The following is a 57,671-nucleotide window of genomic DNA, read 5'->3' on the forward strand; positions in this document are numbered from 1 at the left end:
ACAGTGGAATACCCGATGTTATTACCGGTGTGCATCTTGATGACCACCAGTTCTTTTTTGACCCGATCTCGCAGATGCAGTTCATCAATAATCAGGTCCAGTTTTGCCGGTAACGTTTCACGGGCTTCCAGTTTTGCCTGGCGGGGTGAACCCCAGAATACTTTGCTTGCCATCTTTCACTCCTTTTAAGCAGAGTAGGATGTAGGGAAAAATATTGAAGAAATACTGTTACCGATAACAGGGAATGGTTTTATTATACAGGACTTCTCAAAAAATGAAAGCGTTTTCGGCAGGTAAAATTTAACGCACGGGGTCACCTTTGAACTGAATGGAATTCAATGTCGCTTCGGTAATTGCCAGCACGGCTTGTCCAAATCGTGCCACACCATCTGCAATGGTCTCTCCCATCAGGCTGGTTGTATCGATGATGCGCTTCTGGAAGTCCTGAAATAGAACAAACAGGCTCTGGCGGGTATTTTCAGGAAGAATGGGTGTTGCCAGGAGCAGGAAGAAGATAAATAACACCACGAGAAAGCCTGACAGGATCCACAGAATAGTTCGGTCTTTCATGTTTGCCTCTTAAAAAAATCAGGTGGAGTTTCCTCCACCTGATTGTACATCCAATCAGCACTCACTGTATCCGCAGGAATAACACTTCCGGCATCCTTCTTCATTCACAACGCTTGCCTGCCCGCACTCCGGGCATAAATCGCCGATTTTGAACAGAGGCAGAGGTGCACTTGCCGGGGATTCCATGTGCATCCCGTTGCCGTTTTGCGGGATCTCTTCCCGACCGCCTGGAGAGGCATGGCGTTCCTGCCACATCTCATAATAGTGTTCCAGCGCCTGAGCAATACCATCGGGCAAAGAGCGCACCCGGTTTGGTCCAAACCCCAGCGAACGTCCGCCGCCAATTCCACTCAACTGGTGAATGACCTCGCGCAAGCGGTCAATGGGAGGAATGGGGGATGCCATACGCAGGATGTAACTGATCAGTCTGCCAATGGCTTCGGAGACAGCAGCGGTATCGGATCCGGCTTTGGCAGAGTTCAGGAAGACCTCGAAGGGTTGTCCGCCGCCGTTTTCGTTGACGGTCACAAACGTCTTGCCCAGCGGGGTGTCAATGTTCAGGGTATATCCCGGTAGAATCTGCGGGCGCGGCTTTTTCGTTTCCTGCCAGAGCATTGCCGGTTGAGGTTCGGGGGATTTCTCTGTATCTTCTTTGCTTTCAGCAGTCCCCTGTTTCTTTTCTGCTGTCTTCAGCGTTTCCAGCACGACTTTCTCGCGGGAGCCGGTGACGTAAACGGTAATGCCTTTGCATCCCAGTTCCCATGCCAGCATGTACGCCGTCGCCACATCTTCTTCGGTAGCGCCTTCGGGGAAGTTAATCGTCTTGCTCAGGGAGTTGTCCACAAAGGCTTGCAGGGCTGCCTGCATGCGTACGTGCTCCTCAGCAGTGATATCTGCCGAAACGACAAACACATTGCGGATGGATTCGGGCAAATCGGTAATATGCTGGCAGGTGCCTTCGCGCATGATTTGCTCCAGGATTTCCTGGCGTTTTTCGGCTTCAATGCCCGCTTTGGCAATGGCTTTTTCGAAGGCAGGCGAGGCATAAATCAACCGCAGGTCTTTGCCGTTGTCGTTCACGTGGCGAATGTATGCCAGAGCAAATACCGGTTCGCACCCATAGCCTTCGCATCCTGCTACTGTGGCAATGGTTCCGGTCGGAGCAATGGTGGTCTGCGCAGCGTTGCGAATACCATGCTTGCGAATGCCTTCGGTGATGGCGTTCCAGTCGAGGGGCGGACGTCCATAATCGTGGACGTACGGCACAATGGACTGTGGCGGCGTCCATTTCAAATTTTCCGGGTCGTAGATACTGCCGTGGATTGCCGGGAATGCCCCGCGCTGTTGTGCCAGTTCGATAGAGGTCTGCATGGCATGGTAGCGGATGAATTCCATCACCTGGGCGGCAAATTCCTGCCCTTCCGGCGAGCCGTAGCGGATGCCGCAGTGGTACATTAAATCGGCAAGCCCCATGATGCCTAACCCAATCCGGCGGGCGCGGATGGCGGCTTCACGGAGTTGCGGCACTGCCGGTACATAAGCGTTGGCTTCCACTACATCGTCCAGGAAAATGGTGGAAAGCACCACACTGTGGCGCAGGCCTTCCCAGTCCACGCTTCCGTTGGGACTCAGATGCTGTGCCAGGTTGATTGAACCCAGACAGCAGTTTTCATACGGTCCCAGGAATTGTTCTCCGCAGGGGTTGGTGGCTTCCAGTTGATAAAGGTGAGGCACGGGATTGGAACGATTGGCGGCATCCAGGAAGAGCACGCCCGGCTCGCCGTTGTGATGGGCTTGTTTGACGATTTTCTGGAACAGATCCCGGGCACGCACTTTTCGGTAGGTGCAAATGGGGATACCTTCTTTTTCTGCTTCTTCTATTGTGCCGCGGAAGGTGCGATAGCGCGGATCGGTGACGTCAGGAAAGCGCAGTTCCCATTCCGCATCTTCTTTTACTGCGCGCATGAAGGCATCGGTTATCCCTACCGAGATGTTGAAGTTGGTGATGGCGTTTTCATCCGTCTTGCAGGTGATGAATTCTTCAATGTCTGGATGGTCAACCCTTAAAACACCCATGTTGGCGCCGCGGCGGGTGCCGCCCTGTGCAATCTCACCAAAGGCGTGATCATACACCCGCAGGAAACCCACCGGGCCGGTTGCCTGTCCTGAGGAGGACTTCACCACCGTACCTTTGGGTCGCAGGCGAGAGAACGAGAATCCATTGCCGCCGCCGGTTTGCTGAATCAGCGCCGCATCCCGCAGAGTTTGGAAAATCCCCATCGGATCGCGTCCCATGTCATCCACAATGGGCAGGACGAAGCAGGCGGCTAACTGCCCCAGGGGAGTGCCGGCGCCGGTGAAGGTTGGGGAGTTGGGAAAGAATTTTTTAGAGGTTAAAAGGATATAGAATTCCCGCGCGCGAGACATGACATCAGGGTTGCCAAAGGCTACTTCAACTCTGGCAATGTTATAAGCCACCCGCCAGAACATTTCATCCACGCTTTCAGCAGGGGAGCCGTCGTCATTGCGGCGGACATAACGGCGAATCAGCACCTGGCGGGCGTTTTCCGTCAGGTCAATTCCTGGCAGGTCTTCCGGTAATGGGGGGATTGGAAACAATCCCGAACGGGTTTGGGTGGAATTACTGGGGTTTGACATTGTTACTCTCCTCATTCAATAAACGGTCTATTTCATTCCGAATGGCATGTAAATCGCCTAATTGAAGATACACAATGGCATAGCGAATGTAGGCAATGTGATCCAATCCACGCAGTCCTTCGATGACCATATCGCCAATGACGCGGGAATTGACTTCGGCTTTACCCATCCGCTGCAGGGTGGTCTCAATCTCCCCCACCAGGCGCTCAATTGCCGAAGCCGGCACAGGGCGCTTTGCGCAGGCAATGCGGATGCCGCGCAGAAGTTTCTCACGGTCAAATTCTTCCCGGGTGCCGTCTTTTTTGATGATCAGAGGCGTTGCCAGCAGGGGTCTCTCCAGCGTGGTAAAACGCTGATGACAGCCCAGACATTCCCGCCTCCGTCGGACAATTCCCCGGTTATCATGAGTGGTGTCCAAAACCTTTGTGTCCTCATTCTGGCAGTATGGACATCGCATAAGTGCTAGCCTCCCTCTTTGAATCAGTTGCGCATCGCCATATATGGTGGTTTTGAAAAATAAATCCCTGTATATACGGGCAAGTAGATTGTAGCATGAGCGAATTTCTGGTACAAGTGTTCCAGTCTTAAAATTACTTCCTAGAAAAAATGTAATGTTTGTGCAATGTACTGCCTGCATACCGATTTCAAAGCCGCCTTCGGGAGATGGGCGAAAAACATGTATGGAAAAGGGATGCAGAAACGCCCTTTTCATCCAGATGTAGGGGAAAGAATTCATGGGAAATACTTCACAATCATTGTTAACAAAACCTTAAGAAATCCTGTCTCTTTGAAAACCTTTTCATCCAGATCAGCGGTTGTTTCTTAAAAAAAGAGGGGCTGTCTGGCTTTCTAAAGCAGACAGCCCCTGCGATTTTTGGGAACAGCATGCCGTTAAATGGGAAAAGTGGGCACGGCACAATGCCCATTCTTCCCGACCACTCTCGCGAGGAAGATGTGGTGGATCAAGACCAACCTGTGCTTAATCCTTTGCCTGAGATCAGGAAAGGATTACCGCTTGCGGTTTCTCAGGAACGCCGGGATGTCAAAATCATCGGTGTTGACAACACGGCTAAAGTCATGTTCCATAGATGCAGGCGTTTGCGTTGCGGTTGGTCTTTCAGATGTGGATGGCGCTGGCGCCGGAGTGCTGGCAGGGCGGGGACGCGGCGCCTGGCTGTTTTCCACCCGCATCGGTCGTTCTGCCGCCGGGCGAACCCCGCTGCGATCAAAACCCGTGGCGATGACCGTAATGCGGATTTCATCGCCAATCTTGGGATCAATCACAGCACCAAAGATGAGGTTGACATCCGGATGCGCGGTTTCTTTGATGATCGCCGCCGCCTGATTGACCTCGAACAGCGTCAGGTCTGGACCGCCGGTGACGTTGAAGAGGATGCCGCGAGCGCCATCAATGGTAATGTCGAGCAACTGGCTGGAGATTGCCATCTCAGCCGCGATGCGGGCGCGATCTTCTCCGCTGGCGTGGCCGACTGCCATCAATGCAGCTCCGCCTTCGGACATGATGGCGCGCACATCGGCAAAGTCGAGGTTGATCAGGCCGGGTACGGTGATCAGTTCGGAAATGCCCTGAATACCCTGCCGCAGGACGTCATCAGCAAGGCGGAAGGCATCCTGCAAACTGGCGCGTTTATCCACCATCTGGAGCAGGCGATCGTTGGGGATGACGATCAGGGTGTCGGCGTGTTCTTTCAGGTTGCCAATGCCTTCCTCGGCAGATTTGGCGCGCCGGGCTCCTTCAAAAGTGAAGGGGCGGGTGACGACGCCAATGGTGAGAGCTCCCACTTCTTTGGCGATCTGCGCGATGATGGGGGCTGCACCCGTGCCGGTGCCGCCGCCCATGCCCGCCGTGACAAAGACCATATCTGCGCCTTTCAAGGCGGAATACAGTTCCTCGGCGGATTCTTCAGCGGCTTTGCGTCCCATCTCCGGGTTGCCGCCCGCGCCCAATCCGCGGGTGACCTTATCGCCAATGCGGATGCGGATGTCGGCTTTGGAGAGCATCAGTGCCTGACCGTCTGTGTTGACGGCGACAAACTCGATACCCTGCAAGCCTTCTTCGATCATGCGGTTGACGGCATTACATCCACCGCCACCGACGCCCACCACTTTGATGCGGGCAAAGGATTCAGACAAAGGTTGGTTCATGTCCATCGTGTGCCTCCTCATTATTGGACTCGAATCTTGATAAGTGTCTCGATCCCCCATTGGGGTAATCTGCTACGGTAACAAACGCTTAAGGAAGGATTTAAGCCAGTCTCCAAATTCGGATGATCCTCCTTTCCTTCGGGAGCGTTTCCCGGTTGCCGCCGGGGTTTCGCTCATCATCATTGCCCAGTTGAGCAGTCCTACACTGGTTGAGTAAGCGGGCGAATTGAGTTGATCGGTCAACCCCAGCAGATTTTCGGGTTTGGCAATCCGCACAGGCAGTCCCATCACCTGGCTTGCCAGGGTGCGAATGCCAGGCAGAAGACTGCTTCCGCCGGTCAAAACCACTCCGGCGGGTAAAAGCCCATCGTATCCGGAGCGTTTGATCTCTTGCAAAATCAGATCGAAAATTTCCTCCACGCGGGCTTCGATGATCATTGCCAGATCGCGGCGGCTGATTTCCACCGGACGCTCTTCCCCGAAGATGCGTGTTGAGAACGTCTCATTTTCAGGGATTTCACTCTGCACGGCATGTCCGTACAGTTTCTTGATCTCCTCGGCTTGTGAGAGCGGCAGGCGCAGACCGTGGGCAATATCGGAGGTGATATGGTTGCCACCAATCCCCAGCACCATGGTGTGCCAGATATCTCCGTCAATGTAAATTGCCATGTCGGTGGTTCCCCCGCCGATATCGCAGACCACCACGCCCATCTGGCGTTCGGTATCCGAGAGCACCACCTCTGCCGACGCCAGCGGGTTTAAGACGAATTGGACCACTTCCACGCCCGAAGCCTGCACACACTGCCGCAGGTTTTCTACGGTTGACGCCGCCGCGGTGATGATGTGGGCTTCCACTTCCAGGCGGTAACCGTGCATTCCGATCGGCATGCGGATACCATCCTGCCCATCCACCACAAATCCGCGCTGGATGACGTGAATAATTTCACGGTTATGCGGTATGGCGACTGCCTGCGCTGCATCCAGTGCCCGGAAGACATCGTCCTGATCGATCACCCGTCCGGCAATTCCGACCACACCACGGCTGTTGACAGATGAGACATGAGATCCTGCCAGACTTACCAGTGCAGAGGTAATCTCCATGCCCGAGGTGCGCTCGGCTTTCTCAATGGACCGGGCGATTGCCTGCGAAGCGGCTTGCAGATCTACGATGGTGCCTTTGCGAATCCCCTGAGAAGGTTCGATGCCAACTCCCAGAATTCGCAAACTGTTTCCACCCTCTACGCGGGCAACCAGGGTACAGACTTTCGTCGTCCCAATATCAATTCCCACCACAATCGGTTCATCCGCCATTTTATTGCTCCATGCGGTAGAAAGGTGCATCTGGATCAGCCACATTTAGCAGAGCGGGGTAAATCCCTTTCTCATACAACTGCTGTGCGATTTGCTCTGCCATGGCATATTTCAGTTCAAAATTGCTCAAATCTTTCCCAATGTAAACCTGTAATCCATCGGGGGCTTTCCAGCCGATCCCGTTCTGGTCATCGTAAGCAATCACAGAGTTTTCGGGCAACAGAGTTGCCAGTCTCTGAATGGTCTGGAGAATCTGTGGATCAATTTGTTCCGGTGTGGTTTTGAGCGCAGGTTTGCTATTACCCGCAGATGCCTTTTCCGGCGTTTCCTCCGCAGATTCCTTTGAGCGGGATTCTTCCGGAGGCACTGCAACGGGCGGTTTGTCATTGGAAAACACAGTTAATAATCCCTCCACGCTCCCCCGCGCCGGGAAGATGAACCCCTTTGCGTCAATCCACATCACCTGATCTTCTTTCTGCCATGCCAGGATGGGACGGCGCTCTGTCACCACGACTTTGACGGTGTTCGGCAGCCCAACCTGTACCTGAACATTTTCCAGATCAGGGAAGAAGCGCAGCAGTTCTTCTTTCACAGCAGTGGCATCCACCTCAACAATTGCGAGGTTGTGCAGATTGACCACAGGCTCAAGGTCGCCGACCGTTAACCGTTCCATGCCTTCGAAGGCGACAGTATCCACCTGGAAGAACGGAGATGCCCACAGGCTGAAGATGCCAATCAGGGCTGCCAGAACCAGCATTGCCGAAAGCGTGCGCCACCCGGGACGTACCACCGGAATAGAGGGCAGGCGCATTTCCACTCCAGGCATTCCCGTCGCAACATAGTAGGTGCGCCGCGGTCGGTGGGTGGCTACCTGCCTATGGATGGGAGTCCCAAAGGTTGCGTTCCGAATGATGACCGGGCGTGCCGGGGTGGCTGTGGTTGCCCGGCGGGAAGCGGTTTCGGTGCGCTGGGCGGTGCGTTGGGCTCTCCGCTGACGCACTTCCTCAATGCGAGAGCGGTTAGGCGATTTGGATTGATTCATTCTCCCCTCCGGTAATGGCGTTGAGTGCGGTCTCGCTCGGCTTTGCGTTCCAGGGCCAGGTCAATCAGGCGGTCAATCAATGCTTCGTAGGGTATTCCACTGGCTTCCCACAGTTTTGGATACATGCTGATGGCGGTGAAGCCCGGAATGGTGTTGATTTCGTTGATGAAGCAGTCTCCGGTGCTTCGATTTACCAGAAAATCTACTCGTGCCATCCCGGCGCAATCAATGGCGCGGTACGCCTGGACTGCCAGCTGGCGAATGGTCTCGGTCATGCTTTCGCTTAACGGCGCGGGGATGAGCAGTTTGGAGGTTTCCATCAGGTACTTGGCTTCGTAACTGTAGAACTCATCTCCGGGCACAATCTCACCCGGCACGGAAGCAATGGGATCCTCATTACCCAGGACACTGACTTCGATTTCGCGGGCATCTGGCACGCCTCTTTCGATGAGAATACGGCGGTCATAGCGTGCCGCTTCCAGTAAGCCTTCGTACAGTTCTGAGCGCGAATGGCACTTGGTGATGCCTACCGATGAGCCCAGATTGGCAGGTTTGGTGAAGAAGGGATAATTCCCCAGTTCTTCCACCCGGGCAATGACGTCTGAAAGGTGTTGCTCAAGGTCTTTGCGGGTTACCAGTACGCAATCGGTTACCGGCAAGCCATGAGCACGCATGACGTCTTTGAAAAGCCCTTTATCCATTCCCACAGCCGAGCCGAGCACTCCCGCACCGACGTACGCGCAATCTGCCATTTCCAGCAATCCCTGCAGGGTGCCGTCTTCGCCAAAGGTGCCATGCAGGACAGGGAAAATCACATCCAGCGTGGTGACTGGTTCCAGCGTTCCGTTGCGGAGGGCATAGAGGACGGTCTCTCCGGGATAGGGGAGCAGGACGGCTGGTGTCAGGTTTTTCACCTGCCCGCTGTGGAGGGCTTCCCATACCTCCTCGCCGGTTACCCAGACACCCTCTAAAGTAATCCCGATTTGGGTGACCTCGTATTTTTCGGGGTTCAGCACGTTCAAGACGGAACGCGATGACATCAGCGAGACCTCATGTTCTCCTGATCTGCCCCCAAAAATGACACCCACGCGCAACTTACGCTCCATGTTGTAGTCCTTTGCTCCTCTCTAGAAATTCTCCCACTCGCCAATGCACTCAATTTCCAGTTCCAGTGCAACGCCAAATCGCTCCAGGACGGTTTTCTGAGCCAGTTGAATCAGTTGCAAAATATCTGCCGCGGATGCTCCTCCAAGGTTGACAAAGAAGTTGGCGTGAATGGGGCTGATTTCTGCATTGCCAATGCGTTTCCCCTTCAATCCTGCCGCTTCAATCAGTCGTCCGGCATAATCGCCGGGGGGATTTTTGAACATGCTCCCCATGGTGGCGCCGGGTGGTTGGGTGGCGCGTCGTCTGGCGCTGAATGTCTCGATGCGTGCCTGCACTTCTTCTACCGTGCTTTGAGTCAGGTTCATCCGCGCTGCCAGGATGACAGCCTTGCTTTTCTGGCGTTTAAAGATGCTGGTTCGATACCCGTACTCCATTTGCCCGGCGCTCCATTCTACCTTACCCAATTCAGGGTGCAAGATTTCTGCCAGCGCCAGATTTCCCGCCATATCCCCCCCGAAGGCACCCGCGTTGCCATATACTGCCCCGCCCACCGTTCCGGGTACGGTTGCAGCCCATTCCAGTCCGCTCAATCCGCGCAGAGCAGTTTGCCGTGCCACGTGTGAGAGGTTTGCACCCGATTCTGCCCATACAGATGGGGGAGTGTGGTGCACGTCAATTTTGATGTTGCGGGCGCGGTTGAACACCACCACTCCACGGTATCCTGCATCGCTGATCAGCAGGTTTGAGCCGCTCCCCAGAATGAGATAGGGTACCTGTAACTCCCACAAAATGCGCACAGCCCGTTCAAGTTGTTCCAGGTCGTGCACTGGCAGGAAGGCATCGGCTGGTCCGCCCACGCGCGCAGTGGTGTACGCCGCCAGCGGGACGTTTTCCTGCAGGGCTTCACCAAAGGCTTCTCTCAAACGGTCCATGGGCAGGACAGGTTTCATGATGGTTAAATCCTCTTGATGCGGTCAATCAAGCGGTTGACCACTTTGGGGTCGTTCTCTGGAGCAGGGGGTTGAGGCTCTTCGTTAACGGCTTTCTTGCTCCGCCGCGGCGGTTCCATTCCGATGGGATCGGGCGGTACCAGTTGCACAGGCAGTGATTGCAGTTCCATGGCATACACACGTTTCAGGTTGTCTTTCGGATTCATCCTTTCCTCCCTTGGCTTAAAACATCGAGCAGTTCGGCAGTCAGTGCATCGGCATCTCCCGCGGATAGCACCAGCACCACATCGCCGGGTTGAACGCGATCGAGTAAGTAATTCCGTGCCGCCTCCAGAGTGGGTTGAAACACTGCCTCCGGGTGTTTCATCCGCTGTACCACCTCGCGGGCAGAAAAACCGGGGTTCTTTTCTCTGGCGGCGTAAATTTCCAGTACCAGAACAGCATCGGCATCGTCAAATGCCTGGCAAAATTCCTTCATCAGGGTCTGGGTGCGGGAGTAGGTGTGGGGTTGCCACACCGCCCAGATGCGTCGCTCAGGATATCTGGCGCGCGCCGCCGCCAGGGTAGTGCGAATCTCAGTCGGGTGATGCGCATAGTCGTCAATCAATACCACCCCGTTTGCTTCGCCGCGCACCTCAAAGCGCCGTCCTGTTCCGTGGAACAGGTGCAGGGCTTCGGCAGCAGGACCGGGCATCAGTTCCAGTTGATCGGCAACCGCAAGCGCCGCCAGAGCGTTCAGCAGGTTGTGTTTTCCCGGCACCTGAAGGTCCAGATGAAGCATGCGGCGGTTTTCTCCGTCGGGCATTTGCTTCCAGATGTCAGCGCTGAAGCCGCCCCGCGAATTGACCGTTGGGTGCTTCAGAAAGTAAGTGTTTTCTTCTCCCTCTCCATAGGTCAGGACTCGGACACCCTTCGGCGCGGAGCGTCCCAGTTCCCGGGTGAGGGGATGGTCGCCGTTCAGCAGAAGCGCCCCGTCGGGTTGAATCTGCTGGATGAAGTCCTGAAAAGCCCTGGTGTACTCTGCCATGGTTGGGAAGCAATCCGGGTGGTCGTGTTCAAGGTACGTGATCACCGCGATGTGGGGGTGCAACCCGAGGAACATGCGGTCGTACTCATCGGCTTCGATGACGAACAGTGAGCCTTTCCCGGCATGGGCATTGGCATGTAAATCCCGTGCAACCCCGCCAATGATGTAAGAGGGGTTCTGCGCCAGGCTGGAAAGCATCCAGGCGATCATTGCGGTGGTTGTGGTTTTTCCGTGGGTACCAGCCACTGCAATCACCTGATACGGTTTCAGCCACTTTTCCAGAAATTCTGCCCGTTTGAGAACGGGAATGCCTGCCTGTTTTGCCGCCATCACTTCCGGATTGTCTTCTGGAATGGCGGAAGAGCGCACCACCAGGGTGGCGCCGGAGATGTTCTCAGCGGCATGCCCGATGAACACGGGAATGCCCATTGCCCGCAACTCGCTGGTAAAGGGAGACTCAGCACGGTCAGAACCGCTGACCGATACGCCCTGTTCCGCCAGCAGACGGGCAATGGCAGATAATCCGCTTCCTCCGATGCCAATGAGATGAATACGCTCCATCAACCTCATCCTTTACAAGAACACAATCAAGACAAAGGCAAATGCCAGCGCTACTGCAAAGAACAGTCCGGGTGGTTTCAGCCAGACGGGCGGCATTTGTTCCAGCAAGTCCAGCGCCGCTAATCCCAGCGGGGTATTGGGATCGGGGGGAACAATAAACTCCCCTGGGTAATTTGCCTGATGCAGGTACCACCAGATGGTTCCTACAAACAGGTAGGCATTGATTGCCCCTAAAAGGAAACCCAGCAGGTAATCCTGCAGTTTTTCACGGGCAAAGCGTCCCCCGGCGGCAAACTTTTGAATATTGGGTGACTGGTATCCAAAGAACACGGCAAGAGTCAGTACAGTAATTCTCAGCCAGAACAGGGTATCGGGATTATTCTTGAGCGTGTCTTTGACAAAGGGCACATAAGTTTCCAGCACGGTGACGATAAAGAATGCCAGAATGGCGCTGAAAGTGACCAGTAATTCTTTTGCCCATCCGCGCATGGCGCCGATGATGGCAAACAGAATCACAAAAAGCCAGAAGAGGGCATTCAAACTGACCATGAATTGCCTCCGTGCTTGGTTTGCGCCAGTGCCCGCACCAGTTCCGCAATTCGTTGAGCGGCGTCAGGGTGGTGGAGTGCTCGCATGGCTTTGCGCATGGTTTCCCGTCGTTCCGGAGATTCCATCAGCGCAAGGATGGTAGGCACCAGTTGATCCGCAAGGCGCTCATTCTCAATCATCACTGCCGCGCCCTGTTCGACCAGATACATGGCGTTCACCTTTTGATACCGCCAAGCATAGGGATACGGCACCAGAATTGCGGGCAATCCAAACAGGGGATACTCCCCCAGAATGGAAGCCCCGGCGCGGGAGATAACCAGATCGGCACATGCCAGGGCAGCGCCCATCTCGTGCAGGTAAGGAAGGGCGGCGTAGCGTGCCTGTTGATCTGCAGAAAGCCTTTCTCGAGCCGTGCGTACTTCCTCCCAGTCCAGTGTCCCGGTCAGGTGGCAGATTTGCGTTTTCTCAAGCAGATCGGGCAGCCCTTTCAGGATGGCGCGATTGATGGATCGGGCGCCTTTGCTCCCACCGGTCACCAGCAGGATGGGCTGATTGACATCTAACCCCAGCAGTTCTGCACCGCGCTCCCGGGTCCATTCCTGGAGATCTCCGCGAACCGGATACCCTGTCACCTCAATGCGGGCTTTGCTGTGTTGGAAGAAGGTTCGTGAAGGCTCTGCCGTCAGCGCGATGGTGGATGCAAAGCGGGAGAGGGTTTTCAAAGCCAGTCCGGGTTCGATGTCAGGGACATACAGCAGGCTGGGAATATGCCGCCCTGCCAGTGCCATGGGCACTGCCAGATACCCGCCGGTGAACAACAGAACTTCGGGCTGAAATTCCTTAAGGATGCGGCGTGAAGCCAGTACCCCGCGCGCCAGCCGAAGCAGATTTCCCGGCAACGCGCGCAACCCCACCCCGTGCACACCCGCGGCGGGAATAGCGGTATAAGGCAGTCCGGCTTTTTTCACCAGGTCTGCCTCCATTCCGCCTTCCCCTCCGACCCACAGGACCGGGTTGGCTTCATTCTTCAGGGCTTGCAGGATGGACAGGGCGGGATACACGCCGCCGCCCGTCCCTCCAGCGCAGATTAACAACCGCACCAAAGTTTTGTTCTCCCTTTTGTTTTTGTTGATTTCCCAGTCGACCAATGTTCAGCAAGATTCCCACACCTGCCAGCGTGGAAACCAGACTGGAACCTCCGTAACTGATAAACGGTAAGGCATTGCCCGCCTGAGGAAGCAGGTTCACCGACACACCAATGTTCAGCATGGCTTCCAGCACAATCCAGATGGTGATGCCTCCGGCAATCAGACGTCCCAGTTCATCCGGGGCATGTCTGGCGATGGTCAATCCACGCCAGAGAAGCACCAGGTATGCAGTAATCAGCAGGAAGGCTCCTACCAGACCGGTTTCCTCAGCAATCACGGCAAAAATGGAGTCGTTGTGAGCAACGGGCAAGCCGGTCAATTTGGTGACGGAGTTTCCAATGCCTACCCCAAAGACCCCACCGCGGATAATGGCTTCCAGTGAACGGCGCACCTGATAATCCGCTTTGACAGGTTCCTGTAGACCGCTCCAGAAGCCCATGACGCGATCTTTACCGGTGGGGTAAAGGTTGATAATCACCCACCCCAAAATCAAAGTGATCACCACCACCAGAGCAATTTGCCGCCATTCTCCTCCTGCCAGGAAGAACAGGACGGCGCCCAGAATAATGATGGTAAACGCCGCTGAAAAGTCTGGCTGGAGCATGATCAGCGCGCCTACAATCCCAAGGATGAAAATCAGAGGGAGCAACCCAAAGGTGATATCGTTAAGCACCTCTTTCTTGGCGTTCAGCCAGACGGCTACATACAGAATGGTTGCCAGTTTGGCGACCTCTGAGGGACGGATTGAGCCTTCATTGAGCGAGCGAGTGGCGCCAAAGGTAATATCTCCGATGACGATGACCGCCAGCAACAGGGCAACGGTACCGCCCATGATCAGCAGGGTGAAGCGCTTATAGAAGTGGTAATCTACAAACATCAAGACCCCTGCACCCAGGAATCCCAGCACTGCCCACATGGATTGGCGAATCAGGAAATAATCCGCATTCTGTTTCAACAATGCCGCAAACAGAGGTCCTGCGGAATACACCATGAGCAAACCGAACAGAACCAGTGTAATGACTACACCGACCAGGACGAAGTCAATGCCGGTTCGAACACTGCGAAATCGTCTGGACATCGAGCGTTGCAGGGATTGATTTACGAAAGTTCCTGTACCCATTTGCGAAACCGCTCGCCCCTTTCTTCAAAGTCTCGAAATTCATCATAACTGGTGCCGCCGGGAGAAAACAGCACCACGTCTCCCTCTTCGGCAACGGACGCGGCTGCCTGAACGGCTTCCTGTACATTCCGGCAAATCTTCAGAGTGTAAGGTCTTCTGCCGGGCTGCACATTCCCAATCGCATGGGCAATTTTCTCGGCGGCTTCTCCAAACACCACCACGTGATCCACCCGTTCGTGGATGAGGGCAGCCAGCGAATCCCAGGGTAATTTCTTATCGCGTCCGCCCAGCATGAGCACCAGTGGCTCATCAAACGAGCGGATGGCGGCAATGGTGCGTTCAGGCGCGGTAGCGATAGAGTCGTTGTACCAGCGCACGCCGTGCCATTCCCGAACCAGTTCGAGGCGGTGAGGAACGCCGCCAAAGCCCTGTACGCCATCCAGTAAGGCTTCTGGAGGAAATCCTGCCGCAATGCCGATGGCGCACGCCGCCAGAACATTGAGCAGATTATGTGTTCCGCGCAGGGCAATTTTGCCCCGCTCGAAAAGGGCTTCTTCGACCATTTCGCCCTGATACCACAGCCAGCCGTTATCGTAAAATGTGCCTTTTCCCTCGGCGGGATGTGCCAGTCCGAAGGATAGCAACTCACCGCGGACTTTATTGCGCAATCCCCAGGCACCGGGGTCTTCACGTCCCAGGACGGCGATATCAGCGGCGCTCTGGAACTCGAGGATGCGTGCTTTGGCGGCAGTGTAGGCTTCCATCGTGCCGTGCCGATCCAGATGATTGGGGGTGATATTCAGCACCGCTGCCACCTGCGGAGAGCGTGTCATCCATTGCAGTTGGAAACTGGAAAGTTCCAATACCACAATGTCGGAAGGCTGAATTTCGTCCAGCCGGTCAATGAGGGGAACGCCTATGTTCCCGCCCACCCAGGCTTTTTGAGGTGCAACCACGGCACGCGAAGCCATGCGCCCTACCAGAGTGGTTGTGGTGGTTTTCCCTGCTGAGCCGGTAATGCCGATGACTTTACAGGGCACATTTTCCATGAAAATCTGCGAGTCATTGGTAATGAGCATCCCTCTACGCAGGGCTTCCTGGACAATGGGCAATGTTTCGGGCACACCGCCGGAGAGACAGAGAAGATCGTGGTTCTCCAGCAGTTCAACAGGATGTCCGCCTGTGACCCAGTGGATGGGATAACCGGCCAGCGCTTCCTGTGCTGAAATCAGTTTCTCAGCAGGATTCTGGTCATTCAGGGTCACCTGTGCCCCTTTCTGGCAGAGGAAACGTGCCAGAGCCTGCCCCTGTCGGGCGGCACCCAGAATGAGTACGCGGGTATCTTTCCAGTTCCTCATCATTGTTTTCTATACCAGTGCAAACGCAATTCCCAGCAAGGCGAACAACAGGTTGACCAACCAGAAACGCTGTACCACCTGTGTTTCGCTCCACCCCAGCAGTTCAAAATGGTGATGGATGGGCGCCATTTTGAAAAAGCGCTTTCCTTTGGTCATCTTGAAATATGTGGTCTGGATGATGACGCTGACGGCTTCGCTGACGGGGATGATGGCGATGAGAGGGAGCAACAGCCATTGCCCGGTCATCAGGGCAACCACTGCCAGGACAGCGCCTAAAGGAAGTGAACCGGTATCTCCCATAATCAACTGCGCCGGGTGCACGTTGAACCAGAGAAAACCAAAGAGCGCTCCAACTACCGTGAAGCAGAAGCGCGCCAGAAATACCTGACCCTGAAAGAGGGCAATGGCGCCATAAGCGGCAAAGGCAGTGGCAGAGATCAGACCGGCAAGTCCATCCAGCCCATCGGTAAAGTTGACGGCGTTGGATGTGCCGACGATGATAAACATCGCAATCGGGATGTACAGCCATCCCAGAGAAATGGGTTCATCAATCGGAGGCCAGTACAGTTCCGGAACTTCCAGGATGTATTTCAAAGCGAAGGCAACGATGAAAGCCAGCACCACCTGAATCAGGAATTTGGTGCGCGCCCGCATTCCTAACCCACGACGGGGACCGCGAATGCCTTCCCAGTCGTCTACTGCGCCAAGTAAACCGTAAGAGAGCAAGACAAGCACCGGCAGGAGCACAGAGCGCCCCAGCACATTCAAACCCAGCAGGGATGCAGCGTTCAACAGCACGGTGAGCAGCACCACTGGCAGGATGAAGAGCACACCGCCCATGGTGGGAGTGCCCATTTTAGTCATGTGATGCGCAGGTCCTTCTACCCGAATGATTTTCCCAATGCGGAAGTGGTGGAGGATGCGCAGGAGAGGGCTTCCCCAGATGACGGTGAGCATGAATGAGAAGAGCATGGAGAGCGCAATCGCCAGGGTTGAATCGCTCATCCAATCACCTCCAGAGCGTTGACGATGCGATCCATGCGTAAACCGTGCGAACCTTTGATCAAGACGATGTCTCCTTCCTTGAGCAGGGGTTTGAGCACTTCAATTGCCTGAGAAGTGTCGGGGACCCAGAAAATCTTTTCCGGTTTCATCCCGGCTTCCCGGGCGGCTCGCGCAATGATTTTACTCAATTCCCCCACAGCCACCAACACATCGGCGACTTCAGCGGCGCGCACACCTACTTTTTCATGACCGCTTTGCTCATACGGTCCTAACTCGAGCATGTCCCCGAGAACAGCAATGCGTCTTCCTTTCATTTCGTGCAGGATTTGCAGAGATGCCAGCGTGGATTCGGGCGAGGCATTGTATGTGTCGTCGAGAATCAAAGCGCCGCTGGAAGAGCGTACAGCAACCAGACGCAACTGAGTTGGAGAGCGCTGTAACCCATGGATGATTTCGCCCCAGGTCAGTCCTTCCACAATGCCCACGGCGGTGGCGCGCAGGGCGGTTTGTACAGAATGATGCCCGATGAGCGGTACACGCACCGAGAAGGACTCCCGTCGGTAATGCAGGCGAAACCGGATGCCTTCCAGCCCCATAGTTTCGATCTCGTCAGCCCAGAGATGCGCCTCAGGGGTTAATCCGTAATAGAGAATGTTCGCCTGGGTTTTGTCTGCCATCCAGCGCACCCAGGGATCATCGTGATTCAGGATGGCATATCCATCGGCAGGCAGGGACTGTACCAGTTCCGATTTTCCCCGGGCAATGGCTTCCTGCGAGCCTGCCCGTTCGGCGTGGACGGTGCCAATGTTGGTGATCACGCCAACTTGCGGTAGGGCAATGTCACACAACAGGGCAATTTCCCCCGGGACGTAAAAGCCCATTTCCAGCACAGCGCATTCGTGCCCTTTCCCCAGACGCAGAATGGTCAGGGGGAGCCCGATTTCGTTATTCAGGTTGCCCGGGCTTTTCAGCGTCCGGTAGCGTTGAGAGAGCACCTCAGCAATCATTTCCTTGGTTGTGGATTTTCCCACACTTCCGGTAATCCCTGTGACCCGGAGATTCAGTTTTCTACGCCAGTGTCGGGCGATTTGCTGGAGCGCCTGGAGCGTGTTGTTCACCCGCAGGCAGAGAGGGTTCCCCGGTGTCCAGGAAGGGGGAAAGGAAAGGGGAGTGTCTGTAGAAACCGCTCTGAGGTCCAGGATGGGGAAGTCCTGAGGAAGGTCTTTTTCCACCAGCGCCAGAAGGGCACCGTTCTGGAAAGCCGCTCCCACAAACTGATGTCCGTCGGTGCGTTCCCCGGGAAGAGCCACAAACAGAGATCCCGGGATGACCTGACGGGAATCAATCGCCGCCTCGCTGATAGCGAGGGGCAGTTCCACGCGTTTGCCGGTCAGAGCTTCCAGAATATCCGTCAGCGTCAACACTTCTTTCCTTCTCCTCTCTAGTGATTGGCAATCTGCCAGCGGACTTCATCCGGGGGAAGGTCCATCAGCACCACTAAACCCTGGACAATATCCCGGAAAAGCGGCGCGGCAACCATGGACCCCCATGGAGAAGAACGCGGTTCCTCCAGCCAGACATATACAATAAATCGCGGATCATCCACCGGTCCCCAGCCGACAAACGAGGCGTTGGTTACGCCATCTTTGTACCCGCCGTGAATCGGGTCGTACACTTCGGCGGTGCCGGTCTTTCCTGCAATGCGGTACCCGGGTACCTGAGCATTTTTATAACTCTCGCTTTCTACCGACTCTGCCAGCATTTGGGAGACGGTGTCAGCGGTTTCGGCTTTGATCGGGCGGCTGATGACCTGTGTGCTGACTTCGTATTTTTCATTGTTTTGAATGATGGCTTTGACGACATGCGGGGCAACTATTTTGCCATGGTTTGCCAGCGCATTCAATGCCGTGATCATTTGCAGGGGAGTGACGGCAATAGCCTGTCCAAAGGAATTGGTGCCCAGATTGATATCGCTCCAATAGGTATCGCCGGGTGTGAAGTAGGGCTGGGTGACTTCGCCAGCCAGATCAATGCCCGTCAGATGTCCAAAGCCAAACCGGTTGACGTACTCATAAAAGCGGGTGGTGCCCATCTGATCGGCAATCCACGCCATGCACACGTTCAGGGAGTAGCGCAGACAACCGGTCATATCTTGCGGTCCCCATGCGCCCCGGTCCCAGTTTCGAATGGCATGTCCTTTGATGTAATAAACGCCGGTATCAAGGAAGGGGGTTGAAGGCTCAACTACCCCCGCATCGATTGCAGATGCCATAGTAATGGGCTTGAACGTCGAACCGGGTTCATAAACAGTATCTATGGCGCGGTTGACGTTCATTTTCTCCCCGAAAACATTCTGAATGTTCCAGTACTCATTCGGGTTGAAGCGTGGACTTACCGCCATTGCCAGAATTTCGCCGCTTTCGGGATCCATGATGATGACGGTGCCCGAAAGAGAACCAGTGTTCTTGACAGCGTCATCCAGTTTTTCCTCAACCATTTTCTGGATGTTGCGGTCAATGGTGGTAATCAGGCTGGCGCCGGGGGGCAGGTTGGGAACTTCGGGAACCAGAGATGGATCAAGAGACCAGCGCACCTTCATAGGTGTCCCGGTCAGGAGGTCGTTGTATTTCTCTTCCAGTCCGTAGTACCCTCTGGCGTCTTCTTCCTGCATGTAAGCATAGAATCCGAGAACATTGCTGGCGAGGGAGCCTTCGGGGTAATACCGCGCCATTGTTCGACTCCACTGTAAGCCACTGAGGGTGGGAGCAATTTCCCCTTTGCGTAACCGCCGCTTCTTGCTTTCTTCTTCAAGCCGTTCTTGTTCTTTTTCCAGTAAGGCAATTTGTTCTGCCGGGACAAAGTTAGCCAGGCGAACGTAGCGGGGAGTTTCCTCGTCTATATTGGTTGAATACGCTTTCAGGGTTTCGAGGATATCCCCATATTTGAGACCCAGATGGGTAGAAAGAACCGTAGCAATGGTTTCCGGGTCTTCGACGTAGCGCAAATCTGCACCAACTTCATAGGTTTCCAGGTTGCCTGCCAGCAAGTTCCCCCAGCGGTCGTAGATGTTCCCTCTAACCGGATAAATGGTTTGTTCGTAGATTCTATAATTCTCCCCCTGTTGCAGAAGTTCAGGCGCCTGGGGGTTTGAAAGAATACGAATCATCCAGATAAAAGCAAACAAGCCCACTGCGGTCAGTAAGGCTCCGGTGATCTGGTAGCGGATAAAAGAGTGTTCTGAGTTCATGGCACCGCACCTCTCGGAATTTTCTCAATTTGAGAAAGCCCCTGGAAAAGAAGATCGGAGAGGGATTGCTGGTAACTGGTTTTGATGAGAATTGGTTCTTCCTGAGAGGAAGGCGGCGGCGGAACTGCCAGAGTCGTTTGTCTGCCGGGGTAGGCAGGGACGGTCATATAAACAATCTCATCCCGGGTAGCAGGACGAAACCCCAGTTTCTTTGCCCGTTCTTCCATCACCTGGACGGATGATCCTGCGGCGATTTCGGTGTTCAACGTGGCAATTCTGTATTGCAGGATTTCTTTCTCATTTTCCAGCCGGTTGATCTGAATAGCCGCTTCTGCCGATTCCACAGAAATGGTCAACGAAATCCATATCACCAGCCCGAAAAGTAACGCCAGAATAAGGAACAGCATTCCTTTTCGTGTGGCTTTACGCCATGGGGCTTGCTGATATGCCTGTTGCAGCGTTTTCTGCACCATTCCCAGTTTTCCTCCCGATTCCCTTTCCCGTTTCATCGGCATTCCTTGCAATACTCATGCCAGAGCCATTTTCTCCGCCACGCGCAACCGGGCACTGCGCGCACGGGGATTTTCCCGAATTTCCTCGTCACTGGCTTCAATGGGGTGACGGGTTACCTCTCGCAAAGTGGCTTTGTGTCCACAGGTGCACACCGGTTGTTCGGGTGGACACAGGCAGTCCCGGCTTTCGCGCCGGAAGAAGTGTTTGACCAGGCGATCTTCCAGTGAGTGGAAGGAAATCACCGCCAGTCTTCCACCTGCCTTCAGGCATTCCACGGCTTGCGGGAGCGCGATTTCTATGGCTTCCAGTTCGTGGTTCACGGCAATGCGTAATGCCTGAAAGGTACGCGTTGCCGGGTGAATGCGCTCCCGTTTTCCCCCCACGACCCGGATGACAACTTCTGCCAGTTCGCGGGTGGTGTGGAGCGGGCGGGATTGCACAATGGCGCGAGCAATTTTGCGGGCATAGCGCTCTTCACCGTACTCCCACAGAATGCGCGCCAGGTCTTCCTCGGGCAACAGGTTGACCAGATCCTCAGCGGTGGTCTCCTGGCGGGGATCGAAACGCATGTCCAGTCTGCCTTCAGCGCTGAAGGAAAACCCCCTTTCGGGTGTGTCCAGTTGCATAGACGAGACTCCCAGGTCAAACACAATCCCATCCACCTGTTCCCATCCCAGAACTGCCAGTTGTTCCTTCAGGGTCACATAAGAGGCTTGCACCAGATGTGCCCGCTCTCCATAAATAGAGAGGCGCTGGCTTGCCAGTGCCAGCGCCTGGGGATCCGGATCCAGACCTAAAAGTTCACCTTGAGGGCTGGAAGTTTCCAGAATGCCAGCGGCGTGACCCCCCGCGCCAACCGTCGCATCCACATACCTGCCGGGGCTGTGTGGACGTAATGCGAGTATAATTTCTTGGTAAAGTACAGGACGATGAGGAAAGGAAGAGAGACTCATGAACTTGCCTCATCGCTCATCGCGTGTGAATTTCAAACGCAGCGAAGCGGTGTTCGTTAACTTCCGCATTTTGAAGTGAGGATTCTTGTTTGCGCCATTCTTCTTGTGCCCAGATTTCAAAGTAATCTCCCACCCCTACCACGACGACTTGATTTTCAATCCGGGCAAATTCCCGCAAATAGGCGGGAATGAGGAAACGCCCCAGTTTATCGAAAACCACAGGAGAGGCTGAGGAAAAGATGAGGCGTTTTAGCGTGCGTGCATCCGGATTGGTCATCCCCAGTTCATTCAGGTATGCCACTACTCGTTCAAAGACCTCGGTCGTGAGCACCATCAGATTGCGATCGAACCCCTGGGTGATGTACGCGCCGCTTTTGATCAATTCCCGGTATTTCGCCGGGATGATCACACGGCTCTTGTCGTCAATGTTGTGCTCAAATCGCCCAAGGAACATATGTTCTAATCCTGTTATATATGCCAAACGCCGGAAAACCCGGCGTCAGTCCCCAACTTTAACCACTTTTTTCCACTCGTATCCACAGTATATCCAAAATTATCCACAAATGCAAGTAGGAAAACCACTTTTTAACCAATTTGCAAGGAAAGGATTCCACCATGACCCTCCAAAACTATCGCTCTCTCTTCTCCGGCCTGGATGTGCCCGTGCCGTTGCTCAACGGCAAACAGTGCGTGTACATCAATCTGGACAATGCTGCTTCAACGCCCCCGTTGAAAGCCGTTGAAGAAGCAATCCAGCGATTTCTCCCTTACTACAGCAGTGTGCATCGCGGAACAGGTTTCAAGAGCCAGTTATCCACACATGCCTATGAAAGCGCTCGCCGGAAGGTCTTAACCTTTCTGGGTGCCAGCGAGGATGAACATGTCTGCATCTTTGGGAAGAACACTACCGAAATGATCAATCGGCTGGCAAAACGCTTTCCCTTTTCTCCTGAACGCGATACCGTGATCGTCAGTTTGATGGAGCACCATTCCAACGATTTGCCCTGGCGGGGGGTGGCAAAAGTTTTACGGGTGGGTTTGCTCCCAGATGGACGTTTGAATGAGGCGCATTTTGATGCCTTGCTTGAACAGTATGGTTCCCGGGTGGCACTGGTGGCGATCAGCGGCGCCAGCAATGTGACTGGATACCTCAATCCCATTCACCGGTTAGCCGAAAAGGCTCATCGGGCGGGGGCGCAGATCATGGTAGATGCTGCGCAACTGGCTCCGCACCGGGCAATCAACATGCTCCCACTGGATGATCCGGCGCATCTGGATTACGTGGTGCTTTCGGCGCACAAAATGTATGCACCCTTTGGCACGGGTGCGCTTGTTGGGCGCAGGGATACCTTTTCCACAGGCGAACCCGATCATCGCGGCGGAGGGCAGGTGGAATTCGTCACCGAAGATGAAGTGGAATGGACCGGTGCACCTGAGCGGGATGAGGCGGGAAGTCCCAATACCATCGGGGCGGTGGCGCTGGCGGCGGCAATGGATCAGTTAATGCGGGTAGGCATGGACGAGGTTGCCCGTCACGAAGCCGAATTGACCGCATACGCATTGGAAAAATTGAACGCCATTCCCTGGATGCGCCTGTTTGGCGACCATGATCCGCAACGGGCTTCCCAGCGTTTAGGGGTGATCCCCCTTCAACTGGAAGGCGTGCCTCATTTTCTGGCGGCGGCGGTGTTGGGTTATGAGTTTGGGATTGGCGTGCGGAGCGGTTGCTTTTGCGCGCACCCGTATTTGCTTCATCTGCTGGAAGTTTCCCCAACCGATGCCGCCCGGGTGCGCAAACGCATCTTGAAAGGAGACCGCCGTGAGATGCCCGGTATGATTCGCGCATCCTTTGGACTTTACAACATAACAGAAGAGATTGATGCTTTTATCGAGGCGCTTACGGCAATCCGCCGCGGGGATTATGAAGGGGTGTATTATCAGGATGTTGCCACGGGAGAATATCAACCGGAGGGCTGGTCGGTGCGTTTTGAAGATTACTTTACCTTTGAGGGATAAGGGAACATGAAGCCGGAACTGTTTGCACTTCTCACCGCAATCTTCTGGGGAGTGGGCGGATATTTTGAAAAGAAAGGATTACATTTGGGTAATCTTCCCCCCACTTTGGGCATTACTATCCGGACGGCGGTAGCGCTGGTGTTGCTGGGCGTGGCAAGTTTTCCGCAGTGGAAGATGATCCCTCAGGCAGGGACAAAGGCTTTACTGTATATGGTTATCGGCGGGGGCGTAGTGGCTGGTGCGGCAGGGATGTTGTGCTTCTACACTGCGCTGAAAGGCGCTCCCCTGACGCGGGTGATGCCCATCGCTTTCACCTCGCCGCTTTTTGGCGCACTGATGGGTATCCTTTTTTCTGGGGAAACGCTCACTCTGAAAACGGTCATCGGGATGGCGCTCACGATTGGCGGAATCATTCTCTTGACTATTGGATGAACCATGTTATCAGTACACAAATTCCCGAATGTCATATCGGCTGATGTGCGGAGTGCCGGTATCTTCGCTGAATGACAGGGCTTGCTCGATGGCTTCTCCCTGTGCAATGCGCTCTTCGGGGGTGAGGGGATGAAGATGTGCCTGGAAAGCGTCCCGGGTATATTCCATCCCCTCTCCTTCTACCAGTTCGGAGAAGTAAATCAGGTCATCGGCGTCCAGTGGCATTGCCTGGAGGGTGCGGATGCTGTCGGTGACATGTTGTTGAGCAAATTGATGCCCGCCTGCGCCGAGCAGCAGGATAATGCCCACAGCAACCCCGCCTCGTTTGATGGCTTGCACGGCTTGCACCACGTCTCCAGCCGTGCCGGGTTTTTTGAGGAAACGCAGTAAGGCGTCGTTTCCGCTTTCCATGCCAATATACACCCGCCGTAGTCCCAGTTCCCGCAAACGGGCATAGTCTTCAGGGGTTTTCTTCTCTGCGCTGAAGCCGTCCAGAAAGGCGTAGATTCCCCCCAGATGTTCCACGTCAAACTGCTCATGTACGGCTTCCATCAGTTCGACCAGCCTGGGCATGGGGATGACCAGTGCATTGGCATCGCCCAGGAAAATGGTACGGCGCAGGCTCAGCCCCTCTCCTAAAAACTCCCGCACGGCTTTCATGTGTTCCCGAAACTCATCGGGTTTTTTAATGCGGAAAGGACGGTCGCGGTAGAAATTGCAAAAGGTGCAGGTGTTGAACGAGCACCCTTCTGCGGCTTGCAGGACAACTGCCATGTACTGATCGGGGGGCAGAATGCCAACAGGACGGTATACGGCATGATATCGGACGACATCCTGACGGTATCGTTGGGGGGTAAATTCAACAGCGCGTCTCAGGAATGCCCATCCGCGTTCATCGAGAGCGGGATTCAGGGTGAGCCGTCCGTCTTGGATGTCGTTCAACAAATCTTCACATACCTGACGTGCGCTTTCCTGTAAACGAGCGCTTTCCTCCTTGGAAAGCCATCGCCGTCCCCTCTGAGTGCTTCCTTCTTCCTGCCATTTTGCCACGATTTTTCCATCCAGCCCCCGGCGGTAAGAGATGTTCTGAACCATCCCGGTCCAGAAACGCCCTTCGCCATCGAATGAAAAAACCCGTGTTTCTTTCCCTGATTGCAGGCTCAGAGTAAGGCAGTTGGGTTTGGTGGAAAGGGTTAGCGATTGTCCGCGCCAGCGGGTGAGAATAACCATGATACGTTCTCCATTTGTGAATGGGTTGATTATATGGTGACTTGAGGGAAGCGGGAATGGTTGTATAACGGCCTGATTCCGGGCGGGAAGATGGGAACGTTATCACCTCTGGTATAATTTTTTTCAAAGAATAGAGGTGAATTTCCCATGCAAGAAGAATTATTAAGAGAGTTACTGCAAGCCGTTCAGCGCGGCGAAGTGGATGTAAACCAGGCGGTGCAGCGTTTACGGCTGTTGCCATTTGAAGCGGTGGGTGGTTTTGCACATCTTGACCAACACCGTTCCATTCGATGTGGGTTCCCCGAAGTGGTTTTCGGGCAGGGAAAAACCCCCCAACAGGTAGTTCAGATTGTACGCCGCCTTTCCGAGCGCAACGATCGTGTTCTGGTTACCCGGGTTACCCCCGAAATGGCAGACACGGTTCGAGAGCAACTTCCTGAACTGGAATACCACCCTGTCCCGCGATTGCTGATTCTCAACCGTTCAAAAGATACACCCAAGCGCCCGGGGATTGTGGTGGCAACCGGCGGTACTGCGGATATCCCGGTTGCTGAAGAAGCCGCCATGACGGCTGAACTGATGGATCATCAGGTGGTGCGCCTGTATGATGTCGGCGTGGCAGGATTGCACCGTTTACTTGGGCATCTGGAAGTGCTTCAGCAGGCGCGGGTGATTGTGGTGGTGGCGGGAATGGAAGGGGCGCTTGCCAGTGTCGTTGGCGGGCTGGTTTCCGCGCCGGTCATTGCTGTGCCAACCAGCGTGGGCTATGGGGCTAATTTCCAGGGACTTTCGGCGCTGTTGACCATGCTGAATTCCTGTGCAACCGGTGTGGCGGTGGTGAACATTGATAACGGTTTTGGGGCGGGGTATCTGGCAGGGCTGATCAATCGTCTGAGCGAACCCGCTGAATAAGGGCTTGTGGATGTAACTATGGATGAATCTCTGCAGGGAAAATATCAAGCCCTCAAGAACTACCTGTCTTCACTGGGATCGGCGGTTGTGGCGTTTTCCGGTGGGGTGGATAGCGGGCTGGTTGCGGTGGTAGCGTATCAGGTGTTGGGCAACCGTATGCTGGCAATCACGCTGCAATCGCCGGTGGAACCTCCTGAAGGCGTTCAGGCGGCGGTTGAAGTTGCCCGGCAGTTTGGTTTTCCTCACCGTGTGATGCCTTATGACGATCTGGAAAAACACGCCTTTGTCGAAAATACTCCAGAACGGTGTTATTTCTGCAAACGCGAGCGGCTGGGGTTGCTGGTTGACCTGGCAAAGCAGGAAGGTTTTTCTGCAGTGCTGGAAGGCAGTAATGTGGATGATTTGCAGGACTATCGCCCGGGGAAACGTGCTGTTCATGAACTGGGGGTGTTGAGCCCGCTCATCGAGACGGGGTTTACCAAAGACGAGGTGCGTGCGCTTTCCCGTGAACTGGGATTGCCCGTGTGGAATCGTCCCAGCGCCCCCTGTCTGGCAACCCGCTTCCCCTATGGGATGCGCATTACCCGCGAGGGACTGAAGCGGGTGGCAAAAGGCGAGGCATTTCTCAAGCAGTTGGGGTTTACGGCTGTCCGGGTGCGCGATTATGGCAGTATGGCGCGTCTGGAAGTTTCACCTGAACAGGTCATTCAACTGGTGGAGCAGCGTGACCAGGTGCATACTTATTTCCGTTCCCTGGGATATGCTCATGTGGCGGTAGATTTGCTGGGATACCGCTCAGGAAGCCTCAATGAAGGGGTGGTGAAATGAAAATAGCCTATGTGGATGCCTTCTCTGGCATCAGTGGAGATATGTTTCTGGGCGCACTGCTGGATGCGGGCGCTTCTCTGGACAGGTTGAACGAAGCCTTGCAGGGTTTACATTTACCCGAAGCCATTCATCTGCGTCTCTCGCAGGTTCAAAAAGGGGCAATGCGGGCTTCACAGGTCCATGTGGAGGTTCAGGATAGCCACCATCATCGTCATCTGAGCGATATTGAGGACATTCTTTCCAGCAGTTCTCTGCCCGATCCTGTGATTCATGCCAGTCTTAAGGTTTTTCGTCTTCTGGCGGAAGCGGAGGGACGGGTGCATGGGATTTCCCCGGAGAAGGTGCATTTCCACGAAGTCGGCGCATTGGATGCAATCGTAGATGTGGTGGGAGTGAATATTTGTCTGCGTGAACTGGGCATTGAACGGTTGTATGCCTCTGCGCTTCCCTGTGGACAGGGCAAAATCACGGCTGAGCACGGGGTGCTTCCCCTGCCAGCCCCGGCAACGCTGGAGATTCTGGCGCACGCGCACGCGCCCCTGACATCGGTTACCTCTCCCTTCGAACTGGTGACCCCAACCGGTGCCGCCCTGCTGGCGGCGCTGGCTACCTTTGAACAGCCTGCCATGCGACTGGAGCGTATCGGTACGGGCGCCGGTCAGCGCGAATTAGCCTGGCCCAACGTCCTGCGGGTGTGGATTGGTACGACCATGCCTGAAAGCGATTTGCCTCTGATATTGATGGAAACCAACATTGACGATATGAACCCTCAAATTCTGGGGGCGGTTCTGACGCAATTGCTCGATGCGGGAGCGCTGGACGTGTTCTTTACACCCATTTATATGAAGAAAAACCGTCCTGCCACACAGGTCTCGGTAATCGCCCGGAAGAGCGAGGAAGCCGCGCTGGCATACCTGCTTCTGCGGCATACAACGACCCTGGGACTTCGGGTTCAGCCCATTTATCGTTTCGAAGCCCAGCGGGAGATACGGGAAGTGCAAACGCCCTTTGGAATCATCCCTCTAAAGGTAAAACTTCTGGACGGCAAACGGGTACTGGCTCAACCCGAATACGAGGTTTGCCTGCAGGTTGCGCAGAATCACAACGTTCCTGTGATGGATGTTCTGCAGGCGGCATTACAGGCAGGGCAGGCATTGCTGGATCAGTAGATTGAGTGACTTATGAGTTCCATGTTTCCTGATTGGATTCAACCCTGCGGTGATACTTCTTTGCTTGTCATCCTGGGGGAAGGAATTTCTGTGTCCATCAACCGGCGGGTGCATGCGCTGGCAAAGGGCTTGAGGGAAAGACAGATTGCCGGTTTGGGGGAGTGCGTCCCCGGGTATGCTACCCTGCGGGTGGATTACGATCCTCTGGTAACTTCTCTGGATGATCTCATACGATCCATCCAATCGGTGCTGGAGTCTTCATATGATGAAAATCTTCTGCCTGCGCGGGAGGTGGTCCTCCCCGTGCATTACGGCGGAGAAGACGGACCTGATTTGCCATTTGTGGCGCAACATACCGGTTTGAGCGAAGACGAGGTGATTCGACGGCATACCGCCGGAGTGTATCCTGTTTTGATGATGGGCTTTCTGCCGGGTTTCCCTTATCTTGGCGGAATGGACGAAAGCCTTGCCACCCCGCGTCTGGAGACGCCCCGTCAGCGGGTGCCGGCAGGCAGTGTGGGGATTGCCGGAAAGCAAACCGGCGTGTATCCGCTTGAGTCTCCGGGAGGATGGCGTATTATTGGCAGGACGCACCTGACCCTTTTTGACGCCTCTAAAGAACCTCCTTTCCTCCTTCAGCCGGGGGATGTGGTGCGCTTTGTGGCAGTGGAGGGATGATCATGGCTTTCTGGGTAGAACAGGCAGGCTGGTTTTCCTCTATTCAGGACCTTGGGCGCACCGGTTACGAACATCTTGGATTGCCTGCAGGCGGCGTCATGGATCCCTTTGCCTGCAGGGTGGCGAATCGTCTGGTTGGAAATGAGGATTCTGCCGCTGTGCTGGAATTTTCCGGCGCGGGTCCTCTACTCTGGGCAGATGCTCCTGCCCTTTTGGCGCTTTGCGGTGGAGGTTTTACTCTCTATGTGGATGGCATGGAAATGCCCCTGTGGACGGCAGTGCGCGTGCGTGGCGGTCAACGGGTAGAGTGCCGCCCTTCTCCGGCAGGTTTCTGGGGGGTGCTGGCAATCTCGGGGGGATGGGATGTTCCCCCTGTGCTGGGTTCTCGTTCCACATTTCTGAAAGCAGGGGTGGGCGGCTTTCAGGGGCGTCTGCTTCACTCGGGCGACTGGCTGTTCTCGGTGCGGGAAGGCTGGGTGCCGGAAGAACGCGCCGGTGCCATGCTGCCTGCTTCTCTGCGTCCGGAATACTCTTTGGAGGCGTTGATTCGAGTCGTGTTGGGTCCTCAGCGCGCGTGGTTTGGAGAAGATGGGGAAAGGCAATTCCTTTCTGCAACCTTTCAGGTCGGTGTCCAGTCTGATCGCCTGGGTTACCGGTTGACGGGGGCTTCTGTTACTCGCCGTTCCGGGGAAATCCTTTCCGAGGGAATGCCCCGCGGCGCGGTTCAGGTTCCGCCGGATGGCAATCCAATTGTGATGATGGCGGATCATCCCACCACCGGTGGGTACCCCAAGATTGCGGGGGTGATTTGCGCCGACTGGGGACGGGTTGCCCAACTTCGTCCCGGCGAAGGCAGGGTGCGCTTTGAAGCCGTGACGGTGGATCAGGCGCATCAGATTTATCGCGAACTTATGGCACGTCTGAACGCCATTGAACAGGAAAATCTCTCGTTCTGGATGCGAGGTTGATATGGATTTGAACTGTGATTTGGGCGAAAGTTTTGGACTCTATCGTCTGGGCAATGATGAAGCCCTGCTCTCAATAGTCACATCGGCGAATATTGCCTGCGGGTTGCATGCGGGCGATCCGCTGGTCATGCAACGGACGGTGCGCATGGCAGTTTCAAAAGGCGTTGCCATTGGCGCTCATCCCGGTTACCCTGACTTACAGGGGTTTGGCAGACGCGAAATGAACCTGAGCGCAGAAGAAGTGGAAGCCTTTGTTTTGTATCAAATTGGAGCCCTGATGGGTTTTGTCCGGGCTGAAGGCGGGGAACTGGTGCATGTCAAACCTCATGGCGCCCTGTACAATCAAGCCGCAAAAGACCGTGCCCTGGCAAGAGCCATTGTTCAGGCTGTGAAACGATTCAGCCGCCAGTTGATTGTGGTAGGGCTGGCAGGCTCGGTACTGGTGGAAGAGGCTCGAGAGGCAGGACTGCCTGCCGCGGCAGAAGGTTTCCCGGATCGGGCTTACAATCCGGATGGAACGCTCAAACCCCGCCGGGAACCGGGCGCTGTGCTGGAGACAGTGGATGCAGTGTGTCAGCAAGCCATCCGTCTGGCAACCCGGGGTGCGGGGGATGGCGCTCAACGCGTGCCGGTAGATACTCTGTGCATCCACGGAGATGGCCCCCATGCGGTGGAATTTGCCGCTGCAGTCCGGGATGCTCTGCAAAAAGCGGGGATTTCACTGCAACCGTTGAAGCCCTGAGGTTTACGGTTATAATCAGGTTAATGCGCAGGTTCCTTAAGGTCCTTCTTGGTGTTGTTTTGAGTCTTTTCGTCCTTGGATTGGCGGCGTTTGTCATACCGCCGGTACGAGAACGCATGCTCTGGCATGTGGATCAATGGCGCATTCGCCTGCAATATGCTCTGCGCCCGCCCGAAAAAGAAATTTTTATCCCTCAAGAACAACCCCAACTGGCCCCCACGGCAATGGTTCCAACGCCAGAAGAAAATCTTTTCCCTTCACCTACCTTCCTGCCCACGACAACCCTGATGCCGGAACCCCCGCTCAATCTCCCTACACCCTCGCCCACGCTACGCCCCCTGCCTGCTTCTGCGCGTTTGGATGGGATCAAGTATTTTGATCAGCACGGGCTCTGGAATTATTGCGCCCCAGCCAATCTGGCGATGGCGCTGTCTTTCTGGGGCTGGCAGGGAGATCGCACTGATGTAGGTGAGTGGGTTAAGCCGTTCGAGAAGGATAAGAACGTCATGCCTTACGAACTGGCAGATTATGTGCGTGAGCAAACTTCATTAAGCGTGGTTCAACGTTATGGAGGTACGCTGGAAACCTTGAAAGCCTTAATCGCAGGCGGATTTCCGGTGCTCATCGAAAAAGGCGCTTATATGACCGATTTGAGCGGCAAAGTGTCCTGGATGGGACATTATGCTGTGGTCAATGGCTATGACGACGCCAGAGGCGAATTTTTGACGCAGGATTCCTACTACGAAGCCAACTACCCCATTTCTTACAATGAACTGGAATCGCAATGGCGGGCATTTAACTTCGTGTTTCTGGTCATTTACCCGCCTGAGCGGGAAAACGAAGTGCTGGACCTGCTCGGACCGCTGTCAGATGAGGAACAAGCCCTTCAGCGAGCGCTTGTCCGCGCTTCGGATGAACTGTATCGCCTTGAGGGGGTGGACCAGTTTTTTGCCTGGTTCAATCGTGGTACCAGCATGGTTGGCTTGAAGGATTTTCTGGGCGCTTCGGCGGCATACGATGAAGCCTTCCGGCTGTATCCTTCATTGCCTGAAGCCCGTCGTCCCTGGCGCATGTTGTGGTATCAAACCGGACCGTACTTTGCGTATTATTACACCGGCCGCTACGCCGATCTGGAGGCTCTGGCAACCCAAACCATAGAATCTGCCAGCGAGCCTTATCTGGAAGAGTCGTTTTACTGGCGGGCAAAAGCCCGTGAAGCGCTGGGAAATACCGAAGGCGCGATTCAAGATTTAAAAACAAGTTTGCAATACCATCCAAATTTCAATCCCTCCATGGCTGCCCTGCTGAATCTGGGGGTGACCCCTTGAGGGAGAGAAAAGGGGGAAGCGCTGTGAAAATTCTACACTTTTCCGATGCTCACATTGACATCATCTCACAGGGAAAACTGGACTCGAAGAGTGGTTTGCCCATTCGAACACTGGATTTTCTGAAGGCGCTGGATCAGATTGTAGATGCCGCCATTGCCGAGCGGGTAGATCTGGTTTTATTTACGGGTGATGCCTACAAAGACCGCACTCCTGTTCCAACCTATCAGCGGGAGTGGGGCAAACGTATGAGGCGTCTTTCTGAAGCCGGTATTTTGACCCTGATGATCACTGGCAACCATGATATTTCTCCATCGCAGAGCCGTGCTCATGCCTTGCAGGAATATGAGACGTTAGGTGTGCCTCACGTGTACGTTTGCTCAAAACCCTCTTTCCTGACCCCCAAAGACCTGGAAGGGCTTCCACTTCAGGTGGTGGCTTTGCCCTGGGTGCCGAAAACCGGCTTTTTGAGCATTCAGGAAAGCAATTTGCCGGATATTGATACCGTAAACCAGAAACTGGAGGAGGTCATTACTCAATTGATCCACTACTGGCTGGAAAACCGGCTGGATCCGAACCTGCCAGCCGTTCTTGCCGCACATGCTTCGGTAGAAGGGGCTCAGTACAGCAGTGAACGCAGTATCATGCTTGGAAATGATGTTACCCTCAGCCGTGGGCTGGTCTGCGATCCCCGCTGGTCGTATGTAGCCCTGGGACACATTCACAAAGCCCAGAATTTGAACGAAGGCAATCATCCCCCGGTAATTTATGCCGGTTCGATCGAACGGGTCAATTTTGGCGAAGCCAGAGAAGAGAAATTTTTTGTACTCATTCATCTGGATGGAAATCGGGTCAGTCAGGTCGAGTGGCGGAAGTTGCAGGGGCGGCGATTCATTGACCGCTCCGTTTCCGTAAGCAAAAGGGAAGGCTTTATGGAAACGATTCTGGAGAAATTCCCCTCTCCGGAAGAGATTGAAGGGTCGGTTTTCCGCCTGACGGTAGATTATCCCGCTGAGTATGAAAAGTTGCTGGACGAAGCCCTCCTGCGGCGCCGTGCTGAGGGCGCGCTGGAGTTCCTGCTGGTTCGGCGCCCTCAGCGAGAGGTTCGCCTGCGCCTTCCGGAAGGAGCGCTGGCGAGCGATATGTCTCCTCTGGAACTTCTGGAAATGTATCTGAAAAGCATTAATGTGGCTTCTGACGAGATTCCTGCCATAAAATCTCTGGCACAGGAGATTCTCTGGGGCGGCGAGTCGGAGGAAAACTAAAGGAGTTCTGTGATTTTCTGGAATATCCTTTTACTTCTGTTCCTGATTCTGTTGAACGGGGGGCTGGCAATGGCAGAAATTGCCATTATTTCTTCCCGCCAGATTCGCCTGCAACAACGGGTGGAGGATGGCGATAGACGCGCTCAAACTGCCCTGGAGTTAATCCGTTCACCGAGCCATTTCCTTTCTACCGTACAGATTGGCATTACTTTGATTGGCATTCTCGCGGGTGCCGTGGGTGGCGCTCAACTGGCTGTTCCACTGGCGGAATGGATTGGACGGGTATCCTGGCTTTTTCCCTACCGGCAGGAACTGGCGCTGATTCTGGTGGTCGTGGTCATCACCTATCTCTCGCTGGTGCTGGGGGAATTATTACCCAAACGTGCCGCCCAACTCAACCCGGAGGAGATTGCCGTGCGGGTGGCTCCCTGGATGCAGGGATTGGGCAAACTGACCCATCCGCTGGTTACCTTGCTGGGTGTCTCCACAGATTTTCTCTTAAAATTGTTTGGCTGGCAGAAAGCCCTCTCTCCTGACCTGACCGAAGAAGAAATCAAGGGCATCATTGAGCAGGGGGTTGAGTCTGGCGTCATTGAACAGCGCGAGACGGACATGATCGAAGGCGTTTTACGCCTTGGCGATCGCCTTGTGAGCGCCTTTATGACCCCGCGCACAGAAATCGAATGGCTTGACGTGGAAGATCCGTGGGAGGTCAATCGAGAGTACATCATCAGCAGTACCCATATTTATTTCCCGGTTGCCCGGGAAAATCTGGATAACGTTCTGGGTATCGTCAATGCCAAGGAATTGCTGGCTGCCTCTCTTGAACAACCGGTGGACTTGAAAGAATATCTCAAACCGGCTTTGTTTCTTCCCGAAAGCACCACAGCGTTGAAAGCCCTTGAAGCCCTGCGCACTGCCAGCGGAAATCTTGCCCTGATTATGGATGAGTATGGCGGTTTGCAGGGGATGATTACCCTGTTCGATTTGATGGAAGCCATTATCGGAGAGATTCCTTTGTATGGCGAAGAAGCCGGGCAGGCGGTTATCCGCCGCGAGGACGGCTCGTTGCTGGTGGATGGATCTTTATCGGTGGATGTGTTCAAGCAATTGCTTCAGGTGGATGAACTGCCCGATGAAGACCGCATCGGGTATCAGACTGTCGCCGGTTTTGTGCTGGCTCAAATGGGCACAATTCCTTCGGTCGGTCAGCATTTTGAATGGAACCGCTATCGCTTTGAAGTGGTGGATCGGGACGGTTTACGCATAGATAAAATTCTGGTGAAGCCCCTATGATACCCAAACGTCTTTACATTGAGGGATTTTTGTCGTACCGCCAGGCGGTAGAGGTGAATCTGGAGGATGTCTCGCTTGCCTGTATTTCAGGCTCAAATGGAGCGGGAAAATCCTCTCTGCTGGATGCCATCACCTGGGCGTTATTTGGCAAAGCCCGCTCGCGGGATGATGCGCTGATCAACAGCACCAGCGATAAAGCCGTTGTCCAGTTTGTCTTTGAATTTGAGAAGGACACCTATCGGGTTGTCCGTATCAAACCGCGCAACAAGAGCACTGTGTTGGAGTTCTGGGTGCTGGATTCAAAAAACCGCGAATGGACGCCTTTGACCAGAGCCACGCTCACTGCTACAGAACAGACCATTCGCAGTGTTCTGCGCATGGATTTTGAGACCTTTGTGAATGCCTCGTTCTTCTTACAGGGTGGAGCTGATCGCTTTGCTCAACAGAATCCTGCAGAACGCAAGAAAATCCTCAGCAGCATTCTGGGACTGGAGATCTGGGAAGAGTACCGGGAGCGCGTTGCCGTGAGACGCAGAGATTCCGACGCGCAGGAAAAGAGCCTTACCAGAGAACTGGCAGAGATCGAACAGGAACTCAAGGAAGAGCCTGCGCGGAAGCAAATGCTGAAAGAGGCTCAAGAGAAACTGAAAAGCCTGACAAAAGAACGGGAGGCGTTGGAAAAGGAATTTCACACCCTCGAACGCCTGAAAACGGCACTGGATGAACAAAAGCATCTTCTGGATGTGCTGAGAAAGCAGGACGCCGATATCGTGGGGCGAATCGAGCGCCTGAAGCGTACGCTGATCGAACAGGAAGAACGCAAAGCCCGGTTGGAAGCGCGCCTCTCCGAAGCCGAAACGGTGGATCAACGCAATGAAGAATACCAGCAGGCGCGCCGGGAACTGGAACGCTGGGAGAAACTGGCGGCAGAGTATCTCCGTCTGGAACAACAGCGGGCGGTGCCCTTACAGCAGATCGCGGCAGCACGGGCAGGGCTGGAGCAGGAAAAAAGCCTGCTGGAACAGCAGGCGCAAAAGATGACCAGAAATGCACTCCGCCAGCAGGAACTGGAAGCCCTGATTCAAGAGGCTCAGGAAAAATGTCGCATTCTGGAGGACAGGGTCCAGTCCCGTCCTGAACTGGAAGCGCAGATCGGCGCTCTGCAGGATGAGATGGCGCAACTCAAAGCCGAAAACGATCAGCGCCGTCAGCAGATGAATGAAATCAAGGATCGTATCGAACGCCTTTCTCATACCAGCGGGGCGGTGTGTCCGCTGTGTGGTCAACCTCTGGGCGAGGAGGACCGCCGAAATCTGGTGGCATCTCTGGAGCAACAGGGAAAGCAACTGGCAGATGCTTATCGGGCGGCGCAGGCATCTCAGAAACAATGCCAGGAACGCGCTCTGGAGGTGCAAACTGCGCTCAAAGAACTGGATCGCATCGAGTCTGAGTGGCAAACGCTCAAGCGTCAGATAGAAGTCCATACTGCAGAAAGAACTCGCCTGCAGGATGAACTGAACCTCTGGCAAAGCGAGGGGGCGCTCCGTTTACAGGAAGTCACCCGTTTGCTGGCTGAGGAATCGTTTGCTGTGGAAGCCCGCGCTTTGCTGGCTCAACTGGATGCCCGGGTGAACGCGCTTCAGTACAATCCCCAACTTCACGAAGAGTGTCGAATCCGGGTGCAGAGCCTTGCCTGGGTGGAAAATGCTTTGCAAGAGGTGCAGACTGCCCGCGCGGAACTGGAGCCGTTAAACCGACAAATTGAGGAAACCCGTCAGCAACTGGCACTGGAGCAACAGAAACGGGAAGAACACCTCAGGGAACTCCGCCGTGCTGAGGAGAAAGTCCAGTCCGATATGGCTCTGCTTCCCGATCTGGATGAATTTGAAAGCAAATTGCGAAAGAAACAACTGGAAGAAAATCAACAGCGGGAAGAGGTTGCCCGTGCTCGCCAATGGGTGCAGACCTTGGAGCAGTTAAAAGGGCGTAAACAGGAGAAGGAGGCTCACCGAAAGGAACTGCTTCTGCGTTTGCAACGGCTGTCTTTGCTGGAGCGCGCCTGTGGAAAAGATGGCGTGCCGGCATTACTGATTGAACAAGCCCTGCCTCAAATTGAGGAACATGCCAATCAACTCCTCGAGCGGCTTTCTAATGGGATGATGTTGGTGCGTTTCAGTACCCAGCGGGCATTGAAAACCCGAGATGAACAGAAAGAAACCCTGGACATCATCATCAGCGATTCGGTGGGAGAACGCCCCTATGAAATGTTCTCGGGTGGCGAAGCCTTCCGCATTAACTTTGCCATTCGACTGGCGCTCTCCCGCGTGCTGGCGCATCGTTCAGGCGCGCGCCTGCAAACCCTTTTTATTGACGAGGGCTTTGGAAGTCAGGATGCAGATGGACGTCAGCGCCTGATTGAAGCCATTAACCAGATCCGGAATGAGTTTGAGTGCATTTTAGTCATTACCCATCTGGAAGATATGAAAGACGCCTTCCCTGCTCGTATCGAAGTCGAGAAGACATTAAGCGGTTCTCAGGTCAGGGTGATTCAATGAGTGTTTCGATCCCGTATCGTGTGGGAATTCAACAGCGGGTATTGCCTGCGTATCGAGCGGCTTTTTTCGATCGGCTGGCGCAGGTTTGTGAGGGCGGGTTGAGCGTTTTTGCCGGTCAGCCCCGTCCCGAGGAAGCCCTGGGTCAACCCGCAGTTTTGCGCACGGCACAGCATGTACAGGCAAACAATTTGCATCTGGGGACAGGACGGTTGTACACCTGCGTCCAGCGCAATCTCTTTGAGTGGCTGGGGCAGTGGAATCCTGATGTGTTGATAGTCGAAGCCAACCCGCGCTATTTAAGCACCCCTGCCGCGGTGCGGTGGATGCACGCTCGGCACAAACCCGTGATCGGATGGGGGCTGGGTGCGCCGCCTTCGCGCGGTTTCTGGCGGGAAGTGTTGCGGCAACGCTTTCTGTGTTTGTTTGATGCACTCATCACTTACAGCCAGCGCGGGGCAGAACAGTATCTTCGTTTGGGCTTCTCCCCGGATCGGATTTTTGTGGCTCCCAATGCGGTCACTCCCCGTCTGAAAGGAAATCCGCCTGAAAAACCGCCTGCTTTTACCTCCGGGCAGCCGGTACTGCTCTTTGTCGGCAGGTTGCAGGCGCGCAAGCGGGTGGATTTGCTGATTCGTGCATGCGCCGCTTTAGCGCATGAGGTGCGTCCTCGCCTGATCGTGGTCGGGGAAGGTCCTGAACGGCAGGCGCTGGAAGCGCTGGCAAAGACCACCTATCCTGATACACACTTCACCGGCGAAAAGCGGGATGATGAACTGGAACCATACTGGCACATGGCGGATCTGTTTGTCCTGCCCGGAACAGGCGGTCTGGCGGTACAACAAGCCATGGCGCATGCTCTGCCGGTGATGGTGGCGGAAGCCGATGGCACTCAGGAGGATCTGGTCACTCCAGAAAATGGCTGGCGGTTAATCCCTGGAAATCTGGAAGACCTGATTCAGCGTTTGCAGGAAGCCCTTTCCCAGCCAGGACGTTTGCGGGAGATGGGCAAAGCCTCGTATCAGATTGTCGCCGAGCGAGTCAATCTGGATGAAATGGTTGCCGTATTTGCACAAGCCATCCATTCAGCGATGCGTTTGAGAGGGTGAGCATGCACATAATGCTGGTTGCAGATGGACGCAGTCCGATCACCCGGCGATACCTGAACGTACTGCTGGAACTGGGCTTTCGGGTAACGCTGGTTTCCTCATTTCCCTGTGCTCCGGTAGAGGGAGTGGAGGGTTTGTGGGTTCTGCCGGTGGCATTTGGGCGCTTTGCCGGCACGCAATCGGGGGCAGGACTGGATCAACCCCATAAAGCCAATCAGGGGGCACGCAGGGCAGTTGCGCGGTTTCGGAAAGCCTTCCTCTCCATGCGTTACTGGGTTGGTCCGTTGACCCTGCCTTTCTATGCCGGGCACTTAAGACGCATTTACGGGCAGGTGCGCCCGGATGTGGTGCATGCCCTGCGCATTCCCTTTGAGGGCATGATGGCTTCCAGTTTGCCAGATAGCGCTAGATTGATTGTTTCGATCTGGGGTAATGATCTTACTCTTCACGCGCAAGGCTCCTTGTGGATGAAACTGCTCACCCGCCGGGTGTTAAGCCGGGCGCAGGGATTAACAGCAGATGCCTATCGGGATATCCGCCTTGCTCGCACCATGGGCTTCAACCCCTCCTTCCCTTCTGCGGTGTTCCCCGGCGCCGGGGGAATCGACTTGCAAACCATTGAGCGAATCAAGCGGGTGGGTAGTGAACCTCGCTCGGATCCTATCCCGGCTGGTGTGCCGCTGGTCATCAATCCGCGGGGGTTTCGCCCCGGCAGTGTCCGCAACGATGTATTCTTCTCGGCAATTCCGCTGGTGTTGCAACGCAATAACAGAGTGGCTTTCATCTGTCCGGCAATGGCTGGACAGCCTGAAGCCGAGGAGTCCGTGCGGCGGCTGGGAATCCACCGTCAGGTGGTGTTGCTCCCGCATTTGCCGCAGGAAAATTTGTGGGAATTATTTTTACGTGCAACGGTGATGGTCTCCATCAGTCAGCATGACGGTACGCCGAACTCTCTGCTGGAAGCCATGGCAGCAGGGTGTTTCCCTGTAGTGGGAGATATCGAATCCATTCGCGAATGGATTACCCCGGGTGTTAATGGCTTGCTGGTTCCGCCGGATCGCGCCGATCAGACTGCAGAAGCCATTGTGATGGCCCTGGAGAATACAGACCTTCGGGTAAAGGCAAGGGAAATCAACCGCAAACTCATTGAAGAGCGCGCGGAAGTTGGAAAGGTTAAAGAACAAATTTTGGCTTTTTATCAGCGTTTTGCGGGGTAAAAGTCTGTTTTTGAGACCAGGAGCCGCCCCTTCGCTTTAACGCAAGGGCGGCTCCTGGTTTGTTCTCCCCCGGGTTTTCTTTAGCGATTCAGGACGAAAGACAGGATAATCAGAATCACAAAGAAAGTACCTGCCAGTGTGCCGATACGTTTCAGATCCCGAATGATGGGGGTGTAATCCGGGTTGAAATCCGACGCAGTGGCGCGGCGGGAAATGGACCCTGTACCAGAAGCAGGGGTTTGGGGAGCGGTTGCCTCAGCCGTTTGAGAGCGAGAGGCGCTTACACTTCGCTTGAACTTTTTTGCCATATTCTCTACAATCCTCCGTGGTTAAGCAGGTTAAGTTTATCAGTGTCCCTGCAAAGATGCAATAACAACAATGCGTTGATTGTCAATCATGTAAGGGTAGCAGGAAATTAAGGTGGCGATAGGCTCGCGGCTGGGTGCCAGATACTCCACCGCGGTGGGTTCTACAATGTGAATTTGCTGAACCACATACACAAAGGCTTGCTGGGCGGTAGAAATGATGATTTCATCCCCGGGCTTGAGACGGTCCAGATCGCGAAAGATTTCCCCGTAGATGTCATTATGAGCGGAAAGGACAATATTCCCTTTTTCGCCGGGGTTTACCGTGCCGGGATGTTGCCCTACCCCCTTTTTAAGTTGTTCCCAGCCATCGCCCTGCACCACGGGCGCGTCAACTTTAATGGCAGGAATCTGGATGCGAATGGCATGGGTTGGACCGGGTGTTGGCAGGGGGATATTGACCAGGGATTGCACAGATGCCCGTAAATGGGCGGGAATTTCCTCCTCGTTGAAGCGTGCGCCTCCCGGAGCGTTGGGCGGGGTGTGTCCCGAAGGAAGGACCACTGCCGAAATCAGGGGCGTGGGAGTGGGGGAGGGCTGTACCAGTGCAGAAGCCACCTCCTGATTCAAATTGCGAATCAGGTTCATTCCGTTGAGTAAAATCAACGCCAGCCCGAGGACTGCCAGCACTTCAATTGCCAGCAAAATTCGGTCCAGCCAGATTTTCCGCTTCGGAACCGCCACTTCGCCTTCGGAGAGCAACGGTTCGGATGATCCTTCCAGGGGAGAGACAAAAGGCGCCGGTTCAACCATGATGATTCGTCCGGTGCGGCGGTATGCCTCCAGCCTTTTGTGACGTTCCCTGCGGTGCTTTTCAATCAGCAACTGGCGCAGTTCGTCAACGGTTAAATCTTCAATGGAACGATGCCGTGCCACCTTTTTCCCTTTCGCTACCCTCTCAGCCGCATTATACCAAGAATCTCCGGGACCGATTTAATTCCTCCAGATGATTTCAGAGCCATCCTCTCAGCCAGTACACCACAATACCAATGTATTCATGAAGCACGTTGGTGGTCAGTTGCAGGTTGGAACTGGAGGGCAGTAAGGCGATGATCTGAGCAGGAAGGGGAGACTGCCGCAGTTCTTCCCATTCCTGGAACGGCACGGCAAAATCTGCCGGCGCAGGGATGACCTCAACCCCCTGCTTTTCAAAAAGTTTGACCGAACGCGGCATGTGCAAAGCCGAGGTGACCAGAATCACACGATGGATGTTTCGCTCCTTCAGCAAATTCGCACAGTACAGGGCGTTTTCGTATGTGTTTTGAGAGCGGCTTTCTTCCAGAATGGCTTCGGAGGGCACCCCCAGCATTTCCAGTAAGCGACGCATATCTGAGGCGGGGGTGGAGGGTTGTTCCCCCCGAAATTCCACGTTTCCACCCGATACGATTACCAGCGGGGCTTTGCCTTGCCGGTAAAGCGTGGCGGCGTACAGCACCCGATCGCCGGCGGAGTTGACCTCAGGCTGGTTCCTGGGCGGGATGGCAGGTTCAGTCCCTCCGCCCAATACGACAATGGCGGGCGCACTGGAAAGGGAAGACTCAGGGAGGTATTGCCATTCCAGCGAACGCGCCAGCGCCGTAGCCACCCAGCGATTTGAAGCGATCAGCAATATTCCTAAAGCCAGCCCGGCGAGTAGATTCCGCCAGCGGGGGTGTTTTTGCAGAATCAGGCTCAGCGCAAGCAAAATCAACGCCATGCCCAGGGGATAAAGAAACGGAGCCAGGAGTTTGGAGAGAAAGACAAACATATTTGAATTATACAGAAGTTCCCTCAGTGGATTGAAAGCCTTTACAATTGAGAGCCGAACGCAGACTGGAAGGAAAATCACCCTTGCGAAAGGCGAAAATGGGAGTATATTAGAACAGAATTTCTGATTTACTCTGGTATAATAATTTTTTGCACATTTTCCGAAAGTGGGAAGGTGTAGGGTCAGGATTTATGTCTCAAGAATCGATTCGTGTCATTGGCGCGCGGGAACACAACCTCAAGAATATTTCGGTGGAAATTCCGCGCAATAAACTGGTGGTGATTACAGGTTTATCGGGGTCGGGTAAATCTTCTCTGGCGTTCGATACCATTTTTGCTGAAGGTCAACGCCGGTATGTAGAATCCCTATCGGCTTACGCCCGGCAGTTCCTTGGACAAATGGATAAACCTGATGTGGATTCTATCGAAGGGCTTTCTCCAGCCGTTTCCATTGACCAGAAAGCCACTTCCCACAACCCTCGTTCTACCGTCGGCACGGTGACTGAAATTTACGATTATCTGCGTTTGCTGTTTGCCCGTGTGGGTATTCCTCACTGTCCGGTGTGCGGCAGGGAGGTGGTCAAACAATCGGCGCAGGAAATTGTGGATGCCATCGAGCGCATGCCCGAAGGAACACGCCTGCTGGTACTGGCTCCCATCGTTCGGGGCAGGAAAGGTACCTATCAAGCCGTGCTGGACGAAATTCGGAAGGCAGGTTTTGTCCGCGTGCGGGTGGATGGTGTGGTGTACAGCCTTGAAGATGAGATCACTCTGGATCGGTACAAAATGCACACCATTGAGGCAGTGGTGGATCGCATTGTCCTTCAGCGCCCGGAAGACCCCGAAGAAGCCCGGCAGTTTCGTTCCCGTTTGACCGATTCGGTAGAAACAGCCCTCAAAGTCGGTGAGGGATATCTGACCCTGCAAAACCTTTCCGTTGATCCTCCAGTGGATTTGTTCTTCAGCGAACATCTGGCCTGTCCAGAGCATGGAGTCAGCCTTCCGGAGATTGAACCGCGCACCTTTTCGTTTAACACCCCGCACGGCGCCTGTCCCGATTGTCAGGGGCTGGGCAGTCGTCTGGAAATTGACCCGGAACTGATCATCCCCGACCCGGAGCGTTCTCTCAATGATGGCGCGATTGTGGCACTGGAATGGAACGGAACCCGTGAAGGCGGCGGATATTCGTGGCAGATGATTGAAGCCGTTGCCCGCCATTACCACATCAATCTGGACGCGCCGGTAAAGCAAATTCCCCCTGAAAAACTGGAAAAGATTCTATACGGCACAAAAGGGGAAGAGATTACCATCCATTTTGAAGGGCGTAATGGGCGCGAGTCTACCTTCCGGACAGCATTCGAGGGCATCATCCCCAATTTAGAGCGGCGTTACCGCGAGACGAATTCGGATTACATTCGTTCTAAAATTGCTGAGTTCATGACCAACCGCCCCTGTCCAACCTGCAATGGCGCGCGTCTGCGTAAGGAAGCCCTGGCAGTAACGGTGAATGGTGCCAACATCATTGAGGTGACCAACTGGCCCATTCTCAAAACCCTTGAATGGGTGAGGGAACTGGAAGAAGGTTCCGTCTTTACCCCGCGTGAAAAAGCCATCTCTGAGCGGATCTTGAGAGAAATCCGCGCACGTCTGGGGTTCCTGGTCAATGTGGGACTGGATTATCTGACCCTGCGCCGCAGCGCCAGTACTCTCTCGGGCGGGGAAGCGCAGCGGATTCGCCTGGCTACGCAAATTGGCTCCCGTTTGACGGGGGTTCTGTATGTCCTGGATGAGCCATCCATTGGGCTGCATCCTCGTGACAATGGACGTTTGCTGGAAACGCTCAAAGAACTCCGCGATTTAGGCAACACGGTGCTGGTGGTCGAGCATGATGAAGAAACCATCCACTCCGCTGACTGGATTGTGGATCTGGGTCCCGGCGCCGGGGAGCATGGCGGCTGGGTGGTCGCTGAAGGCACCGTCCAGAACATTCTGGAAAATCCCCGTTCTCTTACCGGGGCATATCTTTCTAAACGACTGCGTGTGCCTACACCGGAACACCGCCGTGGTGGGAATGGGAAGAAACTGCGCATTATCGGCGCACGGGCGAATAACCTGAAAAATATTGATGTGGACATTCCACTGGGTAAACTGGTGTGTATTACCGGTGTGTCCGGTTCAGGAAAATCCACCCTGATGGTGGATATTCTCTACAATGCGCTGGCGCGCGATTTGAACGGCGCTCATACCCAGCCCGGTGAGTACGACCGGATTGAGGGGCTGGAGTATCTGGACAAGATCATCAACATTGATCAATCGCCCATTGGACGCACCCCGCGTTCGAACCCCGGTACCTATACGGGTGTATTCGATGAGATTCGCCTGCTTTTTGCGGAACTTCCCGAAAGCAAGATGCGTGGCTATAAAGCCGGGCGCTTTTCCTTCAATGTGCATGGCGGTCGGTGTGAAGCCTGTCAGGGGCAGGGACAGTTGCGCATTGAAATGCAGTTCCTGCCCGATATCTACGTCCCCTGCGATGTGTGTCATGGTACCCGCTTCAATCGGGAAACCTTACAGGTGCGCTTCAAAGGGTTGAACATCGCCGAGGTTCTCGATCAGACGGTGGACAGCGCTCTGGAATTGTTCTCAGCATTCCCCTCGATTGTGAACAAGTTGCGCACCCTTTCGGATGTGGGACTGGGGTATATCCGCATTGGCCAACCTGCCACCACACTATCGGGCGGCGAAGCCCAACGGGTGAAACTGGCACGTGAACTTTCCCGCCGTGCCACGGGGAAGACTCTGTACGTGCTGGATGAGCCTTCTGTGGGATTACACGCCGCAGATGTTCACAAACTGATTGAGGTGCTTCAGCGTCTGGTGGATGCGGGTAACTCTGTGCTGATTATCGAGCATAACCTGGATATTATTAAAGTTGCCGATTATCTGATTGATCTGGGTCCAGAGGGTGGCGACCGTGGCGGCGAATTAATTGCCGTAGGAACCCCGGAAGAAGTATGCCGTAATCCACGCTCTTATACCGGGCAGTATCTGGCGCGCTATCTGTCAGAAGAACAGCAACAGTTGCTCCGACTCGCCTAATCCTCAAAACTCGTGTAGAATTGCCTTTATACATTCATCCTCGCCGTCAGCATCGCAAAACTACTCAGAGAAAATGAAACAGGACAATACTCTATGATACGCAAAGATTCGCCGCAAAGCGTGATTGAATCCTACCGCCGGAAACAGCAAATGGGTCCCTTCATCGTGTGGGGACTGGCTGTGGTTCTGGTGGTGGTAGGAATCATCATTCTGGTGGTGTGGTTTACAGGTCAAAATCGCCCGGCGATAAGCCTGTTTGCCTCACCTACCCCCACGGCAACCCAGACATTGACTCCCACGCCAGTCACCCCCACTTCCACGCCTACCATGACCCCCACGGAGACGCTCACCCCTACCATTACAGAAACTCCTACACCGCAGGGCCCGTTTGAGTACACCGTGCAGGAAGGGGATACCTGCTGGGATATTGCTGTGAAGTTCGAAGCCGATCTGCTGGTCCTTCTTACACTCAATAATTTTGGCAATACCTGCCCGATTAAACCGGGTGACAAGATTCTGGTGCCCCTCAAAGGACAGGAATTGCCCACTGAGACTCCTCTGCCCACTGATCTGCCGCGTGGTCAAAAGATTGAGTACATTGTAAAGACCGGTGAGACGCTGGATCTCATTGCCCGGCGGTTCAACAGTACGGTGGAAGCCATTCTCAAAGAAAATAAACTCACCGACGCCAATAAAATTTCTGCCGGTCAGAAACTGATCATTCCGGTGAACATCGTCACTCCCACTCCCACCCGCGCTCCCACGCGCACACCGACCGCTGGTGGTCCAACGGCAACACCGGTACCGCCGACGGCTACCGCAACACCTTGAAAATGAACTCAGACGCATAGTCAGGGAGAAGGCTTAACCTGCCGCATTTACGGGTTGAGCCTTCTCTCCCTTTCCTTGACCCTATGTTGATGCGTGCTTCCAAATCCTTCTTTCAGACTCTCCCATGGGCAGTGACCACCCTGCTGGTTTTTGCTGCGCTTCTGCGCTTTGGAGAGACAGCGCTGGGTGGATTGCCGGAAGGGTTGGCGAATCTTCTGGAAACCCTCTCAAATTTTTCGGCGGTTTTCCTTGGAATCTTTATTGAAGCCGTCCCCTTTTTGCTGCTGGGCACGCTGGCATCCGGGCTGGTCGAGGTGTTTATCTCACGGGAGGAACTGGTGCGCTGGATTCCTCAGCGCGGGGTGGGCTCTGCGCTTGCCGGAAGCCTGCTGGGGTTGTTCTTTCCCGTATGCGAATGCGGGGTAGTGCCGTTTGCTCGCCGCCTGGTGCGCAAAGGCTTACCCCTTTCGGCAGGAATCGCGCTTTTGCTTGCCGCGCCGGTGGTTAATCCCATCGTTATTGCCAGCACCCTTGCGGCATTTGGGGTGGGTCCTGTGTTTTGGGGCAGGCTGGCAGGGTCTCTCCTGATTGCTTTCATTACCGGGTGGATTTTTTCTCTGGCTCCCCCTCAGGAAGTATTGCGCGATCGTTCCGGGTTGCCCCTGCCGCCGGTTATGGCTTCTCTGGAGCCGATTGCTGTTCCCCCGTTATCGCAACGATTCCGGCAGGTGCTTCTCATTGCCGCAGATGAATTTTTCGAGATGGGGCGCTTTCTTGTGCTGGGCGCATTGCTGGCGGCTTTCATGCAAACCTTCATCCCGCAGGGAGGATTACTTCTTCTGGGACAGGGAGCGGTGCTTTCGGTGTTTGTGATGATTGCGCTGGCGATTTTACTCTCGGTATGCTCCACGGTAGATGCGTTTATTGCCCTGGCATTTACCGGAACCTTTACCACCGGTTCGATTCTGGCGTTTTTAGTGTTTGGTCCCATGGTGGATATCAAATCCACATTGATGTTTCTGCGGGTGTTCAAACCGCGCGCTGTTCTGTATCTGATCCTCCTGCCTTTTTTGATGACCGCCGTGTTGATGATTGGTTTGAATCTTGCGGGAGTCTGGGGATGAAAGAGCGTACCACACGATCCTTTCAGGCGCTGATCATGGCAGGACTGGGGGCTTTCCTGTTATTTCAGGTAGTTAATGGGGGAATCACCTTCTACATTCACCAGCGTTTTGTCTGGCTGGTGGTGGTTGGTGCCATTCTTTTACTGGTGATTGCCCAGACGCTGTTTCAATCCCGCTCCCAGATAAATGAGGATGATCCCCATGAACATTCTGATGGGGAAGACGATGACCATCACCATGTCCTAACGCCCGGCTGGGTGTTGTGGCTGATGATCTTGCCGGTAATGATGGGGGTGCTGTTGCCCCAGCGCGCGCTTTCAGCGAGTGTGATTCAAAACAGGGGCATTCAAACAGGAGGAACGCTATCCTCGAACACTCAGGTGATCCAGGTGCAGGACATTCCGCCCGAACAGCGCACAGTGCTGGACTGGGTGCGCCTGTTCTCTCAAAGCGATACTCGTGCTCAGATTAAGGGTCAACCTGTGGATGTGATCGGTTTTGTGTACCGCGATCCGCGTTTACCCGCCGGTCAGTTCATGGTGGCGCGTTTTACTCTGACCTGTTGCGTAGCCGATGCGTCCGCGCTGGCGTTGATTGTCTCCTGGGAAGATGCAGATTCCCTTGTAGAGAATCGCTGGGTGCGGGTGCGCGGCGTGTTGGATGAGACCCTTCTGGATGGTCACCCCGCGCCTCTGGTTCTGGCAAAGCAGGTGGAAGAAGTTCCTGAACCGTCTCAACCCTATCTGTATCCATGAATCTCTCCCGTTTTGACCGTTTTGTTTGGATGATTCTGTCTGCCCTGCTTCTTGCTCTGGTGGGGATGGCCCTCGCCCTGCCGCTGCTGGGGCTTCCTGATCCTCAACCTGGCTGGGATGAGCAGGGGATTGGGGCGTATGGTCCGCTTTCGATTCAATTCCCCCGCGGGATTGATCCGGAAAGCGCCGAATCAGCCCTGTCCATCACCCCTTCTGTGGGTGGAGAGGTGAAATGGGTGGGCGAGCGTCTTCTCTTTTTCCCTTCTGTGCCGTTTCGTCAGTGGGTAACCTACACCCTCTCACTTCGGGAAGGGGTGCAAGCCAGAGATGGCAGAACGCTGAAGCATGGGCTGATCTGGACCTTTACGGTAAGGTCTCCTCTGCTGGCATATCTTGCTCCCAGCGCTTCGGCGGAGATCTGGGTTCAGGATCTGCTTACCGGAGAGTCCCATGCCCTGACCGACACCGGCGGACGGGTTTTTGATTACACTGTGGCGCCGGATGGCGAGACGCTGGTATATTCGGCATACAACATGCAGAAGGGGATGGATCTCTGGCAGGTACGCCGGGATGGCACCCAAAACCGGAAAATTCTGGACTGCGGTGCCGACTGGTGTCTCAACCCTGCCTTTCATCCACAGGGGACCATTCTGGCTTACAGCCGTCGTCTTGCTCCTCTTCAGGAGGGTGCGCAGCCAGGAGTACCGCGGGTCTGGTTGCTGGATTTGTCTGCCGGGACGACCCAACCGATCAGCCCCGATCCAAATATCAGCGGGTCGGAACCGCTTTGGGCACCCCGTTTCCGGCGTTTAATCATGTGGGACGGCCTTTCCGGCGGGCTTCGTGGCGTGGATCTGGAGGCTCAACAGACTATCCTCATCCCTTCAGAGATGGGAATGAACGCTGTGTGGACGCCGGATGGAAACGCGCTTCTCTTTACCCGATTGATCATCGGTGAAACCACCGCATATGCCGGTGTGTACCGCTATGACTGGGATAAGCAAACCACTGAGAGCGTTTTGGGAGGCGAGCAATCTCCGTGGGATTATGGCGTTCCCGTATTTTCTCCCGACGGAAAATGGATGGCGGTTGGGGTTCGCGAGGTTCTGGGTAGTCCAGCCCGGCAGGTATGGCTTTTCCGTCCGGACGGCACGGCAGGTAATCCCATTCTTCAAGATGCGATGATTAATTTTTCATCTTTCCACTGGAATCCGCAGGGGGATGCTCTTGCGCTTCAGCAAATTACCTTAGGCAGTTCCTCTTCACGCCCGCAGATTGCGGTGTTGAATATAGACAGCCGATCTTTGAGAATTGTCGCAGAAGATGCCACTTTTCCGCAATGGGTGCCGTGATTTACCCGTCAAGGGATAACACCTGTTCGATTTCTTCTCGCACGACCGCATCACCTTCTTCTTTCAACCGTTGAGAGAGAAATTCCCGCACCCGTTGAGAAGAATACTGCCCCAGTGCCCACACAGCGTGTTGACGCACCAGCGGTTCCGGGTCTTCGGTGATGCCTGTCATCAATGCCGGGATGGCGCGTTCGTCCTGTGCATTTCCGAGGGCAATTGCCACGTTGCGTAAATACCCGCGCCGGCGCGGACGTTGAATGGGGCTGTTTTTGAATTTGCGGTTGAAACCGATCGGGTCGAGGAGCATTTCTTCAGCCAGATCCGGCTCCGGGACGCCTTCTCGAGGATAAAAAGCGGGGTAAGGCTCGGCATTCCCAAAGCGCACATTCCAGGGGCACACCTGCTGGCAGACATCGCACCCAAATATCCAGTTTCCCATTTTTTCGCGCAATTCCACTGGAATACTGCCCTTGTTTTCAATGGTGAGGTAAGAAATACACCGGCTGGCGTCCAGGGTGCGATCCGGGCGAATGCACTGGGTTGGGCAGGCATCTATACAACGGGTGCATGTGCCACAGTGATCGGTACTGAACGGCGGGTCTGCTTCGAGGTCTAACTCCAGAAAAATCTCTCCCAGTAAAAAGAACGAGCCTTTGCGGGGGTGGTTCAGGCAGGTGTTTTTTCCAATCCATCCCAGTCCTGCCCGACTGGCAAGATCACGCTCCAGCACAGGACCGGTATCGGTGTACCATTTAGCCTGCGGGGTGGACCCAAGTTTTTGGGTAAGCCATTCCATAAAATCCTGAAACAAACGTGGAAAAACCAGATGATAATCTTCCCCCCAGGCATACGAGGCAATCCGCCCTTTCATGGAAGACTTTTCCGAATCGCTGGCTGGTTTGGGTTGAGCAATCGGCAGGGCAACCAGCACAACCGAACGCGCCGAAGGCAGAATATCCCGGGGGTTTTCCCGCAAGGCTCGGGCGCGCTCGGTTTCCAGATAACTCATGCTGCCGTGTAACCCCGCTTCCACCCATTGGACATATTGAAGGTAATGGGGGGGAGATTCCAGATGGGTGATGCCCACCCCGCTTGCCCCGCGCTCCAGGAAAAATTGTTTGATTTGTGATTCGAGGCTCATGTTTTCAGTATAACAAAAAAGCGTCCTCCGGTTGGAGAACGCTTTTCTATGGCTGTCTGGAAATTCTTACTCGATCACTTCAATGGACAGGAAGACCGAGTAGAAGTTCACTCCCTGATCATTGGTCAGCACCCAGATGGTGTTGGTTTTCCCGGTCTTGTCGGGGGCGGTCAGTTCAAAGACGATTTCCACTGTATCTTTGGGTTTAACCTCTTTGGTCAGGTTGAGGTCATTAGGACTGCCCATTTTGTCCCCGGCGTAATACCGGAAGGTGTACTTGGTAGTCCAGGTGGTGGTTCCCACGTTCTTCAGCACGTACTTGACGAGGAATTTCTCGCCTTTTTTGATTTGCGTCCCGTCGGCGGGCGATTGCGATACCCATTCGGCTTTGTCACCGCTGGTTTGAGCAGGTGGTGCGGCTACTGTGTTTGTGGGAAGGGGTGTTAAACCCGCCGGACCGGTAGGAGAGGGCTGAGGTGTCCCTGCCCCGGGCGTTCCGGTGATTTCAGGTGTCGGTGTGGGTGGAATCATTGTAGGGGTGGGGGTAAAAGTTGGTGGTAAGGGGGTAGGGGAAGGTTGGGCAGCCTGTGTTTGGGCAATTCCCGCCGCGACCGTTTGCGCTGCCTGGGTATAAACTGCATTGGCATCCAGAGTCGGGGCGGCAGGGGTGGCTTGCTGACAGGCAACCAGCCCCAGGGTCGCCAGCAGCAGCACTGCAAAGCCCGCGATGATTTGCTTTTTCAACATACGTACGTCCTCCATTTAAAATTCACAGGGCTGAATTGTCTTACCGGTGAGGGGAATTGTCAAGGGTTGAACGGTTCCAGCAAGTCATCTACGTCCGGGACAGGGAGACTATCGTCCTGAAAGCCATCTTCTCCCCGGAAGGTAAAGTAAGTTACCCGTCCGGGCAGAATGGTCATATTGCGGGTGAAGCGTTCTCCCAGATATTCGATGATGACCTCATAATCCCCGGCGGGAAGGTCACTCAAAACCAGGTTTTCCCGGTAATACGGGTCGCTGTTGACTGCCGATTTTCCGTAAGACCTCACCGTCCATTTCTGATTCGTTTTCCAACTGCGTACAATGACATCCTGTTCGGTAAGCAGGGAACCGTTGGTGTTGCGGAGTTGCCCTACCAGCACTCCCCATCCGATAGGGGGCGAAAGCCAGAGTTCAGGATTGAGGGTGGTAAAGTAACTGTTGCGGTCGGTGCGCACTTCGAAGTGCAGATGAGGGCCGGTTGTCAAACCGGTCACACCCACCCAGCCCAGTACATCTCCTTGCTGGACAATTTGCCCATTGACCACATTTAACCGTTCCATGTGAGCGTACACGGTGTAAAGCCGTTGTCCCTGCCAGCCAAAATCATGGCGGATAGTGACTGCCAGCCCGTAGGGGTCGTTGGGGTTGTTCTGTCCGTAGTACAGCCCGTACCCCGCCCAGACTACTCGCCCACTGCCTGCCGCCAGAACCGGTGTAAAACGCGGCGCGGGGATATCCACGCCGGTGTGGACGATTTCCGAACTGAAGAAAATGCCTCCATAGCGATAGTCGGCCACGGGCCAGTTGACTTCATCGGCGGCAATGGGGCGGGTGAAGTAAAAATGATCGTATGGGCCCGGAGCCCAGGGAACCTCATAAAGGGGCGGGCGCCAAGCGGAGCGCGGCGGAGGTGGGGGCGTGGGAAAGGTAAACCGCACCGGATCGCTCGCTTCCTGCGTTTGAGAGGGATTGATGGACAGGTTTTCACCCGGTTGTTCACCAGAATCAGTGAATTGTGTCTCCTGTCCGGCATGGGCAGGTTCAGCAGCAGGGACTTCCAGATTGGGGTTATATGTACCCGTGCAGGCACTCAACAATGCGAGTGCCAGAAGAAACAGGAAAGCAGAGAATCGGCGGTCAGACAGGCTCATGGTTTTGGAGTTGCCGAGGGGGTAAGGGTACGGGTTGGTGTCCGCGTGAAGGTGGGCGTTCGGGTGGGACGCGGGGTTGCTGTGGGTGGAAGTGTGAAGGTTGGCGTATTCGTATAGGTTGGCATGGAGGTGGGTGTTGCCAGCGCTTCCGGCGGATAAATCTCCTTCATCGCGCTCCACCAGTCCAGGCCATCACGGATGACGAATTGATTGAAGCGAATACCCGGGTAGAACGAACGCCAGTTGGGTTGGGCGGGCAGGCGCTCCCACCGGTAGGATTGCGCCAGTTCGGTTAAATCCACCCAGTAACCTGAAGGCGGTGAAGAAAGCCTGCCTCCCGCCTCGTAAGCAGCCGGGTCGCCCGTGTAGCGGGCTTGCAGATCCCAGACAGGCTCTCGCAGGGGAATACCCATCGAGCCGTCCTGTAGGCGTGTCTTGAGGTACAAACGCCAGTAGGTTTGCCCTTCAAAGTCTTCCCGAACCACCGCCATCCATCCGGCGTTCATGATCAGTGGGTTCAGCGCAAAGGCTCTTCCCGTATATAGCCAGTTTTCATACATGGAAGGTTCATAGGGCGTTGTCAGCGGTACGTAGGCGTTTTCAAGGCTGGCAAGCACATCCCAGCCCGATTCCCGCGCCGCACGCAGACGTAGACCTTGATAGGCTTCATCCACTGCATCATGGATTTTTGCCACCGGGGCGCTGATGTCCGCCAGGTCCACCATGGTTTTCCGTCCTGCCGGTTCGACGAGAGAGACTGCAGGCTGAGTGAGGGGGGCGACAGGGGCAATATCCCCCTGTTGAATGGCTTCCCAAAGCCAGCCCGTTAATGGACCGGACTTCCACACAAGCCCGAAGACCTTTCCCGGAATTTCTTCTGGTGGAATCAGGCGTTGCAGCGAGCCCCGCAGAGAGACCAGCAGGGTATGCTGATTGGGCTGTTCCAGAGCGGTGAACAACCATTGTCCATCGGGAGACCAGGCAACGTCATCGCCAAACCCTGCCGTAAACGCAGGGTCCTGAGGATTCTGGGAATCCCAGGTCAGGATGCGATGCTCGCTATCCTGCCTGGCAGCGTAAGCCAGAAAGCGTCCATCTTTTGACCATACGGGGTTTAAATCGCTGGATCGTGGATTGCGGCTGATGTTGATAAACCGTTCCTCAGGTTTGTCTAAATTGGCAAGCCAGATTTCCGCATCCCCCGTGCGTGTGGAGACAAAGGCGATGGTTCGTCCCCCCGGAGACCATGCCGGATCGCAGTCTGCGGCAGGGTCATCGGTCAGTTGAATGGGAGGCTGGGAGAGATCGTTCAATGACTGAAGATAAATATCCAACTGGTCCTCGCGGTAGGCTTCGTACGCCAGCCACTGTCCATCTGGTGACCAGGACGGGGCGCCTTCGTACTCTGGCGATTGGGTGATTGGCTGAAGGTCTCCGCTGGTCAAATCAAGAATGAAGAGATCCCAAAAGCCGTTTTGATGGGAGGTAAATGCCAGGCGGTTTCCATCGGGACTCAATGCCGGGTGCATCTCGTCCCATTGCGTGTGAGTGATGCGCGTTGGGGGAAGATACTCTGGATGATACGCAAACAGATGAATGCGTTCTCCATCGCGCATGAAGAACAACAACACCCCTTCCTCCTGCAGGGTACGCTGGCGGTCTGGATTCAAAAGGGAAAGAGGAATGGGGGTGATGGTGGGGGTAAGGGTGACTTCAGGTTGAGCGGGTTGGGTGCCGGTGGGTTGGGATGAAATGTCGAAGGTGGGCAGGAAAAATGTGGGTGAGATGCCAGGCATCGTTGGGGCGTTTTGAATGCGCTCCAGCACATTGGGCCAACCCAGCCACGACAGCGCGGCAATGTTCAGTCCAATCAGGAATACCACAATTCCAAATACCAGAGCCAGAGTTAAACGCGAGTTGGATTTCATGGGTGACCTGGGAACATTTTAGCATGAAACAGGGGGTGGCAGGAGAACTTGCAAAGTCACCGAAAGGTTCAGGGGAACAATATCATCGGATCAAATGCCCGAAACAACCCGGAGATGCGCCACAGACAGTACCAGCCCATTTCCTCCACCGTTGCCGAGTTGTCGTAATGTGCCATGCCCGGGAATGTGACTCCCGCAGGCCCAATGCGGGTTTCCAGGTGCAGATGGGCGTTGACCGAGTTGCCGGTGCTTCCCACTTCGCCGATTTTGTCTCCGCACATAACCGATTCCCCTGTTCGCCGGGCAGGCGGAGTGTTCAGGTGCGCATAGAGATGGTAGAGCGACAGAGAGGAGAAATCGCCCTGAAATGAGATTTGTGGACAGAAGAGAGTGCGTGCAGGAATGGGGGTGGGCTGGTTTTGGAAAGACGAAACTGGCAGGAGTTCCCGGATCTCCGCCGGCAGGTCCTTAAGGGGTGTTTCCAGGATGATGGTGTTGCCATAGGGCTTTCGGTTGGAAATGATCCCAGCCACTTTGCCTTCCAAAATGGCATGGACAGGCAAGCCCAGCATGGGTTTTCCCTCAGGCGAGTTCCAGTAGGCGAAGTCCACCCCAAAGTGACCGCCATCATCCCCGGCTGGGGGCGCCTCAAAGGGCGTTTTCAGCAGATCCGGGTCTTGTAAAGCATCTAATGCAATTCCTTCCAGAGGGGAACAGAAGAGATGGCTTTCCTCTGTCTCTGGTGCGTGAGATGGATCTTCTGCCGCAGGTGTAATGGGAAAAGAGAAGGCGCTTTCCGGTGTGGGGGTAAGTTCTACGGTGGCTGTGAAGGAAGAAACCGGCAGAGAGGAAAGTGTGGACGTTGCCTCTGGCTTAGAAGTAGAGACGCATCCCTCCAGAATCAAAGCCAGTGCCGTGAGACAAAGCCACAGGTGTGGCCTTTCAATCCTGTACGGCAGGGAGGCTGAAGGCAACCTGGCGTTGATCCACTTCTCCATATTCCTGATAGGACACGCTCATCGCCAGCACATAATTCGGGTCATCCGAAGGATTGCGGATGTGCAGGGTAAACGCCATGTGGGTATCAATGGTTTCGATGATGTGCGCAGTGGTGACTTCTTCATCCTGCTGGTACAGGGTGGCGGTTAAGTCCGGACGTTCCCGGAATGGGGTGATTTCCACCATCACCCGGATGCGTTGGTTGTCGGGGGCAGGCGCTACTTTCAAATCCACTATGCGCACTTCCTGGGGTGCTCGGGCGTCTTCAGGTGGGTTCAGGTAATTGTAACGGGGCATTTTTTCCTCGAATCAACAAACTCCGCCTTGATTATACCCGGCGGAGTTTGCTTTCGGTGAGGTTTAATGGAAGGTTCAGGCGATTCGACGGGCTTCCATGTAGAAGCGCTTGTCGCGGGCTTCACCCATGGAGAAGGTCTTGCGGGGGAGCACGCCATCCAGAATCACCGTCTTGAACAGGTCATGTTTTGATATGGCAGGCAGATAGAAACCGACATTGCCCAGCTGGGAGCCTAACCGCACTACCACATCATCTCCGTGAACGTAGTCAATCTTTGCGGCGCTGCCAGATTTAAGCCATGCATCCAGGAATCCCTGAAGCGTGCCAACGGGCAGATTGGAGGTCGGGCGGGTGAAAGTCACCAGAGCATATCCCTCAGCCGTGACCATTCCAATGGTTTGCAAAGGGCTGGAGGGATGTTTCACCTGCTCAATCATGGCTGCGGCATGCTCAATGGGGGAAATTTGCACGGTATCCCCAAAGAATTGTTTCAGCGCTTCTGCGGGCGATTCTTTGCACTGGAACAGCACGCGGTGAATGGGTTCAAACTCCAGTCCATGGTCGTGGACGTTTTCGATTTCCACCAGGGCATAGCGTGCCGGGTGATTCATCCCTACCTGCCCTTTGATCTTCTCCCAGATGGCTTTGGCAGTTGCCAGAGAGTGGTTGCCATCCCCCATGGCGAAGAGCAGGACTCCCTTGTCTTCTCCTACCCCGTAGCGGGAACGGAAGGTTTCAGGGTTTGCCAGTGCCCGCAAAGCCGAGATGACCTGTTCCTCACAGGGTCCATCCGGTACTGCCCACGCAGTCAAATGGCCGCTGTCGAACATCAGGTCGGTATCGTACAAACGGGAGAATTTTTTGCGCGCTTCAACCAGCGGTTCGATGACCGTCTGCTGTGGGTCGTCAATCAGCACCAGAATGTGGGGTAGTTCCAGCGGTGCGCCTTCACGGATGCGCATACGCGGGGGAAGACGATCCAGTATCGTGCCTTCCGTAGCCCGAATCAGCGTTTGAGATCCGGCGGAGTAGTCGTAATGCTCCAGATCCAGCGCCATCATCAATCCGTGACGCATACGACCGCTGGATTGGCGTTCCACCAGAATCAACCCGTGATGTGAGACGAATATTCCCTCGTTTAAGTAGCGGCGCATGGTTTGTTGTGTGCTTTGGATGCGCGCCTGTTCTTCCGGGGTACCCAGATACACTTCGGGGAGGATGAGGTGGAAGGTGGAGGGGGAGTCGCCGACCAGGCGGGCTACCTGTTCCCAGTATTCCGGTTCGGAGGTGTACTGGTCGCAGGCAATCACCGCCCATTTTTTCAAATCAATGCCCGGACGGGGCAAAAGAATTTCACCGATTTGAATACCGAGGTCAGGGTATGTGCTCATGTATCCTATTAAAGCATTTTCGGGCGGCATTTGCCAGCCCGAAAATTCCTGATGACACTGGAAAGATGTCACAATTTGGCAGGGCTTAAAGCCCGCTCATAAAAGCAATTCCAACGCAACCCGGTCCGGTATGGGTACCAATGACAGGTGAGACGGGAACAATAACCGCTTCGCTGATATCATCCACGCTGACTTTCTGGCGGGCGCGCTCGAGGAGGCGTTCTGCTTCTTCCTGAGCGTGGGAATGCAGAATAGCAAGGCGGATGGGGCGTTTCCCGCGGGCTTGTTCGGCGAAAATCTCCAGCAGGCGGTCTGTGGCTTTGGACATTGTGCGCACTTTTTCAATGGCTTCAATGCGCCCGTCGCGCAGTTGCAGGATGGGTTTAAGGTTCAGGGCTGTGCCCAGGAAAGCCGCTGCACCTCCAATGCGCCCTCCGCGATGGAGAAATTCAAGGGTGCTGACAAGGAAGAACACCGATACATTTGCCAACCCCCGCAAGGCAATGGCTTTACATTCTTCCAGGCTGGCGCCGCGCGTTGCCGCTCGTGCCGCTTCCAGAACGGCAAAGCCCATGCCCATGGATGTGGTGAGAGAGTCTACAATTTCGATGCGCGCGTCCGGTAACATGGCTTTTGCCTGGAGAGCGGAGTCCATCGTCCCGGACAGTTTGGAACTGATGTGGATGCTGAGAATGTCGTAACCTTCTCCCTGTAAGCGCTCGTACACCTCCTTGAAAGCGGCGGGAGAAGGTTGTGAGGTGGTAGGGAGTTCTTTAGCGTTAGCCAGACGTTCATAAAATTCATTTGGAGTAATATCCACCCCATCCAGATACGTCTTCTCTCCCCAGATGAGATGAAGAGGAACAACCTCAATGCGATGTCCCTTGACCAGTTCAGGGGGTAGATAGGCGGTGCTATCGGTTACAATGGCTACTTTTGACATGCTTCCTCCCAAGGCGTTTTATTTGTGCATTATTTAAACACAGAATTTCCCGTTTCGTTGCGTAGTTGTATAAGGCTTTACAACCGCTTTTCAGCGATGAAAAAGATATTGAAGCCCGTTGAATTTTGCATTAAGATTGAATGGGAGAAGCGGGAGAATCCTTGACCTGCCTGAGGGTGGGTCTTATAATTTTTCGCTCGGGCTTCACCCTAAAAAGGAGTCTGGGAGTAAATTTATGAACATTGATGATGAGCACGGTACGACTGTTCTTCGCCGGGTAGCGGATGAGCCGCCTCGGCGTCGATTTTTGGATGTTCTCATTGGCAAGCCGCTGGCAACTGCCGACGCGCCGCGAGAGACCATCGGAAAAGTGATTGGGTTAGCCGTCTTTGCTTCCGATGCACTTTCCTCAACGGCTTATGCAACACAGGAAATGCTGGTTATTCTGGCGGCAGCGGGAACGATTGCGTTTGGGTATGTATTCCCAATTACGCTGGCCATTGTTTTACTTTTGGCGATTGTCACTTTCTCTTATGAACAAACTATCCATGCCTATCCCAATGGCGGGGGTGCCTATATCGTAGCCCGAGATAACCTCGGTGAAGTTGCTGCAAAAATTGCTGCTGCGGCTCTCCTTTCTGATTACGTTCTGACTGTGGCGGTCTCCATTTCCTCGGGCGTAGCGCAAATTGTATCTGCTTATCCCCATCTGTTTCCCTACCGTGTCTGGATTGCAGTGGGCATGGTGGGCTTTATGAT

Annotated in this window: 53 protein-coding genes (2 of these 53 running past the window's edge); 20 read left to right on the forward strand and 33 right to left on the reverse strand. The window is 54.8% G+C overall.

The window, feature by feature from the left end:
• The 21 genes from LHF31_RS11605 to mraZ all read right to left on the reverse strand — a co-directional run.
• On the reverse strand, positions 1–173 hold the 5' portion of the coding sequence (locus tag LHF31_RS11605) for a DUF362 domain-containing protein (protein ID WP_298006280.1). Its footprint begins 991 nt before the window's first position; only the first 173 of its 1,164 coding nucleotides appear in the window; the start codon lies at positions 171–173; the stop codon falls past the left edge of the window.
• Between the two features lie 127 nt (positions 174–300).
• On the reverse strand, positions 301–570 hold the full coding sequence (locus LHF31_RS11610) for a hypothetical protein (protein WP_298006282.1): 270 nt from the start codon (positions 568–570) through the stop codon (positions 301–303).
• A gap of 54 nt (positions 571–624) precedes the next feature.
• On the reverse strand, positions 625–3,228 hold the full coding sequence (locus LHF31_RS11615) for an adenosylcobalamin-dependent ribonucleoside-diphosphate reductase (RefSeq protein WP_303774244.1): 2,604 nt from the start codon (positions 3,226–3,228) through the stop codon (positions 625–627).
• Positions 3,212–3,685: a transcriptional regulator NrdR gene (gene nrdR / locus LHF31_RS11620; protein ID WP_298006288.1), complete on the reverse strand. Its 474-nt coding sequence runs from the start codon at positions 3,683–3,685 to the stop codon at positions 3,212–3,214. The genes LHF31_RS11615 and nrdR overlap by 17 nt, the downstream gene beginning before the upstream one ends.
• Before the next feature lie 551 nt (positions 3,686–4,236).
• The gene (gene ftsZ, locus LHF31_RS11625) at positions 4,237–5,400 is read right to left on the reverse strand and encodes a cell division protein FtsZ (RefSeq protein WP_298006291.1); all 1,164 of its coding nucleotides are present in this window, start codon (positions 5,398–5,400) and stop codon (positions 4,237–4,239) included.
• 66 nt (positions 5,401–5,466) lie between these two features.
• Positions 5,467–6,705: a cell division protein FtsA gene (ftsA, locus tag LHF31_RS11630; protein WP_298006295.1), complete on the reverse strand. Its 1,239-nt coding sequence runs from the start codon at positions 6,703–6,705 to the stop codon at positions 5,467–5,469.
• A 1-nt stretch (position 6,706) separates the two neighbouring features.
• The gene (locus LHF31_RS11635) at positions 6,707–7,747 is read right to left on the reverse strand and encodes a cell division protein FtsQ/DivIB (RefSeq protein ID WP_298006298.1); all 1,041 of its coding nucleotides are present in this window, start codon (positions 7,745–7,747) and stop codon (positions 6,707–6,709) included.
• Entirely contained in the window at positions 7,744–8,853 is a 1,110-nt protein-coding gene (locus LHF31_RS11640; protein WP_298006301.1) for a D-alanine--D-alanine ligase family protein, read from the reverse strand. The genes LHF31_RS11635 and LHF31_RS11640 overlap by 4 nt, the downstream gene beginning before the upstream one ends.
• 21 nt (positions 8,854–8,874) lie before the next feature.
• Positions 8,875–9,804, reverse strand: a complete 930-nt coding sequence (murB, locus tag LHF31_RS11645; RefSeq protein WP_298006304.1) for a UDP-N-acetylmuramate dehydrogenase — start codon at positions 9,802–9,804, stop codon at positions 8,875–8,877.
• Positions 9,805–9,809: 5 nt separating this feature from the next.
• Positions 9,810–10,010 (reverse strand): hypothetical protein, encoded by a 201-nt coding sequence (locus LHF31_RS11650; RefSeq protein WP_298006307.1) that lies wholly within the window; start codon positions 10,008–10,010, stop codon positions 9,810–9,812.
• A complete protein-coding gene (murC, locus tag LHF31_RS11655; RefSeq protein WP_298006309.1) occupies positions 10,007–11,392 on the reverse strand; it encodes a UDP-N-acetylmuramate--L-alanine ligase in 1,386 nt (461 codons plus the stop codon). Before murC ends, LHF31_RS11650 begins: the two co-directional genes overlap by 4 nt.
• Before the next feature lie 12 nt (positions 11,393–11,404).
• Positions 11,405–11,941 (reverse strand): CvpA family protein, encoded by a 537-nt coding sequence (locus LHF31_RS11660; protein ID WP_303774245.1) that lies wholly within the window; start codon positions 11,939–11,941, stop codon positions 11,405–11,407.
• The gene (locus LHF31_RS11665) at positions 11,929–13,002 is read right to left on the reverse strand and encodes a UDP-N-acetylglucosamine--N-acetylmuramyl-(pentapeptide) pyrophosphoryl-undecaprenol N-acetylglucosamine transferase (RefSeq protein ID WP_298004919.1); all 1,074 of its coding nucleotides are present in this window, start codon (positions 13,000–13,002) and stop codon (positions 11,929–11,931) included. Before LHF31_RS11665 ends, LHF31_RS11660 begins: the two co-directional genes overlap by 13 nt.
• On the reverse strand, positions 12,962–14,167 hold the full coding sequence (locus LHF31_RS11670; protein ID WP_303774246.1) for an FtsW/RodA/SpoVE family cell cycle protein: 1,206 nt from the start codon (positions 14,165–14,167) through the stop codon (positions 12,962–12,964). Before LHF31_RS11670 ends, LHF31_RS11665 begins: the two co-directional genes overlap by 41 nt.
• A 20-nt stretch (positions 14,168–14,187) precedes the next feature.
• Positions 14,188–15,570, reverse strand: a complete 1,383-nt coding sequence (murD, locus tag LHF31_RS11675) for a UDP-N-acetylmuramoyl-L-alanine--D-glutamate ligase (RefSeq protein WP_298004924.1) — start codon at positions 15,568–15,570, stop codon at positions 14,188–14,190.
• 6 nt (positions 15,571–15,576) lie between these two features.
• Positions 15,577–16,572, reverse strand: a complete 996-nt coding sequence (gene mraY / locus LHF31_RS11680) for a phospho-N-acetylmuramoyl-pentapeptide-transferase (RefSeq protein WP_303774247.1) — start codon at positions 16,570–16,572, stop codon at positions 15,577–15,579.
• Positions 16,569–17,996: a UDP-N-acetylmuramoyl-tripeptide--D-alanyl-D-alanine ligase gene (gene murF, locus LHF31_RS11685; RefSeq protein ID WP_303774248.1), complete on the reverse strand. Its 1,428-nt coding sequence runs from the start codon at positions 17,994–17,996 to the stop codon at positions 16,569–16,571. The genes mraY and murF overlap by 4 nt, the downstream gene beginning before the upstream one ends.
• Positions 17,997–18,013: 17 nt before the next feature.
• Positions 18,014–19,819: a penicillin-binding protein 2 gene (locus LHF31_RS11690; protein WP_298008600.1), complete on the reverse strand. Its 1,806-nt coding sequence runs from the start codon at positions 19,817–19,819 to the stop codon at positions 18,014–18,016.
• Positions 19,816–20,292 carry a hypothetical protein gene (locus LHF31_RS11695; RefSeq protein WP_303774249.1) on the reverse strand — a complete coding sequence of 159 codons (477 nt, stop codon included), beginning with the start codon at positions 20,290–20,292 and terminating at the stop codon, positions 19,816–19,818. Before LHF31_RS11695 ends, LHF31_RS11690 begins: the two co-directional genes overlap by 4 nt.
• A 54-nt stretch (positions 20,293–20,346) precedes the next feature.
• Positions 20,347–21,285: a 16S rRNA (cytosine(1402)-N(4))-methyltransferase RsmH gene (rsmH, locus tag LHF31_RS11700; RefSeq protein WP_298008595.1), complete on the reverse strand. Its 939-nt coding sequence runs from the start codon at positions 21,283–21,285 to the stop codon at positions 20,347–20,349.
• 16 nt (positions 21,286–21,301) lie between these two features.
• A complete protein-coding gene (mraZ, locus tag LHF31_RS11705) occupies positions 21,302–21,739 on the reverse strand; it encodes a division/cell wall cluster transcriptional repressor MraZ (RefSeq protein ID WP_298008593.1) in 438 nt (145 codons plus the stop codon).
• A 161-nt stretch (positions 21,740–21,900) separates the two neighbouring features.
• Between mraZ and LHF31_RS11710 the strand changes: the two genes are divergently transcribed.
• A complete protein-coding gene (locus tag LHF31_RS11710) occupies positions 21,901–23,301 on the forward strand; it encodes an aminotransferase class V-fold PLP-dependent enzyme (protein ID WP_298008591.1) in 1,401 nt (466 codons plus the stop codon).
• 6 nt (positions 23,302–23,307) lie between these two features.
• On the forward strand, positions 23,308–23,733 hold the full coding sequence (locus LHF31_RS11715) for an EamA family transporter (protein WP_298008589.1): 426 nt from the start codon (positions 23,308–23,310) through the stop codon (positions 23,731–23,733).
• A gap of 9 nt (positions 23,734–23,742) precedes the next feature.
• Here LHF31_RS11715 and LHF31_RS11720 read toward each other — a convergent pair whose 3' ends face one another.
• Positions 23,743–24,963, reverse strand: coding sequence for a radical SAM protein (locus LHF31_RS11720; protein ID WP_298008587.1), 1,221 nt, complete (start codon positions 24,961–24,963; stop codon positions 23,743–23,745).
• A 147-nt stretch (positions 24,964–25,110) separates the two neighbouring features.
• On the opposite strand from LHF31_RS11720, the gene larB reads away from it, so the two are divergent.
• Genes larB through LHF31_RS11780 form a run of 12 tightly spaced genes read left to right on the forward strand, consistent with a single transcriptional unit; the run spans position 25,111 to position 39,024 of the window.
• Entirely contained in the window at positions 25,111–25,875 is a 765-nt protein-coding gene (gene larB / locus LHF31_RS11725) for a nickel pincer cofactor biosynthesis protein LarB (protein ID WP_303774250.1), read from the forward strand.
• Between the two features lie 18 nt (positions 25,876–25,893).
• The gene (gene larE / locus LHF31_RS11730; protein WP_298006487.1) at positions 25,894–26,703 is read left to right on the forward strand and encodes an ATP-dependent sacrificial sulfur transferase LarE; all 810 of its coding nucleotides are present in this window, start codon (positions 25,894–25,896) and stop codon (positions 26,701–26,703) included.
• Positions 26,700–27,872 (forward strand): nickel pincer cofactor biosynthesis protein LarC, encoded by a 1,173-nt coding sequence (gene larC / locus LHF31_RS11735; RefSeq protein ID WP_298006489.1) that lies wholly within the window; start codon positions 26,700–26,702, stop codon positions 27,870–27,872. Before larE ends, larC begins: the two co-directional genes overlap by 4 nt.
• A 12-nt stretch (positions 27,873–27,884) precedes the next feature.
• On the forward strand, positions 27,885–28,550 hold the full coding sequence (gene pxpB / locus LHF31_RS11740; protein WP_298006492.1) for a 5-oxoprolinase subunit PxpB: 666 nt from the start codon (positions 27,885–27,887) through the stop codon (positions 28,548–28,550).
• A gap of 2 nt (positions 28,551–28,552) precedes the next feature.
• The gene (locus LHF31_RS11745) at positions 28,553–29,518 is read left to right on the forward strand and encodes a biotin-dependent carboxyltransferase family protein (protein ID WP_298006494.1); all 966 of its coding nucleotides are present in this window, start codon (positions 28,553–28,555) and stop codon (positions 29,516–29,518) included.
• Position 29,519: 1 nt separating this feature from the next.
• Positions 29,520–30,260: a LamB/YcsF family protein gene (locus LHF31_RS11750; RefSeq protein ID WP_298006497.1), complete on the forward strand. Its 741-nt coding sequence runs from the start codon at positions 29,520–29,522 to the stop codon at positions 30,258–30,260.
• 59 nt (positions 30,261–30,319) lie between these two features.
• The gene (locus LHF31_RS11755; RefSeq protein WP_298006500.1) at positions 30,320–31,588 is read left to right on the forward strand and encodes a C39 family peptidase; all 1,269 of its coding nucleotides are present in this window, start codon (positions 30,320–30,322) and stop codon (positions 31,586–31,588) included.
• Positions 31,589–31,611: 23 nt separating this feature from the next.
• A complete protein-coding gene (locus LHF31_RS11760) occupies positions 31,612–32,850 on the forward strand; it encodes an exonuclease SbcCD subunit D (RefSeq protein WP_298006503.1) in 1,239 nt (412 codons plus the stop codon).
• Between the two features lie 9 nt (positions 32,851–32,859).
• Positions 32,860–34,146 (forward strand): hemolysin family protein, encoded by a 1,287-nt coding sequence (locus LHF31_RS11765; protein WP_298006506.1) that lies wholly within the window; start codon positions 32,860–32,862, stop codon positions 34,144–34,146.
• Positions 34,143–36,701, forward strand: coding sequence for an SMC family ATPase (locus LHF31_RS11770; RefSeq protein WP_298006509.1), 2,559 nt, complete (start codon positions 34,143–34,145; stop codon positions 36,699–36,701). The genes LHF31_RS11765 and LHF31_RS11770 overlap by 4 nt, the downstream gene beginning before the upstream one ends.
• Positions 36,698–37,807 (forward strand): glycosyltransferase family 4 protein, encoded by a 1,110-nt coding sequence (locus LHF31_RS11775; protein ID WP_303774251.1) that lies wholly within the window; start codon positions 36,698–36,700, stop codon positions 37,805–37,807. Before LHF31_RS11770 ends, LHF31_RS11775 begins: the two co-directional genes overlap by 4 nt.
• 2 nt (positions 37,808–37,809) lie before the next feature.
• A complete protein-coding gene (locus tag LHF31_RS11780; protein WP_298006515.1) occupies positions 37,810–39,024 on the forward strand; it encodes a glycosyltransferase in 1,215 nt (404 codons plus the stop codon).
• Between the two features lie 80 nt (positions 39,025–39,104).
• Here LHF31_RS11780 and LHF31_RS11785 read toward each other — a convergent pair whose 3' ends face one another.
• From LHF31_RS11785 to LHF31_RS11795, 3 genes are all read right to left on the reverse strand, one after another.
• Positions 39,105–39,332 carry a hypothetical protein gene (locus tag LHF31_RS11785; RefSeq protein ID WP_298006518.1) on the reverse strand — a complete coding sequence of 76 codons (228 nt, stop codon included), beginning with the start codon at positions 39,330–39,332 and terminating at the stop codon, positions 39,105–39,107.
• Between the two features lie 39 nt (positions 39,333–39,371).
• A complete protein-coding gene (locus LHF31_RS11790) occupies positions 39,372–40,265 on the reverse strand; it encodes a sortase (RefSeq protein ID WP_298006521.1) in 894 nt (297 codons plus the stop codon).
• 76 nt (positions 40,266–40,341) lie between these two features.
• Positions 40,342–41,136 carry a YdcF family protein gene (locus tag LHF31_RS11795; RefSeq protein WP_298006524.1) on the reverse strand — a complete coding sequence of 265 codons (795 nt, stop codon included), beginning with the start codon at positions 41,134–41,136 and terminating at the stop codon, positions 40,342–40,344.
• Positions 41,137–41,327: 191 nt separating this feature from the next.
• On the opposite strand from LHF31_RS11795, the gene uvrA reads away from it, so the two are divergent.
• The 5 genes from uvrA to LHF31_RS11820 all read left to right on the forward strand — a co-directional run bounded on the left by uvrA (position 41,328) and on the right by LHF31_RS11820 (position 48,296).
• Positions 41,328–44,234, forward strand: a complete 2,907-nt coding sequence (gene uvrA / locus LHF31_RS11800; protein ID WP_298006527.1) for an excinuclease ABC subunit UvrA — start codon at positions 41,328–41,330, stop codon at positions 44,232–44,234.
• 93 nt (positions 44,235–44,327) lie between these two features.
• Positions 44,328–45,065 carry a LysM peptidoglycan-binding domain-containing protein gene (locus LHF31_RS11805; protein ID WP_298006530.1) on the forward strand — a complete coding sequence of 246 codons (738 nt, stop codon included), beginning with the start codon at positions 44,328–44,330 and terminating at the stop codon, positions 45,063–45,065.
• Positions 45,066–45,154: 89 nt separating this feature from the next.
• On the forward strand, positions 45,155–46,189 hold the full coding sequence (locus LHF31_RS11810; RefSeq protein ID WP_298006533.1) for a permease: 1,035 nt from the start codon (positions 45,155–45,157) through the stop codon (positions 46,187–46,189).
• A complete protein-coding gene (locus LHF31_RS11815) occupies positions 46,186–46,944 on the forward strand; it encodes a TIGR03943 family protein (protein WP_298006536.1) in 759 nt (252 codons plus the stop codon). The genes LHF31_RS11810 and LHF31_RS11815 overlap by 4 nt, the downstream gene beginning before the upstream one ends.
• Positions 46,941–48,296: a hypothetical protein gene (locus LHF31_RS11820; RefSeq protein ID WP_303774252.1), complete on the forward strand. Its 1,356-nt coding sequence runs from the start codon at positions 46,941–46,943 to the stop codon at positions 48,294–48,296. The genes LHF31_RS11815 and LHF31_RS11820 overlap by 4 nt, the downstream gene beginning before the upstream one ends.
• A gap of 1 nt (position 48,297) precedes the next feature.
• Here LHF31_RS11820 and queG read toward each other — a convergent pair whose 3' ends face one another.
• The 8 genes from queG to LHF31_RS11860 form a co-directional block, all read right to left on the reverse strand.
• Positions 48,298–49,437, reverse strand: coding sequence for a tRNA epoxyqueuosine(34) reductase QueG (queG, locus tag LHF31_RS11825; RefSeq protein ID WP_298006542.1), 1,140 nt, complete (start codon positions 49,435–49,437; stop codon positions 48,298–48,300).
• A 66-nt stretch (positions 49,438–49,503) separates the two neighbouring features.
• Positions 49,504–50,184: an NBR1-Ig-like domain-containing protein gene (locus LHF31_RS11830; protein ID WP_298006545.1), complete on the reverse strand. Its 681-nt coding sequence runs from the start codon at positions 50,182–50,184 to the stop codon at positions 49,504–49,506.
• Between the two features lie 59 nt (positions 50,185–50,243).
• Positions 50,244–51,353, reverse strand: a complete 1,110-nt coding sequence (locus LHF31_RS11835; RefSeq protein WP_298006548.1) for a M23 family metallopeptidase — start codon at positions 51,351–51,353, stop codon at positions 50,244–50,246.
• A complete protein-coding gene (locus LHF31_RS11840; protein WP_303774253.1) occupies positions 51,350–53,281 on the reverse strand; it encodes a hypothetical protein in 1,932 nt (643 codons plus the stop codon). Before LHF31_RS11840 ends, LHF31_RS11835 begins: the two co-directional genes overlap by 4 nt.
• Before the next feature lie 68 nt (positions 53,282–53,349).
• The gene (locus LHF31_RS11845) at positions 53,350–54,279 is read right to left on the reverse strand and encodes a M23 family metallopeptidase (protein WP_298007776.1); all 930 of its coding nucleotides are present in this window, start codon (positions 54,277–54,279) and stop codon (positions 53,350–53,352) included.
• Positions 54,224–54,577 carry a hypothetical protein gene (locus LHF31_RS11850; RefSeq protein ID WP_298007774.1) on the reverse strand — a complete coding sequence of 118 codons (354 nt, stop codon included), beginning with the start codon at positions 54,575–54,577 and terminating at the stop codon, positions 54,224–54,226. The genes LHF31_RS11845 and LHF31_RS11850 overlap by 56 nt, the downstream gene beginning before the upstream one ends.
• A 75-nt stretch (positions 54,578–54,652) precedes the next feature.
• Positions 54,653–55,969, reverse strand: coding sequence for a DUF1015 domain-containing protein (locus LHF31_RS11855; RefSeq protein WP_303774254.1), 1,317 nt, complete (start codon positions 55,967–55,969; stop codon positions 54,653–54,655).
• 85 nt (positions 55,970–56,054) lie between these two features.
• Positions 56,055–56,912, reverse strand: a complete 858-nt coding sequence (locus LHF31_RS11860) for a DegV family protein (RefSeq protein ID WP_298003804.1) — start codon at positions 56,910–56,912, stop codon at positions 56,055–56,057.
• A 235-nt stretch (positions 56,913–57,147) separates the two neighbouring features.
• On the opposite strand from LHF31_RS11860, the gene LHF31_RS11865 reads away from it, so the two are divergent.
• On the forward strand, positions 57,148–57,671 hold the start of the coding sequence (locus LHF31_RS11865; RefSeq protein ID WP_298003801.1) for an APC family permease. Its footprint extends 1,420 nt past the window's final position; 524 of the gene's 1,944 nt are visible here — the first part of the coding sequence; it begins with the start codon at positions 57,148–57,150; the stop codon falls past the right edge of the window.

It is taken from the genome of Anaerolinea thermophila, from assembly GCF_020723905.1.
GTDB classification, from domain to species: domain Bacteria; phylum Chloroflexota; class Anaerolineae; order Anaerolineales; family Anaerolineaceae; genus Anaerolinea; species Anaerolinea thermophila_A.

What these genes read in the sequence shown, in the direction of transcription:
- LHF31_RS11610 (WP_298006282.1), bottom strand. Translation starts at nt 570, where the DNA reads ATGAAAGACCGAACTATTCTGTGGATCCTGTCAGGCTTTCTCGTGGTG.
- LHF31_RS11615 (WP_303774244.1), bottom strand. Translation starts at nt 3,228, where the DNA reads ATGTCAAACCCCAGTAATTCCACCCAAACCCGTTCGGGATTGTTTCCA.
- nrdR (WP_298006288.1), bottom strand. Translation starts at nt 3,685, where the DNA reads ATGCGATGTCCATACTGCCAGAATGAGGACACAAAGGTTTTGGACACC.
- ftsZ (WP_298006291.1), bottom strand. Translation starts at nt 5,400, where the DNA reads ATGGACATGAACCAACCTTTGTCTGAATCCTTTGCCCGCATCAAAGTG.
- ftsA (WP_298006295.1), bottom strand. Translation starts at nt 6,705, where the DNA reads ATGGCGGATGAACCGATTGTGGTGGGAATTGATATTGGGACGACGAAA.
- LHF31_RS11635 (WP_298006298.1), bottom strand. Translation starts at nt 7,747, where the DNA reads ATGAATCAATCCAAATCGCCTAACCGCTCTCGCATTGAGGAAGTGCGT.
- LHF31_RS11640 (WP_298006301.1), bottom strand. Translation starts at nt 8,853, where the DNA reads ATGGAGCGTAAGTTGCGCGTGGGTGTCATTTTTGGGGGCAGATCAGGA.
- murB (WP_298006304.1), bottom strand. Translation starts at nt 9,804, where the DNA reads ATGAAACCTGTCCTGCCCATGGACCGTTTGAGAGAAGCCTTTGGTGAA.
- LHF31_RS11650 (WP_298006307.1), bottom strand. Translation starts at nt 10,010, where the DNA reads ATGAATCCGAAAGACAACCTGAAACGTGTGTATGCCATGGAACTGCAA.
- murC (WP_298006309.1), bottom strand. Translation starts at nt 11,392, where the DNA reads ATGGAGCGTATTCATCTCATTGGCATCGGAGGAAGCGGATTATCTGCC.
- LHF31_RS11660 (WP_303774245.1), bottom strand. Translation starts at nt 11,941, where the DNA reads ATGGTCAGTTTGAATGCCCTCTTCTGGCTTTTTGTGATTCTGTTTGCC.
- LHF31_RS11670 (WP_303774246.1), bottom strand. Translation starts at nt 14,167, where the DNA reads ATGTCCAGACGATTTCGCAGTGTTCGAACCGGCATTGACTTCGTCCTG.
- murD (WP_298004924.1), bottom strand. Translation starts at nt 15,570, where the DNA reads ATGATGAGGAACTGGAAAGATACCCGCGTACTCATTCTGGGTGCCGCC.
- mraY (WP_303774247.1), bottom strand. Translation starts at nt 16,572, where the DNA reads ATGAGCGATTCAACCCTGGCGATTGCGCTCTCCATGCTCTTCTCATTC.
- LHF31_RS11690 (WP_298008600.1), bottom strand. Translation starts at nt 19,819, where the DNA reads ATGAACTCAGAACACTCTTTTATCCGCTACCAGATCACCGGAGCCTTA.
- LHF31_RS11695 (WP_303774249.1), bottom strand. Translation starts at nt 20,292, where the DNA reads ATGGTGCAGAAAACGCTGCAACAGGCATATCAGCAAGCCCCATGGCGT.
- rsmH (WP_298008595.1), bottom strand. Translation starts at nt 21,285, where the DNA reads ATGAGTCTCTCTTCCTTTCCTCATCGTCCTGTACTTTACCAAGAAATT.
- mraZ (WP_298008593.1), bottom strand. Translation starts at nt 21,739, where the DNA reads ATGTTCCTTGGGCGATTTGAGCACAACATTGACGACAAGAGCCGTGTG.
- LHF31_RS11710 (WP_298008591.1), top strand. Translation starts at nt 21,901, where the DNA reads ATGACCCTCCAAAACTATCGCTCTCTCTTCTCCGGCCTGGATGTGCCC.
- LHF31_RS11715 (WP_298008589.1), top strand. Translation starts at nt 23,308, where the DNA reads ATGAAGCCGGAACTGTTTGCACTTCTCACCGCAATCTTCTGGGGAGTG.
- LHF31_RS11720 (WP_298008587.1), bottom strand. Translation starts at nt 24,963, where the DNA reads ATGGTTATTCTCACCCGCTGGCGCGGACAATCGCTAACCCTTTCCACC.
- larB (WP_303774250.1), top strand. Translation starts at nt 25,111, where the DNA reads ATGCAAGAAGAATTATTAAGAGAGTTACTGCAAGCCGTTCAGCGCGGC.
- larE (WP_298006487.1), top strand. Translation starts at nt 25,894, where the DNA reads ATGGATGAATCTCTGCAGGGAAAATATCAAGCCCTCAAGAACTACCTG.
- larC (WP_298006489.1), top strand. Translation starts at nt 26,700, where the DNA reads ATGAAAATAGCCTATGTGGATGCCTTCTCTGGCATCAGTGGAGATATG.
- pxpB (WP_298006492.1), top strand. Translation starts at nt 27,885, where the DNA reads ATGAGTTCCATGTTTCCTGATTGGATTCAACCCTGCGGTGATACTTCT.
- LHF31_RS11745 (WP_298006494.1), top strand. Translation starts at nt 28,553, where the DNA reads ATGGCTTTCTGGGTAGAACAGGCAGGCTGGTTTTCCTCTATTCAGGAC.
- LHF31_RS11750 (WP_298006497.1), top strand. Translation starts at nt 29,520, where the DNA reads ATGGATTTGAACTGTGATTTGGGCGAAAGTTTTGGACTCTATCGTCTG.
- LHF31_RS11770 (WP_298006509.1), top strand. Translation starts at nt 34,143, where the DNA reads ATGATACCCAAACGTCTTTACATTGAGGGATTTTTGTCGTACCGCCAG.
- LHF31_RS11775 (WP_303774251.1), top strand. Translation starts at nt 36,698, where the DNA reads ATGAGTGTTTCGATCCCGTATCGTGTGGGAATTCAACAGCGGGTATTG.
- LHF31_RS11780 (WP_298006515.1), top strand. Translation starts at nt 37,810, where the DNA reads ATGCACATAATGCTGGTTGCAGATGGACGCAGTCCGATCACCCGGCGA.
- LHF31_RS11785 (WP_298006518.1), bottom strand. Translation starts at nt 39,332, where the DNA reads ATGGCAAAAAAGTTCAAGCGAAGTGTAAGCGCCTCTCGCTCTCAAACG.
- LHF31_RS11795 (WP_298006524.1), bottom strand. Translation starts at nt 41,136, where the DNA reads ATGTTTGTCTTTCTCTCCAAACTCCTGGCTCCGTTTCTTTATCCCCTG.
- uvrA (WP_298006527.1), top strand. Translation starts at nt 41,328, where the DNA reads ATGTCTCAAGAATCGATTCGTGTCATTGGCGCGCGGGAACACAACCTC.
- LHF31_RS11805 (WP_298006530.1), top strand. Translation starts at nt 44,328, where the DNA reads ATGATACGCAAAGATTCGCCGCAAAGCGTGATTGAATCCTACCGCCGG.
- LHF31_RS11810 (WP_298006533.1), top strand. Translation starts at nt 45,155, where the DNA reads ATGCGTGCTTCCAAATCCTTCTTTCAGACTCTCCCATGGGCAGTGACC.
- LHF31_RS11815 (WP_298006536.1), top strand. Translation starts at nt 46,186, where the DNA reads ATGAAAGAGCGTACCACACGATCCTTTCAGGCGCTGATCATGGCAGGA.
- LHF31_RS11820 (WP_303774252.1), top strand. Translation starts at nt 46,941, where the DNA reads ATGAATCTCTCCCGTTTTGACCGTTTTGTTTGGATGATTCTGTCTGCC.
- queG (WP_298006542.1), bottom strand. Translation starts at nt 49,437, where the DNA reads ATGAGCCTCGAATCACAAATCAAACAATTTTTCCTGGAGCGCGGGGCA.
- LHF31_RS11830 (WP_298006545.1), bottom strand. Translation starts at nt 50,184, where the DNA reads ATGTTGAAAAAGCAAATCATCGCGGGCTTTGCAGTGCTGCTGCTGGCG.
- LHF31_RS11835 (WP_298006548.1), bottom strand. Translation starts at nt 51,353, where the DNA reads ATGAGCCTGTCTGACCGCCGATTCTCTGCTTTCCTGTTTCTTCTGGCA.
- LHF31_RS11840 (WP_303774253.1), bottom strand. Translation starts at nt 53,281, where the DNA reads ATGAAATCCAACTCGCGTTTAACTCTGGCTCTGGTATTTGGAATTGTG.
- LHF31_RS11845 (WP_298007776.1), bottom strand. Translation starts at nt 54,279, where the DNA reads ATGGAGAAGTGGATCAACGCCAGGTTGCCTTCAGCCTCCCTGCCGTAC.
- LHF31_RS11850 (WP_298007774.1), bottom strand. Translation starts at nt 54,577, where the DNA reads ATGCCCCGTTACAATTACCTGAACCCACCTGAAGACGCCCGAGCACCC.
- LHF31_RS11855 (WP_303774254.1), bottom strand. Translation starts at nt 55,969, where the DNA reads ATGAGCACATACCCTGACCTCGGTATTCAAATCGGTGAAATTCTTTTG.
- LHF31_RS11860 (WP_298003804.1), bottom strand. Translation starts at nt 56,912, where the DNA reads ATGTCAAAAGTAGCCATTGTAACCGATAGCACCGCCTATCTACCCCCT.